Source organism: uncultured Thomasclavelia sp. (genome assembly GCF_944324745.1).
In the GTDB taxonomy this organism is placed as follows: Bacteria; Bacillota_I; Bacilli_A; order Erysipelotrichales; family Coprobacillaceae; genus Thomasclavelia.
In genome coordinates, this window is the sequence record NZ_CALUXO010000056.1 from 1 (window position 1) to 57,671 (window position 57,671).

Here is a 57,671-nt window from a genome sequence, read left to right on the forward strand (position 1 = left end):
ATATACCTTGAAAAATGTAGTTTCAAGACTACACTTTTTTAGCTTGAATAAATATTAAAAACCAGGAAAAATATATTTACATATAATTCCTGGCTAAAATTTTATCATCTTAACTTAATGACATTGGAAAACAAGTTGTAGAATTTTCTGGAATCATGCCTAATCCAACTTATGCTAAAGTTCAAGAAGGAGCTAAATTAGCTAAAGATAATCAAGTAGATTATATTCTTGCAGTTGGTGGTGGTTCAGTCATTGATTGTTGTAAAATTGTGAGCGCCCAAGCTAAAAGTGATGAAGATATTTGGAATATGGAATTTAAAAAAAGTCAATTTCCAAGCGCTTTTATACCAATGGCAGCCGTAGTTACTGCTTCTGGTACTGGTTCTGAAATGAATAATGGTGCTGTAATTACCAATGAAGAATATAAATTAAAAGTTGGAATGTTAGGAGCATTAGCTAAATTTGCCGTTTTAGATCCTGAATATACTCTTACAGTTCCCATGAAACAGGTAATTTCAGGTGCGTTTGATACTTTAAGTCATGCTATGGAAACTTATTTTGGTAAACCATTAGAAAATAATGTTTCTGATGAAATTAATGAAGCCATCATGGTCAATACTATTAGAAATATCAAAGCAGCAATCAAAGATCCACAAGATGTAAATGCTCGTAGTGAATTGATGTGGGATTCAGCAATGGCTGAAAACGGTATTTTAAAATTAGGTAAAGTAACTGATTTCCAGGCTCATCAAATTGAACATCAATTAGGTGCTTATACTGATTGTAATCATGGACAAGGGTTAGCAGTTATTCATCCAGTTTTATATCGACATATTTATAAAGAAGGTTTAAGCAAGTTTGCTCGTTATGCAAAAGTTGTCTGGGGTATTGATGATACTAATTTAACGATGGAAGAAACTGCAGTTAAAGGAATTGAAGCTTTAGCAGCTTTCATTAAAGAAATTGGTTTACCAACTACCCTTACTGAAATGAATATAACTGATGTTGATATGTTAAGAAAAGTTGCTGATTCATCAAATATTACTCTAGGTTGCTGTAAACAATTAACTCATGATGAGATCTTTGAAATCTTAAAAGAATGTCTATAATTTTTATCAAATTTGTTTTAAATTTGTTTAATGTTAGTTTCTAAATTATATCAATAAATTTGGAAAAAACGAAATAAATATCTAAATATTTATACATTTAATAAAAAACAATCAATTTATCATTTCTTACTTCTATTTAGCTGGCTTTACAATTATCATCACAAATGATAAGATAAAGCCATGGAAAATTAAATATCAAAGACAAGTACCCAAGCAATTTTGGGTACTTTTTCTATTTTCCATTAATTTAATAGAAAGCGAGGAATAAAAAATGTTTTGTCGTGATCCCTGTATTAAGCATTGTTGAATGCTTTTTTTTATTTTAAGGAGGAATTTAAATGAGGAAATTGCAAGCTAGAAGTAAGAAAATCTTAAAATTATTAGTGATATTATTGATGGTTTTTACTTGTACGATTGGAAATATGCAAACGATCAATGCAACTAGCTATACCGGACCATTTACTCGAGTTAAAGAATTAGATTATCCTAAATGGTGGGCTCAAAAACTAGGAGTCAAACAATGGAGTACCTGGATGTGTACTTTCAATGGTCAGTGGTCATATTGTCTGGAGTCAAGTAAAACTAGCCCGGGAGCCGGTGAAAAAACAGCTCAGGAATTAATTGATTCCAACGAGATGGTCAGTAAGTTATTGTATTATGGATATGGGGGACCTGCAGCTTTGCCAGGAAATTTAGATGGTACCGGAACTGGCCTTAGTGATGATGGTTTAAGCGTTGGGGAAACCCATTATCTATATACCCATGTTTTACTATCGATTGCCTATAGTGGTGACATGATGGGTGTTGATTTGGATGGTTTAGAAAGTTTGGGGATTGGTTTAAAAGGATTATATAATTATATTGCCAGTTTACCAGCACCAATCGCCCCTCACTTAAGTGATAATCTAACGGCAAGTTTTGATGTGGACAACCGAAACCAGAAAACCAATACAGTTACCTTTGTTGCCAGTGAAAATGCAACCATTAATGTTACTTTACAAGATGGTGTCACGCTTCATAATGTTACAACGGGTACTAGTGGCACTGGGGTCGTAGCTGTTAATGGTGGGCAAAGTTTTTATTTGACGGCACCAATGTCTTTAAGTGGCGATTATACTAGTGGTAATATTGCGGGAAATAACTGCAATCGTTTTGTTCCGTTGGCAATTTATGGTAGTGGTAATACCCAGACTCATGGTAGTTATGCTTATGATAGTGCTATTGTTAATTATACAGTTAAGTGGTTAGATACAGGAAATTTAGAACTTAGTAAAACTAATACTAATCAAGATTTAATTGACGGAGCAGTTTTTGAGTTAAAATCTACCAGTTATGATGGTTATTTAGAAAATATAACCGTTAAAGAGGGAAAAATTGTCATTAATAATTTACCATTAGGAACTTATGAGTTAAAAGAAATTAGTGCTCCTGAGGGTTATTTATTAAATAGTGAAATTTTTAAAGTAACTATTAATGCTAATGAAACAACTAGTCAAAGCATCAGTGATCAAGAACCCCTTGGTAGAATTGAATTGACTAAAGAAATTGATTCTTCTAAAACTGATGGCCAAACTGGTGAAGCTTTTTTGTCAGGAAATGTCTATGGTTTATATGCTAAAGAAAAAATCACTAATCAGGCTAAGACCATAACTTATTATAATCAAGATGAGTTGATCGATAAACAGACAACTGATAATGAAGGAAAAATAGTTTTTGATAATTTGCACCTAGGTAATTATTATCTAAAAGAGATTCAAAGTAATGATTCTCTTGTTTTAAATAATCAAACGATAGATGTCGCATTGACATATGAAGATCAAACGGTAAGTAAAGTAATTAAAACAACGAAAAGTTCTGATCGGGTCAATATGCAAAAAATCCAGGTTCATAAATCTGGTGAAAAAGATGGGATAAGTGGTTTTGTCAAAGGTCTGCAGGGCTGTGAATTTACTTTCAAACTTAAAAGTGAAGTTGATCATGTTGGATGGGACAATGCCTTGACTTATGATGTTATTACTAGTGATGAAGATGGTAAAGCAACTACTAAATATCTGCCATATGGTACTTATTTAGTAAAGGAAACTAAAACGCCTAAAGATTATCTAACCGCTCCTGACTTTACGATAACTATTAGTGATGATTATAGTGAATATAAGGATATAGAACAAATTAAAACGATCGATATTAATAATCGCCCAATGACTACGCAGCTAAAATTAATTAAACGTGATCAAGAAACAAACGAAATAGTTTCTTTAAACAGTGCTGTTTTCCAAATTAAAGCTAAAGAGGATATTGTTGTAAATGGACAGGTTATCTATCAGGCTGGTGAACCAGTAGTCCAAAAGGTAAGTGGTAAAAATTATGATACTTTTACTACTAACAGTGATAATCTCATTATTAGTAGTGGTTATGTAAATCCTGATAATTCACCGGGAACCGTAATTTTACCACTTCAATTAGATCCTGGAAAATATTATCTGGAAGAAGTTAAGACACCAGCAGGTTTTTTATCATTGACAGCACCGATTGAGTTTACAGTTGAAAATATTCGTGATTATAATCAAGATGATGATGGTGATTATTTATTGGAAATTAATGTTGTCAATAGTCGTCCTAAAGCAATGTTGGAAATATTTAAATCGATTGTTTCAAAAGAGAGTGATACTAACTTAACTGATATTGATGATCTTTCTGCGATTAAATTTAAATTAACAGCCAAAGAAGAGATAATCTCACCAATCGATGGCAGTGTAATTTATGGAAAAGGAGCAACCATTGGTGAATATAATTTATCGAAAGATGGTTATTTAAAGATTTCTGATTTACCAATGGGGGTTGGAGAAACTAAATATCAGCTACAAGAAATTGAAACATTGCCCGGACTAGTTTTAGATAACCAAAAATATGATGTTGTTTTTACACAAGATGATGATACTACGAAAGAATATTCATTAAAGTTAGAATTGGAAAATCGACCAACGGATTTACAATTTTATAAAACTGATGTGGCCGGTAATGAAGTTGCCGGAGCTAAATTGCAGATAATTGATCTCGATGGTCAAGTGATAGACCAGTGGATTTCAACGAACGAGCCACATACAATTCAAGGATTAACTGCTGGACAAACCTATATTTTACATGAAGAATTAAGTCCATTAGGTTATAATTTGAGTCGTGATATTGAATTTACTGTTAAAAATACTACCGACAGTCAAAATATTACGATGGTCGATACCGTAACGAAAGTGATTAAGGTCGATGAAGACGGTAATCTGTTAGAAGGAGCTAAGTTACAAATAATCGATCAAAGTACTGGTGAAATTGTTGATAGCTGGACTTCTAGGCAACATTTATTTGATATGACACCAGAATTGCAACAAAAGCTGCAAAATCAAGAGACAGTTTCTGGCCAATTATCAGATGAAGCGTTAACTAGTTATACTATTTATCCTGATGAAGATAATTTTATTTTAAAGTTAGAAACAAAAGAAACTACCAGCTATCATTATATTGATATTAATGGTAATGAAACCTATCATCTGGCTTGGAATCTAGAAACTGATAAGACGTATCTTTGCAAAGAAATTGCTGCTCCATTAGGTTATGCTACAGCTCAAAGTCAAGAATTTAAAGTTACCGATCAAGATGTTGTTTTAACGATTGAAAATCAAATAACTAAAGTAGAAATTTCTAAAATTGATTTAACTAATCAACAAGAATTACCAGGAGCCTCATTACTAGTTAAAGATAGTCAAGGAAATATTGTCGATGAGTGGGTTTCTACAACTTCACCTCATTTAATCAAAGGCTTACATGTAGGTCAAGAATATACTTTGGTAGAGACTGCAGCTCCTAAAGGATATGCCTTAGCTGAAATGGTTAAATTTACGATTGAAGATACTGGAGAAATTCAAAAAGTAGTCATGTATGATAATCTATTAGCAGTTAAAACTGGTGATCAAAGTGACCTTAGAATGTTGTTAGTTTTAATGGCTGGTTCAGGATTGATGATTATGATCGGTGGTTTATATATGTATCGCCGTCGTCAAAAGAAAATAAGTTAATTAGAAGCCTGTAAGACAAAAAGTCTTACAGGTTTTTTTCTATCATCATAAAAAAGATGTTAAGAAGTATCGCTATTTAATAAATAAATGTTATAATTTCTCTAAGAATGAAACAGGAGGAGTTAGAATGGATGCAAGATTACAAGAAGCCTTTAAAACAGGTCGCCAATTAGTAGCTTATCAAGAAAGCGAACAGGCTGATATTCAAAAAGGTGTCGAAAATGAATTTGATGCTTTATGGCAAAGTATTTATGATGTCTGTGCTTTAGTTTATCGTGATATTTTAGATGAATTATTAAATGAAGAAGAATATTACGAAGCGGTTAGTTGGTTAAAAACTTATCAGGACTTAACAAAAGATTATCAGGAAATGGAAATTGAATTATAACTGCAAACAGGAATTTATAAAGTTATAATTATAGATAATCAGTTAGGATTGAATAAATAACAAATTGTAACATATTAATTTAAAAGAGGTGAGTTGGATGAAAGTTGCTGATATGCATTGTGATACGATTTTAAGGATTTATAGTGAAGGTGGTAACTTACGTGATAACGGTTATAATATAGATTTAAATAAGATGGTAAAAGGAGATTATTTATTACAAAATTTTGCCATGTTTGTTGATTTAAATGATCAGTTAGATCCGTTGACCAAAGCTCAGCGATTAATAGATTTATATTATCGAGAAATTGAAAAAAATAGTGATTTAATTAAACCGGTATATTGTTATCAAGATATTATTGATAATCAAAAGAATAATTTAATGTCAGCGATGCTAACTTTGGAAGAAGGAGCCGTTGTCAATGATGATTTAGCTATTTTACGTAATTATTATCGATTAGGGGTTAGAATGATTACACTAACCTGGAACTATCCTAATGGAATAGGTTATCCAAATATGCTTGAAGGTGAAGGCTTTGATCGTTTAAAAAATATTAATACAGAAAAAGGATTAACTGAATTTGGAATTAAGTATATTCAGGAAATGGAACGATTAGGAATTATTATTGATGTTTCTCATTTAGGTGATGCCGGTTTTTATGATGTATTAAAATATACTACGAAACCATTTGTAGCATCTCATAGTAATAGTCGCAGTGTTTGTGATGTGGCTCGTAATATGTCTGATGATATGATAAAAAAATTAGCAAGTCGCGGTGGCATAATGGGAATTAATTTCTGTGGTGATTTTTTAAAGCAATCAGATACTGGTGATGAACGTTCTTGTGTAGCAGATATGGTCAAACATATTTTATATATCCGTGATTTAGTTGGTATTGATTATATTGGTTTAGGAACGGATTTTGATGGTATTAGTCAAAATTTAGAAATTAAAGATGCTTCAATGATGCCTTTATTACATGAGGCTTTATTAAAAGCAGGATTAAGTGAAGAAGAAGTTGCTAAAGTTTTTTATCGTAATGTTTTACGAGTATATCAGGAAGTTTTGCAAAAATAAAATGACAAGTGGGGAAAACACTTGTCATTCTTTATTAGTTATCAGGGAAAGGATACTAATAATATATGATATCAGGGAAGGATATCGTTATATCTTGTAGTCATCATATTGAAGGGAAAATCGAATATCTTTTGACTACGTTTATAATATATAATAAAAGGTTGGTAAAATTGTAAGATAAATATGGTAAATTATGTGAAATTTATTCTTTAGCACCGGTAATCGGGCTATTTTAAAATAAATAAATATAGTGTATAATACACATAAATGGAGGAACGCATATGAAGAGTTTGTTTTATCGATTGATTATCTTTTTAGATACAGCAAGTGAAGCTGATACCAATTATAATATTGCCTGGTATATGGCTCATAATTTTTCTAAAGTGGCTAAGATGGGAATTAGTCAATTAGCCAAAGAATGCTATGTTTCACCGGCAACGATTTCACGGTTTTGTCGGGCTCTTGGTTATGAAAATTTTGCTCACTTGAAACAAGAATGCGCTTCGTTTGCCTCAAATGATAAAAAGTTCAACAATTTGATCAATGTTCCTTTAAGTGTTATGAAAGATGATCCTCAGGCATCGACAAAATATTATAGTGAACAAGTTTGTCAGGCAGTTTCCAAATTAACAGATTATCTTGATTGGGATGTTATTGATAAAGTATTAGCATTGATTCATGATAGTGAATCAGTGGCGTTTTTTGGAACTCAGTTTTCTCATTCGGCAGCTTTACATTTTCAAACCGACTTATTGATGTTAGAAAAATTCACAATGGCCTATATGGAAACTGAACGTCAAATTGAATGTGCTCGTTCATTGGATGCTAATAGTGTGGCCATTATAATTTCGGTAAATGGTTTTTATTTGAATAATAGTAGTAAAGTAGTCCAATATCTAAAAAAAGCTCGTTGTAAAGTTGTTTTAATTACCAACAATCCAGGACTTGATATTAATATCAATGTTGATTATACTATCGTATTAGGTGATAGTAAACAACGTAAAACGGGGAAACATACTTTATTGACAACTGTTGAGTTAATGTCACTTAGATATTATTCTTTATATTATCCAAATATTCAAGAAAATATTATTTAAAAAAGGCACTAACCTTTTTTTATGAAAGGAAAAATAAATGAAAGAAATAAAATGTGAAGATATAGTTAAAACGGTTAAATCACTGTGCATTGAGGCTGCATGTGATTTACCAGATGATGTATTTCAAACAATAAAAAAAATGACAGCAAAGGAACCTTATCCTTTAGCTAAGAAAACATTAGATGTAATTATAGAAAATGCTCAATTGGCGCATGATAAAACAATGCCTATTTGTCAAGATACCGGAATGGCTTTTGTCTATGTAACTATTGGTCAGGAAGTTCATGTTATTGGTAATCTTAATGAGGCTATCAACGAAGGAGTTCGTCAAGGTTATGAAGCGGGATATTTGCGAAAATCAGTGGTTGATGATCCTTTGTTTGATCGAATCAATACCAAAGATAATACACCAGCTATTATCTATTATGATATTGTTCCTGGGGATGAATTTAAAATTGTTTTAGCTCCTAAAGGTTTTGGTTCTGAAAATATGTCGCAAATTAAAATGTTAAAGCCAAGTGATGGAATCGAAGGTGTTAAAGACTTTGTTTTAAAAGTTGTTAACGATGCTGGTCCTAATGCTTGTCCACCAATGGTTATTGGTGTTGGCATCGGTGGTTCTTTTGATAAAGTAACGATGCTTGCCAAAAAAGCGATGATGCGTGAAATTGGTACTCATCATCGCGATAGCCGTTATGCTGCTTTAGAAAGCGAATTATTAGATATGATCAATGCTACTGGAATTGGTCCAGCTGGCTATGGTGGTAAGACAACGGCATTATCATTGAATATTGAAACCTATCCAACGCACATTGCTGGAATGCCGGTAGCTGTAAGTATTTGTTGCCATGTAGCGCGACATAAGGAGGCTAGATTATGATTAAGCTAACAACACCTTTAACGGTCACTAAAATTAAACAGCTGCATGCTGGTGATGAAGTATTATTAAGCGGGGTTATTTATACTGGTCGTGATGCTGCTCATAAACGATTGATGAAACTATTAGATGAAAATAAAGAATTACCATTTCCATTAGAAGATCAGGTGATTTTCTATGTTGGGCCAACCCCTAATAAACCAGGTCAGGTTTTTGGCAGTGGTGGACCAACAACATCAGGACGCATGGATGCTTATGCTCCTCGATTGATCAAACATGGACTTCGTTCCATGATTGGAAAGGGTTATCGACAAGATGCTGTTAAAGAATCAATTGTTAAATATGGTGGTGTTTACTTTGGGGCTATTGGTGGCGCTGGAGCGATGATGTCTAATTGTATCAAAGAATGCGAAGTAATTGCTTTTGATGATTTAGGCCCTGAAGCGATTCGCCGTTTGGTCGTTGAAGATATGCCATTAGTAGTAATAATTGATAGTGATGGAAATGATCAATATGAAATTGGTCGTCAAGATTATTTAAAGAGTTATAAATAAAGGAGTAATAAAAAGAATGTTTAGAAAAAAAAGAGACTATGGTTATTATAGCAGTTATGGATCTAGTCGCCGTCATTTACGAGTTGGTCGGGTAGCAATTGTTGGAGTTATTGTTGCTGTAGTGATTATTGCAATCGTCATTGTTTTGAATTTAACTAGAATTCAATTATTGATGAAAGGATATTCTTTTTCTCAAGCTAGTGAAATTTTATCTTTGACTAGTGAAGAAGAAAGTGAAATTCTTTCACATGATAAAATGGATCATATTGTCAACTGGATCGAAGAATCAGAAAATGTTGAATATTATGATGAATATGAACGATATTATTCATTAAACGATGATTTAGACTACGTAGATGTAGTTACATATGTTGATAATCTTTATGATAATCAAGTACCAAAATTAGAAAGTTTATCATATAATGATGATGATATTTGGACTTTGATTGAAGATGGTGCAACTGAAGATGATTTCCAATATTTGATCGATCACAGTTATAGTGCCAGTGATTTAGAACCTTATCAAAAAGTTAAAGGCTATAAGATTCAAAAATTAGAAGCTTATATTAGTGCTTATGCTAATTATAAAGATTACAATTATGCGGTATGTATTACTAATTATCCATTTATTATTTCTAGTAACGGAGATCCTCAGGAAAGCTATACGATTACAAATCCTGATGAATTATTAACTCTAGTAAAAAAAGGATTCTATCTGCCAGAAGATTATGAACCAGAACTAGTGGAACCAGAAATTCCAGTAGCTCCTGATTGTGAAAATTCACAAATGACTCCAGAAACATCAGAGGCATTAACTAAAATGTATGAAGCGGCTAAAAAAGAGGGATTAGAATTAGTATTAAATAGTGCTTATCGTTCTTATGAAACACAAGTAGCTATTTATCAAGATTTTGAAACTCGTTATGGTGGTCAATATGCGGCTGAATATGTAGCACAGCCAGGTGCCAGTGAACATCAAACTGGTTTAGGAATTGATTTGACTTCTCAAAGCGTTGTTGATGGACAAAGAATCACTTTTGGTGATACTGAGGAATATAAATGGGTAGTTGAAAACTGTTATAAATACGGATTTATTATCCGATTTGAAAATGGTACTGATAATATTACCGGTATTGCTCATGAACCTTGGCATTTACGTTATGTCGGTGAGGATGTAGCTAAGGAAATTGTTGATAACAATTGGACTTTTGAAGAATATTGCTTATACAACAATGTTATGCCAGAATTAGAAGAACAATAATCTAGGGTTTCCCTAGATTATTTTAATAAATACAAAAAATAAGAGGTGAATATGAAAACTTTAATTACAACCTTAAATTCTAAGTATATTCATAAATCTTTAGCTGTTAGATTACTATATGTAGCTACTAAAGATTATCATGATATTGATTTTAAAGAATATACGATCAAAGATGATTTAGAACATATAGTCACTGATATCTTATCTTTAAAGATTGATGTTCTAGCAATTAGTGTTTATATTTGGAATGTGGCTTTAGTAAAACAGTTAATTACTAGATTAAAACAATTAGCTCCTGAATTGATCATTATTGTCGGGGGACCGGAAGTAAGTTATGAAATTGATTATTTCTTAGATAACTTTGCTATTGATTATTTAATTAGTGGAGAAGGGGAAGTTGTTTTTAAGGAATTGCTTGATTGCTTAAGGGAAAATAAACCAGTCAAAATTCAAGGAATTTCATCAAAAGAACATCGTGATTATCGTCAAAGTAAACCAGTTGATCTAAGTTATGTTGAATCATTAGATTCGCCATATATTTTAAAACGGGATTTACCAGATATGGCTAATCGGATTCTTTATTTTGAAACAAGTCGCGGCTGTCCTTATCAATGCCAATATTGTTTATCTTCATTAGAAAAAGGATTACGGTTTTTTAGCTTGGATTATTTAAAAAAACAGTTGTCATTGATCATTGATAGTGGAGTTAAAACGGTTAAATTGCTCGATCGCAGTTTTAATGCTAAAACCAGTCATGCTCTAGCAATTTTAGAATATATTTTTACTCATGCTAGAAAGGATATGCAGTTTCAATTTGAAATCAATGGTGATGTATTAGATCAAAAGATTATTGATTATATTAACCAGTATGCTCCTAATGGTTTACTGCGTTTTGAAATTGGAATTCAATCAACTTATGAACCAACCAATGAAATTGTACGACGGTATCAGGATTTCAAGCGATTAAGTGATGTTATTAGACAGTTGCAGCAAAATCATAAGATTGATTTTCATTTAGATTTAATTGCTGGTTTGCCGTTAGAAAATTTAAAACGGTTTGCTAAATCTTTCGATGATGTCTTTGCTTTTCGAGCTAAAGAATTGCAATTAGGCTTTTTAAAGCTGTTAAGAGGAACCAGCTTACGAATTGAAGCTAACGAGTATGGTTATGTCTATGATCAAGATCCTCCATATGAATTAAAGCAAAGTCATGATTTGTCGAGTGAAGATATTGATAAAATTCATTTAGTTGAAGAAATGTTAGAGAAATTTTGGAACAGTGGTAAAATGCCCCTGACAATGAATAAAATAATGGATGAAGTTAAATCACCATTTTATTTCTTTTTAGATCTAGGTCAGTATTATTTTAGTCATGGTTTTAAACAATTTAAATTTCAAAATGATGAATTGTTTAGTTATTTAAATCAATATACAGCTGGAAAATATGAAGATTTATTGATTGAAGATTACTTGCGTTTAGCTAAAGTCAAACCCAAACGCTGGTGGTCAAATCGTTTAAATAAGCAGCAGGCTCGTGAAATAATGCATCAGTTAGTAACGAAATATAATTTAAATCAGGAAGAATTATTTCGTTATGGATTAGTGGAAAAAATTGCCTCTGGATATATCGTTGCTATTTATCGAAATTATCAGGTTCAAGTAAATAAATATCTTTTATAAATCCCAAAAAAGGCATTAAAAAAAATGCCTTTTTAGTATATAATAAAGATAGTTATATTTTTAGAAAAGAGGTAAAGATATGGGATTTAGAGAAGATTTTTTATGGGGTGGTGCTGTAGCTGCTCATCAATGTGAAGGTGCCTGGCAAGAAGGTGGCAAAGGAATCAGTTGTAGTGACGTTGAAACTGCCGGAGATAATGTTACTGGTGCTCCACGTCGTTTAACTGATGGAGTTATCGAAGGTGAAGATTATCCAAACCATGTTGGGGTTGATTTTTATCATCGTTATAAAGAAGACATTGCTTTAATGGCCGAAATGGGATTTAAGGCTTTTAGAACTTCTATTGCTTGGACAAGAATTTTCCCACGTGGAGATGAAAAAGAACCAAATGAAGAAGGTTTAAAATTCTATGATGATTTATTTGATGAATGTCATAAATATGGAATTGAACCAGTCATTACTTTAAGCCATTTTGAAATGCCTTGGGCGCTTGCCAAAGAATATGGTGGTTTTAGAAATCGTGAAGCCATCGATATGTTTGTTAAGTTTGCTAAAGTATGTTTTAAAAGATATCAACATAAAGTAAAATATTGGATGACTTTTAATGAAATCAATAATCAAGCTGATTATACTCAACATAATTTAATTCAAGAAGGTGCTATATTATTAAAAGAAGGCGATGATCCTGAATACTTAATGTATTTATCAGCTCATCATGAATTAGTAGCTTCTGCTTTAGCTGTAAAAGCTGCTCATGAAATTAATCCAGATTTACAAGTTGGATGTATGATTGGAATGAATGGGGTTTATCCAGCATCACCAAATCCTGAAGATGTTATGAATGCTTTAGGAGCTATGCATCAAAAATATTGGTATGTTGAAGTTCATGCTAGAGGGCATTATCCAAAACATATGTTGAAATTATTCGAAAGAAAAGGATATGACTTTATTACTAAAGAAGATGAAAAAATATTATCAGAAGGAAAAGTTGATTATATTGGATTCTCTTATTACATGTCTTTTGCAACTAAGTATCAAGGACGTAATGAAAAAACATTTGATTACTCTGGAGAAGATTTTGTTCGCAATACCTATCTTAAAGCTAGTGACTGGGGATGGCAAATTGATCCACTTGGACTTCGCTGGTGTTTAAACTGGTTTAACGATCGTTTTGAATTACCAATGATGATTGTTGAAAATGGATTCGGTGCTTACGATAAAGTTGAAGAAGATGGAACAATTAATGACCAATATCGTATCGATTACTTCAAATCACATATTGAAGCAATGCGTGATGCTGTTGATTATGATGGTGTTGACTTATTAGGATATACAATGTGGTCACCATTTGATATCGTTTCAGCTTCAACAGGTGAATATGATAAACGTTATGGATTTATCTATGTAAATTATAATAATGCTCATGAAGGAGATTTCTCTAGAAGTAAAAAGAAATCATTCTATTGGTATAAAAAAGTTATTGCCAGCAATGGTGAAGATTTATCAGATGTCGAATAATTTCGACATCTTTTTTAACGCCCAATAAAAGGTTTTAAACAGGGTGTTGGTGTTTGGAAGCCTTTTGATTCCATGTTAAAATATCTTTAGCAAAGGAGTATCTGAAATGATTTCTAGATGAAAATACGCTATACTATATAATACATGGAGGAAGAGATATGATAGAAAATATTCGTAAAAGAGATGGGCGCCTAGTAGCTTTTGAGTTAGATAAAATTGCCGGAGCTATTTATAAGGCTTTTCAAGCTACTGGTGGCAAATATGACCTAAAAAAGGCTATGGATATAGCTAAAGTGGTTGAAATAAAACTAGAAAAGAAAAAAAGCGAATTACCAACTGTTGAGCTGGTTCAAGATACTGTTGAAGAAGTTTTGATTGAAAAAGGATATGTTCGAGTTGCTAAAGCTTATATTTTATATCGGGCTAATCGAACTAGGGAACGGGATATGCGTTCTCGTTTAATGAAAACATTTGAGGAGATAACTTTTGCTGATAGTAAAGATAGTGATTTAAAACGGGAAAATGCTAATGTCAATGCTGATGCCCCAATGGGAACAATGTTAAAATATGGAGCAGAAGCGGCTAAACAATTTAATGAAATGTTTGTTTTGAATCCTAAACATGCCAGAGCACATATTAATGGAGATATTCATATCCATGATATGGACTTTTTAACCTTAACGACAACTTGTTGTCAAATTGATATCGTTAAATTATTCAAAGGTGGTTTTTCAACAGGACATGGAGTTTTAAGAGAGCCTAATAGTATTTCTACTTATGCTGCTTTAGCCTGTATAGCGATTCAATCAAATCAAAATGATCAACATGGCGGACAAGCGATTCCTAATTTTGATTATGGCATGGCCCCTGGGGTTGCCAAATCGTATTATAAGCATTTTTATCAGAATCTGTCTAAAGCAATTACATTATTAAATGATTTAGATGGTGAAAAAATAATAAAAGAGTTAAAAAAATCATTAACTTTAAAACCAACATTAGATCAAAATGATGAATATCTTACGGCTTTAAAAAAAGCGTTGCAACAAAACCAGGTTAATGAAAATATTGACCGGATCATCGATTTTGCAACTAAAAACGCTTATCAAGAAACTGATCGTGAAACTTATCAGGCGATGGAAGCTTTTATTCATAATTTAAATACCATGCATTCAAGAGCTGGAGCCCAGGTACCATTTAGTTCTATCAATTATGGAATGGACACTTCCAGTGAAGGAAGAATGGTCATGAAAAATATTTTACTGGCAACTGAAGCTGGCTTAGGACATGGAGAAACTCCAATTTTTCCAATTCAGATTTTTAGAGTAAAAGAAGGAATTAACTATAATAAAGGTGAACCTAATTATGATCTATTTAAATTAGCTTGTCGTACTTCGGCGAAACGTTTATTTCCTAATTTTTCATTTATTGATGCGCCATTTAATAAACAATATTACAAAGGAACTCCTGAAACGGAAATTGCTTATATGGGATGTCGAACTCGGGTGATGGGTAATGTTTATGATCCTGATAAAGAAATTAGTTTTGGTCGTGGTAATTTAAGTTTTACTTCAATTAATTTACCTCGTCTTGCTATTCGCAGTCGTGGTGATGTTAACGAATTTTTTGATAAATTAGATCAAATGCTTGATTTATGTATCAATCAGTTGTTAGAGCGTTTTGAGATTCAATGTCGTCGTAAAGTCATGAATTATCCATTTTTAATGGGTCAAAAGGTCTGGCTTGATAGTGATAAATTAAAACCGGAAGATGAAGTTCGCGAAGTTTTAAAACATGGAACTTTAACGGTTGGGTTTATTGGATTAGCGGAGACATTGAAAGCACTAATTGGTTATCATCATGGCGAAAGTGAAAAGGCTCAAATTTTAGGATTACAAATTGTTGGTCATATGCGAAATGCTATGGATAAAGCAACTAAAAAGTATAATTTGAATTTTAGTTTGATTGCCACACCAGCTGAAGGTTTATCAGGACGGTTTGTTAAAATGGATAAAAAGTTATTTGGAGAATTAGAAGGAATCACTGATCGTGATTATTATACTAATAGTTTCCATGTACCGGTTTATTATCCAATCAGTGCCTATAAAAAGATTGAAATTGAAGGCCCATATCATGAATTGACTAATGGGGGACATATTAGTTATATTGAAATGGATGGCGATCCAACAAAAAATATTGCGGCATTTGAAAAAATCGTTCGGGCTATGCATGATAATGGGATTGGTTATGGGGCAATTAATCATCCGGTCGATCGTGATCCAGTTTGTGGTTATAATGGCATTATTGATGATGTATGTCCTTTATGTGGTCGCAGCGAAGCCCAGCATCATGGTTTTGAACGAATTCGAAGAATCACTGGATATTTAGTTGGTAATCTTGATCGCTTTAATGATGGTAAAAAAGCAGAAGAAAAAGACCGAGTAAAACATAATATTGAAAGTAAGTAATATCTATGAAAATACGGTTATTTGGTACTGTTAACGATTCGATTGTTGATGGACCAGGGTTGCGCTATGCTATTTTTACCCAAGGCTGTTTGCACAATTGCCTTGGCTGTCATAATCCTGAAAGTCATGCTTTAGATGGTGGCTATTTGAAAGATTGTGATCAGATATTAGCTGAGATTTTTCAAAATCCCTTGTTAGATGGTATAACATTATCTGGTGGTGAGCCAATGCTACAAGTTGAACCGTTAAAATATATTTGTCAGGAAGTAAAAAAGAAGAATTTAAATATTGTAATATATAGTGGCTATACTTATGAAGAAATAATTGCTGATCCTTTAAAGTTATCATTATTAAAAATGGGTGATATGCTGGTGGATGGTCGCTTTGATATCAATAAAAGAAGTTTAGCGCTATTATATCGTGGTTCTAGTAATCAAAGGTTAATTAATATTCAGGCTTCTTTAAATCAGGGACGAGTAATTGAATATGAGATTGATGAATATGGAGAGATTAAAATTTAATGGATAAAATAAAGTATGGTTATTTATGTTTTATTCCCGTGCTTGTTTATGTAGTTTTTCAATCATTGATTCCTGAAACGATCGTTTTCCATATTGGGATCTTTGGCAGTGTTACATATATCAATCGCTGGACATTTGTCTTAATTAATTCAATGGCTGGTTTTGTTTTGCATTGTGGTTATATTTGGTTGTTGTCTAAGCATCCTGATTGGATTGGATGCAGGCAACCTGGCAAGTATCGCCATTTATATTTCCCTATTTTAATTAATGGGTTGATTTTTGTAGCAACATATTTAAGTAAATAAAAAAATCAGGAAGTTTAATTTCCTGATTTTTTATTTAACTAATAAATTAGCTTGTAACCAGCTGCGTTCTTCATTAGTAAGATATGGGCTGATAGTATCAAAGACTAATTGTTGATAATCATTTAATTGTTTGATTTCATGATCTGATAATAATTTTAGATCTAGACCATCAAGGTCAAAAGGAACCATAGTAATTGGTTCAAATTCTAAGAATTGACCATATTCATTTTCAGCTACAGCAACACATAATAATTCATTTTCATGACGAACACCATGACTATTTTCAATATAAATACCTGGTTCATCAGTTGTAATCATTCCTGGTTCGAAAGCGCACATAGGTGCAAATCCAGGACGATCATGAGGTCTAAATCCATTTGGCCCTTCATGAACATTTAAGAAATGACCAACACCATGACCAGTTCCACAACGATAATCTAAGTTATATTTATAAACCATTTCCCGTGCTAATAAATCTAGATTAGGTCCAGTTGTACCAGCAACAAAATGAGCATTTTGTAATCTAAGTAATGCTTTTAAGGCAATCGTATAATCACGACGTTCAATCTCACTGATAGGTCCTAAAACAAATGTTCTAGTAATATCAGTCGTTCCATCTAAGTATTGCCCTCCAGAATCAATTAATAACATATTAGAGTCAGTAACTTTTAAGCAAATCTCTTTTTGAGCTTTGTAGTGCATTAATGCAGCATTTTCTTTATAAGCACAAATTGTATCGAAACTTAAATCGTAGAAATCTTTTTGTTGACGCCGGAAGTCTTCTAATTTATCCGAAATACTAACTTCATCCATATCAATTTTACCAACATTAGTTTTAAGCCAATACATAAATTTAGTAACTGCAACCCCATCTTTAATGTGGGCATTTTTAGTTGCTTTGATTTCAGTTTCATTTTTGATGGCTTTGAAATATTGCGTTGGATTAATTGAATTAACCATTTCACAATTTAAATTATGACAAAGTTCATAATTTACAGTTTGTTGATCAAGTAATACTTTACCAGTTAATTTTTTAACATCTTCATAAATAGCATTATATTCTTTTATATAAATACCATCACGTTTTAAAATTGCTTCAGTTTTTGAATCAATAACACCATCTTGAACATATAAATATGCATCATCTTGATTGATCAAAGCATAAGATAATACAACAGGATTACAAGGAACATCATTACCACGGATATTAAATAACCAGACAATATCATCTAAAGTAGTGATGATATGATGTTGGCAATCTTTCATTGCTTGACGTAAACGTTGTAATTTAGATGCTCTAGATTCACCACAGTATTTTTCATCATAAATAAAAGCTGGCTGTTTTGATAAGCTAGGGCGATCTTCCCAAACCTTTGCAACAAGATCTAAATCAGTCTTGATGGGATTTTTGAAGTTTTTAACTTCTTCATAAGATAAAACACGACCGTCAAATCCTAATGTTTTATCTTGATTTTCATCTAAAAACTGAGCAATGCTTTTAACATTGGCCAGTCCCATTTTCATTAGAGTAATACCACTGCCAGCGAGCTGTTTTTCAGCTTGGATATGGTAGCGTCCATCAACCCATAAATAGGCATTGTCAAGACCAACAATTAAAGTACCGGCAGAACCAGTAAATCCTGACATATATTTACGAGCAGCAAAATATTCACCAACATATTCACTTTGGTGATAATCGCTAGTAGGAATGATGTATAAATCAATTCCATTTTCTTTCATTAAATTTTGTAATTTTTGAATTCTTTCTTTTATCATATACAACTACCTCACTAAATACTACTTTAGCATAATCAAACAATATCCTCAAATAAAAAAGTAAATTTTGTCGATTTTACCAAAAAGTAAAAAAATAAAAAAAATACTTACATAAGTTATTTTTTTATGTTAGTATCTATAACCGCATTACATAGATTAAATAATGGTAGTGATGATTTGGTCATTTGGCTAAAATTGTAGCGAAAGTTATGGTTTAGACAAATGACTATTTTTATTAAGGAGGAGAGTTTTATGCCAACAAATAAAAAAGAAAGTTTAATTTTTACAATCTTTATGTGTGCATTTATGGTTTTTTGGATGAGTGTTTATAATGTGAGCTTACATGTAGGTTTTACTATGACATCTATCAAGGAAGCATGGTTAGGATTCCCACTAGCTTATTTATTTGCAATCTTGTGTGATTGGTTTATTGTTTCTAAAATAGCTAAGTTTTTTGCTTTTAAAATTGTTAGTTATCAAAGTAAAGATATCTTTAAAATTTTGACAATATCATTTTTCATGGTTTGTGGAATGGTGTTGTTGATGTCTTTATATGGGGCTTTGGAACAAAATGGGTTAGGTCATAATTTATTACAAGTTTATTTAATGAATGTTGTTCGTAATTTTGTTGTGGCTTTACCGTTACAATTTGTAATTGCAGGGCCATTTATTCGCCGAGTTTTTGGAATTTTAATGGAAGCTGATAATTAATGAAAAAAACTTTCCAATTTTAGGAAAAATGTAATTCTTTAGTTTTTAAGTGTTAAAATAAAAAAATCAGGTAAAAATAAAAAAGTTCTTACATTGATATTTGTTTTGTGTTAACATTGATTGACTCGTTTTAAAGATTGCATATCAAAGTGAAAATTAAGTCGATTGATGTAGATTGTAGCCAAAGTTAGATCTAGAGTCAATCGCTTTTAATTTATTAAAAAATGAGTCAAATTTTAAAGACAGCAGATATTTTGGAACAATTTTGTTATTTAGTGTAGCAATTGACGTTACAATTTAAAATATATCATTAAGATTATGGTTAACTATAAAAATTTATTATTAATAAATTTTTTTTATATGATATATTATTATCGTTGCATTTTAAAAATTTAGGAGTATACTAAACACAAGTAAAGGGGGATTATGTTTATGGATGATGTAATTCAAAGATTAGTCGACGTAGATCGCGAATGTGTTAAACGTGTTGAAGCGGCTAAAGCGAAGAAATTAGATGCTCAAACTAACATGAACGCTAAAAGACAAGAGATTTACGATAGCTTTGTTAAAGAACAAAATCAGCAGATTGAAAAACATAAAGAAGAATTAATGGACAAAAACAAAGCTGATGCTAAACAACTAGAACAAAACTATCAAGAAACACTGGCAAAAATCGAAAAACTTTACAACGAAAATAAAGATCGTTGGGTAGACGAGATTGTTACAAGGTGTTTAAAGTAAGAAGGTGAAAAAATATGGCTTTATCGTCAAATGCTTTATGTGCTAAAGCAAAGGCAATGTATGGCAACCGTCTAAAAGAAGAAGCTTATAGCGAATTATGTCGTAAACAGACACTTGGTGATATGGTCACTTATTTAAAAACGCAAACGAATTATAGTGATGCATTAAAAGAATTGAATGTGCGTAATGTTCACCGTCATCAACTTGAAGCTGCTTTAAATAAAGAGTATTTCAATAGATGTGCCCGGTTGATGAAATATGCACCAGCTAAAAATCTCGATTTTTATCGTCAGGAAATTGTGGCGATTGAAGTAGATTTGATTGTTGATAAAATTATCAGTATTAAAGAACAAGATCAGGCTAGTTTTTCTCTGGAAATTCCTGATTATTTAGCCAATAAGATGAGTTTTAATATCTATGGGTTAATTAATGTTGATAATTATAAAGATTTAGTCACTTATTTAAAAAGAACGCGTTATTATCCGATCTTAGTTGATTTTGATTTTACGACGCCGATTGATATCAATGGTTTAGAGCGAAAATTAAAGACTTTATATTATCAAGTTTACGTGGAGTTGATAAAAAAATATTTTCGTGGTAAGGAACAAAGAGAACTGTTGGATTTAATCAATACATCGATTGAATTAGCTAATATTACTAAGATATATCGCTATAAAAAATACTTTAATGAAACTGAAGAGGCGATCAGAAATTCATTATTCCTTCAATCAGCTCGTATTTCTTTGAAAATGTATGATCAGTTGATTGAGTCTCGTGACGCAGAGGCAATGATAAAACTTTTATCTGAATCTAAATATAATGTTTATTTAGGTGAAAATGATTATCCATATATTGAATATTATATTGAGGAAATTAAATATAATATTGCAAAATGGCATATGCGTTTTTCAGGAAGTGCGCCACTAGTATATTTGACTTATTCGATCCTTCAAAAGATTGAAATTGATAATTTGAAACATATTATCGAAGGTATCCGATATAAGCGTGACGCTTCAAGTATTGAAGAAACGCTGATTTATGCGTAGGAGGATTATTATGGCAATTATAAAAACCCATTTCTTTAATGTCTCTTTTGAATTTAAAGATTTAATCAAGATATTGATTAAAATGACGGAATATCAAGATGATTTATTTCCTCAAGATTCAAAAAAGATAGTAAATAATGTAAAAGGGGTCTCAGTCATGGATCAAACTAATCCATATAATGAACCACTTGACAATTTATATCATGTCTTGGATCGCTTACATATTAGCAGTAATGTCCAAGATCAAGAATATAAAGAAATAAATCTATCATCAGTTAATAATCTGATTGAAGAAATTAATACTCAAATTGATAGCATTGTTGATATTAAGGAGAATATTTTAAAAGAGAAAGATGAAAATGATCAGGCAATCATCGTGCTTAAAAATTTAAAAGATTCTAATATTAGTGTTGATGATGTTAAAAATACTAAGTTTATTACTTGTCGTTTTGGACGGATTCCAATCGGTGAGTTTGATAAAATAAAATACTATCGTGATTATGAGTTTGTTTTTAAAGAATTAAAGCGAACTAAACAATATGTATGGATTGTATATGTTGGTTTAACAAAAAATATTTATGAAATTGATAATGCTTTTTCTTCAATGGCATTTGAGTTGATCGAATTACCAGATTTTGCTCACGGTAAAATCGATGAAGCTATTGCGATGTTAGAAGAAGAATCAGCTGCAATGGAAAAATATATCGAAAAAACAGCTGAAAAGCTTGAAGGGGTTAAAAACAAATATCAATCACAATTATTAGAGATGTTTACTCAAGTATATAATTTAAAGAAATTATATGATAAATGTTGTTATGTGGTCGATTTATCACATAAAGGAGCCATTTATCTCTTCACTAGTCTCGAACTTAAAGATGTTCAGGCGCGTTTTGATGATATTGATAGTGTCAAAATCATTGAACTTCCTGCAAATATCTATGAAAATAGAAATATTGTCGCACCAGTATTTACAAAGAATAACTGGTTAAGTCAACCTTTTGAAAATATTTTATCAATCCAGACAGGAGATCGTTTTGATCCAACAATGCTTGTAGCATTGATGACACTAATTATTGGTGCTGTTTGTTTAGGTGATATTGGAGTTGGATTATTTTTGATTATTTTAGGATTTCTTGTAATGATCAAAGGTCCTAATAATTTTGGTAAGATTTTAAAGAGAGTTGGTCTAGCTGTCTTGATTGGCGGTTTAGTTTATGGAACTTTCTTTTATCAAATCGAAGTTTATCCAGCCATTGTCGAAATGCCGATTCATATCATCCATACATTGATTTTTGGTGTTGGGATTTGGGTTGTATTAATAGTAGTGTTGCTAATTACTAAAAAGGTTATGCGCAGGTCGATTAAAGTGTAGAGGAGGGATAAAATGTCAATTGCAAAATTGGACCTACTCAGTATTATCTTTGATAAAGAGCACTATAACGATGTACTGTTAAAGTTGTTTGATCATGATGATTTTCATCCAGAACTGGCAACTAAGTTTATTGATACAGTTACAGGTTTATCGGTTTATAATCAGGATAATTTATATGAGGAGATCTTAGTACGACTAACAGATGCCGCCAACAAATATCAGTTTGAATTAAAAGAAATACCGGTCAAAAATAACCAGATCAATGTCTTAGGAGTAAAAGAATATCTTGACGACTTATTGTTAGATGTTGAAAGAATTGATGCGGTTAGAGTTCAGCTTGAAAGAATGATCGTTGAAAATCAAGAAGCGGTAATTCAATTAAAGCATGTTGCTGATATTGATGTGGATTTTGATGATTTGTTTAGTCTTAAGTATCTAAAAATTAGATTTGGGAAGATTCCAGTAAATAATGTCAATAAGTTAAATTATTATGAATCATTACCATTTGTTTTTAGAGGGTTTGAAAATGATGGGCATTTTGTCTGGTGTATGTATATTACAACACCTAGTGATGCTCCAGAAGTTGATAATATCTTTTCATCACTATATTTTGAACGAATTCATATTCCAACCTTTGTTCACGGTTCTCCAGAATTAGCGATTGGAGAAATTGAAGAAGAAGCACGAGTTGCCAAAGAACAAAGTGTTAAATTAAAACAAAGAATTGATAAGATGTTTGCTGATGATAAAGACAAGTTAAATGAAATTTATACGATTTCTAAACATTTAAATGATGTTGCCGTTATGCAAAAATATGTAGTTGTCATTGGTGATAAATTATCAGTTAATGGTTTTGTTCCAAGCAGACAATCAAAGAAATTTAAGGAAGATTTTGAACAGATTGAAAATGTGCTTGTTGATATTAAACCAGCTAATAGCGATGCACGGTTAGAACCGCCAACATTACTTAGAAATAACTGGTTTTCAAAACCGTTTAGAATGTTCGTTGAGATGTACGGAGTTCCTAAATATAACGATGCCGACCCAACGATGTTAGTAGCTCTTTCATATACCTTGTTATTTGGTATTATGTTTGGTGACGTTGGTCAGGGAGCTATTTTATCGATCGTAGGTTTTATTGCCTATAAGAAATTTAAATTAGGCTTAGGAGCCGTGGGAATGCGTTTAGGAATTTCCAGTATGATTTTTGGAGTGGTATTTGGTTCAGTATTTGGTAGTGAAGAAATATTAATTCCAATGTTTAATGCCATGTCACCAGATAATACAATGACATTATTGATTGCTGCAATATGTTTAGGAATTATCTTGATTGTGATTTCAATGGCGTTTAATGTTCTTTTGAATTTTAAGAAAAAGAATTATGGCGAAGCAATCTTAAGTCAAAATGGAGTATGTGGTTTATTGTTCTATATTTCTATTTTAGGCTTAGTTGTAAATATGTTTTTAGGATTAGGATTAGTTAATATCTTTTATGTATTGATCTTAATCGTTGTTCCTTTACTATTAATTTTCTTAAAGGAACCTTTAATTCGAAAATTTGAAGAAAATGAAAAAATGTTCCCTAATGGATTTGGTGCCTTTTTTGTTGAGGGATTCTTCGAATTATTCGAAGTTGTGCTATCATTTGTCACTAACACCATGTCATTTCTAAGGGTAGGGGGATTCGTTTTATCGCATGCCGGAATGATGTTGGTTGTATATACTCTAGCTGAAATGGTTGGAGGCGTTGGTGAATATATCGTTATCATTCTTGGTAACGTATTTGTAATGTGTCTTGAAGGACTAATTGTCGGAATTCAAGTGTTACGTCTCGAGTTCTACGAAATGTTTAGTAGATACTATGAAGGTAACGGAACAGCATTTAGAACTATTAAAGAGGATTAAAGTTGAGGAGGAAGTCATGATGACAGTTTTAGAATTTATTTTACCAGCATTAGTAGTTATTTTATTATCTTTACCATTAATTTCTGTATTTAAAGGAAAAGCAAGTGTTAAATCTGCAAAAATCAGATTAGGAACACATATTGCCGGATTTGCCGGAGCTGTATGTTTAGCATTATATTTAGCAGCTGCTACAAACGGAGTACATGCCGCTGAAGCTGCTTCAATCACTGGAACAATTGCTCAAGGGTTAGGTTTCTTAGCTGCTGCATTATCTACTGGTTTATCAGCATTAGGTGCTGGTATTGCCGTTGCTGCTGCTGCACCTGCTGCTATCGGAGCATTCTCTGAAAATGAAAAGAACTTTGGTAAATCATTAATTTTCGTAGCCTTAGGTGAAGGGGTTGCTATCTACGGTTTATTAATTTCAATCTTAATTATCAATAACCTTTAATTGAAAGAATGTGATCATTATGCGATTTTATTGTATAAGTGATAATGTCGATACCCAAATTGGACTGAGATTAGTCGGAATTGAAGGTGAAGTTGTTCATAAGCGTCGTGAATTTCTAGAATTACTAGAAGAAAAATTAAAAGATGATTCAATTGGAATTATCTTAATTACGACTAAATTAATTGAACTTGCACCGGATGTTATCTCAGAAATCAAGTTAAAACAACATAAACCATTGCTGGTGGAGATACCGGATCGTCATGGTGATTCAAAAATTGGTGAAACAATCGACCGGTATGTTTCTGAAGCAATTGGGGTTAAGTTATAGAAGGGGAATGCTATGGAAAAAAAAGAACAAGTATTTCTTTATATGAAAGAAGAAATTGAAAGACTCGCAAGCCAAGAAGAAGAAGAAATTTTAAAAGAAGCTAAAGATTTGGAAGAACAAGCTTATAACCAAATTAAAGCTGAAGCTAAAAAAGATGCTCAAGTTTTATTAGAAAAAGAAATTGCTGAAATTTCTTCTAATGCTAGCGTTGAAGCTTCAATGTCTCAAGAAGAAAGAACTAAAAAATTAGTTGCCAAACGTGATGAATACGTTGCTAATATTTTTAATGAAGCAAAAGATAAATTAGTTGCTTTTGTAAACAGCGATAAATATCATGATTATTTAGTTAGCCATGTTAAAGAAACTGGAGCTACTTATCAAATGGAAAATTCAGTACTTTATCTTAGAAGTGCAGATATGGCTTTTAAAGATGACCTGGTTAAAGCTTATGGTTATGATATTGAAGTCAAAGAAAGCAATCAAATCAAAATTGGTGGTTTTATTATTGAAAATACGATTACAAATGTCGTTGTTGATGAATCATTAGACTTTGCTTTAGAGAATCAAAAAGACTGGTTCTATAAAACATCAGGATTAATGATTAAATAAAACAGGGGGTTAAATATGAGTAATAATGTAATTTATTCAATCAATGGACCCGTTGTCAAAGTAAAAGATACGGTATCATTTTCAATGTTGGAAATGGTCTATGTTGGTAATGATTCATTAATGGGTGAAGTAATTTCGATTTCTAAAGAATTTACCACAATCCAAGTATATGAAACTACGACCGGTCTTAAACCGGGTGAACCAGTTGTTTCAACTGGTTCGCCTATCTCTGCAACATTGGGCCCTGGTATTTTAAGAAATATTTTTGATGGAATTGAACGTCCATTACAAGCAATCGAAGAAGAAAGCGGAGCTTTCATTCATGCAGGAAGTAATGTTGATTCTTTGGATGTTAATAAAAAATGGGATGTAACAGTAGTTGCCAAAGTTGGTGATTATGTTAAAGGTGGCGATATTTATGCTACTACACCAGAAACGGACTTAATTGTTCATAAATGTATGGTAAGCCCATTAATTAGTGGAAAAGTCGTTGAAGTTGTACCTGATGGTCAATATACGATCAACGATGTAATTATGAAAATTGAAGATGATGAAGGTAAGATCATCGAATGTACATTGTGTCAAAAATGGCCAATTAAACAACCTCGTCCAACCGCAAAACGTTTACCTATCAGTATTCCATTAGTAACGGGACAAAGAGTAATTGATACATCGTTCCCAATTGCTAAAGGTGGAACTGCAGCGATTCCAGGTGGTTTCGGTACTGGAAAAACAATGACCCAACACCAGATTGCTAAATGGTGTGATGCTGATATCATCGTTTATGTTGGATGTGGAGAACGTGGTAATGAAATGACTCAGGTTCTAGAGGAATTTAGTGAGTTGATTGACCCTAAAAGTGGTAAACCATTAACTGATAGAACAGTCTTAATTGCCAATACTTCAAACATGCCAGTTGCGGCGCGTGAAGCAAGTATTTATACTGGAATTACTTTAGCTGAATATTATCGTGACATGGGATATCACGTTGCTATCATGGCCGATTCTACATCAAGATGGGCCGAAGCGCTTCGTGAAATTTCTGGACGTCTAGAAGAAATGCCAGCTGAAGAAGGATTCCCAGCTTATTTACCATCTCGTTTATCACAATTCTATGAACGGGCTGGTTATATGGAAACTTTAAATGGTCAAGAAGGTTCTGTTTCGATTATCGGAGCCGTTTCTCCTCAAGGAGCTGACTTCTCAGAACCAGTTACTCAAAATACAAAACGTTTCGTTCGTTGTTTCTGGGCACTAGATAAAGCTTTAGCTTATGCAAGACATTACTTTGCAATTAACTGGACTCAAAGTTATAGTGATTATGTTTACGATCTAGAAAAATGGTACAATAAAAACGTTAGTCCAAAATTCATTTCTGACCGTCAGGAAATCTCATATATTTTAGCTGAAGAAGCTAAATTAAATGAAATTGTTCAGTTGATGGGATCTGATGTTTTACCAGAAGATCAAAAATTAGTCATTGAAATTGCTAAAGTAGTTCGTGTCGGGTACTTGCAGCAAAACGCTTTCCATAAAGATGATACATATGTACCTTTGGAAAAACAATTAAAGATGATGGAAGTCATTTTATATTTAAATAAACGTTGTAAAGAGGCAGTTGCTCAAGGTAAAGTAGTTCGTCGAATCGTTGATACAGGAATTTTTGAACAATTGATTCGTATGAAATACGATATTCCTAATGACAATATTGCCAAATTAGATACTTATTATCATGATATTGATGAAGCAATCAATTCAGTAGCGTAGGAGGAAAATGATTATGTCACTACAATATGTAGGTTTAAGTGAAATTAACGGACCATTAGTCGTTTTAGACCACGTTAAAGGTGCTTCATACGATGAAATGGTAGAAATTCAAATTAGCGATGGAACAACTAGATCAGGACGTGTTGTTCAAATCGAAGGTGAAAAAGTTGTTGTTCAGGTTTTTGAAGGAACTAACGGACTTTCACTAGAAAATACTAAAACTAGATTACTTGGAAAACCAATGGAACTTCCAGTTTCTAAAGAAATCTTAGGAAGAATCTTTGATGGTGCTGGTCGTCCAATCGATGGTTTAGGAGAAATTTATGCCGAAGAAGAAATGGATATCAATGGGCTTCCATTAAACCCAGTAGCTCGTGTTTATCCACGTAACTATATCAATACTGGTATTTCTTCAATTGACTGTTTGGCTACTTTAATTCGAGGACAGAAGTTACCAATTTTCTCAGTATCTGGTTTACCTCATGACCGTTTAGCAGTTCAAATTGTTAAACAAGCTAAAATTGCTGATGAATCTGGTCAAGGATTTGCGGTAGTTTTTGCTGCAATGGGGGTAACTAATGATGTTGCTGAATATTTTAAACGAAGCTTTAAAGAAGCTGGGGTAATGGAACGAGTGGTAATGTTTTTGAACTTATCAAACGATCCAATTATCGAACGTACTTTAACACCACGTTGTGCTTTAACAGCTGCTGAATATTTAGCATTTAAACAAGATATGCATGTTTTAGTAATCTATACTGATGTTACTTCATATTGTGAAGCTGTTCGTGAATTCTCTTCTAGTAAAGGAGAAATTCCAGGACGTAAAGGATATCCAGGATATTTATATTCTGACTTAGCATCACTTTATGAAAGAGCTGGTATCATTAAAGGCGCTAAAGGATCAGTTACTCAAATTCCAATCTTAACAATGCCTAACAATGATATTACTCACCCAGTTCCTGACTTAACAGGATATATTACTGAAGGGCAAATTACCCTTGATGTTGATTTAAATTCTGCTGGTGTTTATCCACCAGTTGGAGTTTTACCATCACTTAGTCGTTTGATGAAAGATGGTATCGGTGAAGGGTATACTCGTGCTGATCATCAAGATATTGCTAACCAGTTATTTGCATGTTATGCCCATGTTCAAGATGTTCGTTCTTTAACATCAGTTATTGGTGAAGATGAATTATCTGATTTAGATAAAAAATATATTACTTTTGGTAATCTATTTGAACAATATTTCATCAACCAAGGATTTAATACTAATCGTAGTATTGAAGAAACATTAGATTTAGGTTGGGATTTAGTTTCTGTTTTACCAAGAGAAGCGTTAGATCGTGTTGATAATGCTTTACTTGATCAATATTATAATCATGAAAAAGCAATGCAACGTTTCAATATTCAAGAAAAGAAGATTATTAAAGAATTACAAAGAGAAGGTGAATAGTCATGGCTCTTAAAGTAGTTCCAACTAAGGGAAATCTAATGGCAATGAAAAAATCATTGGAATTAGCTAACCTTGGTTATAGTCTGATGGATCAAAAACGTAACGTTCTGATTAAAGAAATGATGAGCTTATTAGATGATGTAAAAGTAATTCGTGATCAAATTACTTCATCTTATCAAGAAGCTTATGATGCTTTGCAGGAAGCAAATATTTCTCGAGGTTTAATTAGTGATATTGTCAATGGAATTCCTGAAGATTATGGAATTTCCATTGCTTATCGTAGTGTAATGGGAGTTGAAATTCCTAAAGTTAATTATAATAAGCAGCCAATGAAAATGACTTATGATATTGAACGTTCTAATTCAAAAGTTGATTATGCTTATCATTGTTTTTATAAAGTAAAACAATTGACTGTTTTATTAGCTGAAGTTGAAAATAGTGTTTATCGTCTTGCTAATACTATTAGAAAGACGCAAAAAAGAGCTAATGCCTTAAAGAATATTTCAATTCCTCGCTTTGAAACTACAGTAAAAGCAATCACTGAAGCTTTGGAAGAAAAAGAACGTGAAGAATTCACAAGACAAAAAGTAATTAAAGAGACGAAAAAATAGTCGTAGGTTTCTACGACTATTTTTGTATGAATTTTATATTTTCGTTATCCAATGAATATTCCAGGTTAGCAGGTAATTTAGAACGAATGTGTATTAGTTTATTATCTTTGATCATACCATTCCATGTTGCTACAACAATAGTTTTTTCAGTTAATTTCTTCAAAAATGAAAGCATATCAATCTTAGAATCTTTAGCATAAAGAACTCGCTTATTATCGATCAATAGAATATCTTTATCATAGTTATCTAAAAAGGCATCCATGACAGCTTCGATATCATTAGAATTTGTTTTGAATATCTGGTCAAAATTTAAAATTGGAATACCAGTTTCTTTACTGTATTCATGAATTACTTTTGATTTACCACTGCCAGGTTCACCAATGATTAAGATTAATTTGCTTTCGCCATTTTTGGCGGCTTCGATTTCTTTTTTTAATTGATCCATGGGTCTTTCCTCCTTTTCTATATTCCCAAACTTCATTAAAAATTGATTATCTGTTATCTTTATTTTAACATTATTACCGTGTTTTTAATAGCAAAATCATCACTTTAATTATTATTTCCTGGGAAATATGAGGTATTTTGTCAAAATTAATTATTTTTAAGTTTCTTTAGATTAATTAAGAAATAAAACTGTGTTATTCGTTGTGATACAGAATTACCAATGTTATACTGTAACTGTTATAGATAATATAATACAGTTATGGAGGAAAGGATAGATGAAAAAAATATTACAGGGATTATTGTCAGTTATCTTTTTAATGACAATAAATACGACCCCACTTAAGGCTTTAGATGATGAATCATCTAACAGTGAATCGTACAATCTTGGTGATGTAGTCAATGCTTCATGTACTAGTCATCAGGTAAATTTATCAGATGATTTGCAAGGATTAATGATTGGGGTCGATGATGGTTTGGTGCTGGTCGATTATGATTTTAAGATTAATACAGAATTTCCAGTGAATGATTTTACTGTTATCGATGATCTAGATAATGATGGTGTTAAAGATGTTTTTGTTTATTTAAAGACTGATAATAATTTTGATGATTTAAAAATTATTAGTGCTAAAACTTCAAAAGTCTTAGCTAAATGGAAACATGAATATCCAGCCTATAATGATATGAATACTAAAGTGATTAAAAATGCTAAAGTTCATCATCAAAGGTATCTTGATGGTATTATTTATTATTTATATAATTATCATCTAACTGCTTATGATCCGGTTAAACAGAAAGTTGTTTTTGACTATGAAGGCGTTGATAATCTTTGGAATTATGTGGTACTTGAGGATAAAATTTTAATTACTAATCAGTTAGGACAAGTTATTGCTTTAGATAAAAAGGGAAAAGAGTTATATCAGGTAAATTTGACTGATGAAATTGAAGTCACAGTTGCTTATACTAATAGTAAAGAAAAAGTATTGTTAAATGCCTGGGATATAATGGAACATAATGGTCATGTCTATGTAACATTAGAAGATAGTCGCTTAGTTGAAATTGATAGTCATAATGGTGATGTGACAAATCAAATAACGCTTGATGAAAACAATAGTAATTTATTAACTAAGTCATTAGCTGATAATCGTTATGATAACTATAATCTAGCTCCTAATGGAATTGATGATTATGAATTTATGAGTTATCAGATGCAACTGATTGATGATAATTTAATGCTTGTAAGTGGCTATTTTGGTAATAGTTATTTAAATACGATTACAGAGGATTGTCCTTCCAGCCAAGTTTATGTAGTTAAACTTGATGATTTTACTATTCAAGGGCAGTTTTCACTTGAGCAAACTAATCTTATTTCCAGCAATCTAACAACAGGTATTTATAATGATCAGGCAGCTATAATTGTTCCGGGGTCATTTAGTGATGGTAAATTAAAATTGTTAGTATATGGTTTTGATGGAAATATGTTAGGACAAAGTGAGATCAGTTTAAATAATAACAGTATCGAGACAACGCATATTGTAATCAATAAAGTTGATCAGGGGTATTTATTACAGGCTGGAAGCGATATTGAAATTTTATTAGATCATCAGCTAAAAGTAATCAAATATCTTGGTAATGGAATGCAGGCAAATAAATTGGCAGATTTAAGTGATGGTATTTTGGTTAGTTATTATCAAAATAATGGAATTCAAATGATTAGAAAATATGGTAATAATGGTCCAAATGATGTTTTAATGGAGTTTAAAGTGCCAACAGCATATCCTAATAATGGTTTTGAAGCGATAAATTATGATAGCAATCAAAATCAGATATTATCACTAGTTAATGAAACAAACTCTAATCAGGTTGTTGCCAGTCATGTGATAATCATGGATTTAAATACCGGAAGTTTAAGTGATCATAAAGTATTACTTGATCAAGGGTATGATGAAAATAATCGTTATTATCAAAATTACTTAACCGGATCATCGATTAAATATTTTAGTGATTTAAATAAAGATAAATCATTAGAAATTTTAGTTGATGATAATTTGATTGACGGTGCAACTAAAGCATATAAAGCTAATTATGATCAAACATTTGAAGGTGCTGGTTTAGTATTAGAAGCTGGTGATGTTAATCAAGATGGTGTGGTTGATTTGGTTAATATTACTGAAAATCAAATGAGTATTTATTATTCCAAGATTGATGGCTATGTAATTAGCTATGAAAAGAGTAATATTGTAAAAAATTATGATAAGAAATTACAAAATAATTTGTATGCCAAAAATCTTGGTGATTTAGATCATGATGGTTTTAATGAGATTGTTATTAATGATTATAATGAACGAAAATGTCAGTATTTCCAGGTATTAAGTGGAAAAGACTTATCAGTCAAATATGGTCTGATGATTGATGGAGTACTTGATTATGGTGAATGTTTTGCCCTGACGAAACAAGACTATAATCAAGATGGTGTTGATGATCTATTATCTTATGATGGTAATGCTACTTATACGATTATTAGTGGTAAAGATGGAAGTGCGATTTTTAATTATGATAGTTATGATTGGGGATATGAGTTTTATTCCGGTGATCCAGTTCCATTAGATTATTTAGTGGAATTTAAGATTGATGAAAGTATTAATAATGTTTTAAGTCTTAATGATTTAGATGGTGATGGAATCAATGAGTATGGATATCTCTATTATCAAGATAGTACTAACCAAACTTTATTAGCAATCATTAGTGGTAAAGATTATCAGGTTTTAAAAGAGGTGGTCTTAGAAAGTGAAAATTATAGTGATAATAATGTGTTAGCTATTGCTGGTACTAATAAAATTGTTTATTTAAAAGATGAATTGGCTCAGATTTATGATTATCAGGAAGAAAAAATTATTGCTGGATTAAAATCTGAAATTAAAAGTGCTAGAAAATTAAATGACCAGCAATTGTTAATAGAAACGAAACAAGAATTAATGACTTTTAATGATCAACGTGATTTTGAATTAGTAGATTTTGATGAAAGTGAAGAATCTAATGGACACTTATTGATCAAATATCAAAGTGATAAAAATGGTATTATGGCTATCTATGATCAAGGAAAACTGGTTAAAGAAACTTCAGCTGATACTATAACGCTTGATTTATTGTCAGGTAATCATAAATTATTATTTTCTTATAATGATGGTCATGGGAAAATTACCAGTTATCAAGCATCAATCGAGGTGTCCAAAAGTCCTTTAGGACGTTATCTAGTTATCACTATAACTTTAGGATTATTAGTTGGAGCTTATGTTCTAGCGATATATCCAAAATATCATTTAAAGAAAAAGGCAGGGAAGGTATATGAAAGACTTAATCGTCACTAAACATATTGATAAAGTTTTTGGTGATTTTAAAGCTGTTGATGATTTATCATTGAGTTTGGAAAGTGGCAAAATTTATGGTATTATCGGCCCTAATGGCGCTGGTAAATCGACAACGATGTCACTTTTAATGGGGTTAATATTTCCAAGCAAAGGTCAAGGAAGTATTAAAGGATATCCGCTTGGTTCTTCAAAAGCCAAGGCCTTGATCGGATATGCACCAGAATTTCCTGATTTCTATCATAATATGACATGTCTAGAGTACTTGGTTTATATGGGACAACTTTCAAATTTATCATATATGCAAGCAATTGAGCGCTCTTTAGTATTGTTACAGGAATTTGGTTTATTAGAATATCAGGATAAAAAAGTAGTAAAATTTTCAACTGGTATGAAAAAGAAAGTAGCATTGATTCAAGCATTATTACATGAACCAGAGATTTTATTATTAGATGAACCAACTGCTAATTTAGATCCAACCAGTCGTCATGAAATTATTAAACTAATCAAAAATTTAGTTAGTCAAAAGCAGATGACCGTTTTAATAAGTTCTCACGTTTTAACGGAATTAGAAACAATTATTGATCATGTCATCATGATTAATCACGGGCATGTTTTAATCAATGAACCACTAGCGGTCGTTTTAAAGCAATTTAATCAGACCAGTATTTTAGTTAGTTGTTTAAATCAAACGGCGTTACAAACATTTTTAAAGCAAAATGATTATCAATTTACTATTGATCATGATATTTTTAGAATTACTACTGCTAATAAAACTAAGTGCAAAAAACAAATAATTAAATTTATTTATGAAAACGATGATGAGCTCTTTTTATTGAAAGAAGATCAAATTACTCTAGATGGCTTATATCAGCAGTTTATGGAGGAGAAAAATGAAGGTCTTAGTTAAAAATACATTTAACCAGATGTTTAAGCTAATTCCAATGATAATAACTAGTATCATAGCTTTATTGTTAGGAATCTTGATGGCTTATGGTTATACCAAGTTAGTTAACCAGAACCTAACTTATGAAAAGATGGTCAGTAACATTGAAATTATTTTTATCATCATTAATTTTGTTTTTCTTACAGGAATGATATTATGGATCATTGTTGCCAGTAGTGCTACCAGTTTATTTGCCAGTGAAATCCATGAAGGAACAATGCGATTGTTACTGGCTAAACAAATATCTCGTTTAGAATTGGTAGCAGGTAAAATTGTGGGAATGTTATTAGGAAGTATGGCATATTTAGGATTGATTTATCTGATTTTTATCTTATCGTTTGTTGTAATTAGTGGCGTTGAAAAAGATATTTTAATATTAGTTTTGAAGTATACAGGTAGTTTTATTATTTTTGGCTTGCTGATGATTTTTATTGTTGGAGGAATTGGTAGTTTTTTATCAAGCTGTTTTAAACGGAAAGTTCCCGCAATCATTATTTTAATAATTTTAATGATGTTAATTTTCTTTATTATTCCAATCGCCAGAATTTTAATCGGGGATATTTATCAAAATTATCATCTTTACTATTTAGATATTAATTATCATCTTGCAAGTATTTACAGTCAATTTATTGATTTACTAGGTGGCATCAATGCCTCACTTGATGAACTTAGTAGTTTAAATTTATTTACTAATTTATTTCCCTATGTAACTCCTGACTATGATCTAACAGCCAGTGTTGTCGATTGTATGAATAAAACAATCAATGGAACAATAATAATGGCAATATATTTATCATTGGCAGCTATATTATATTATTTTAGCTATCGAAGAATATTAAAAATGGATATTTAGGATCAAAGCTTATCTTTGATCCTTTTTATGTGTTATGATAGATAAAAGACAAACTATTAAATGTCAATAAGGAGGCATGAACATGTATTTAGTATTTGATATTGGTGGTACTGCAATCAAGTATTGTTTAATGGATGATAAGGGACAGATTATTGATCAATGGGAGTTTTCATCAAAGGAAATCAACGATTTAGATGGTTTTGTAAAATGTATTCAAGAAATTTATGATAAATATAAACATCAGGTTGTCGGAATTGCTTTTTCATCACCAGGAGTCATTGATGCAAATAATGGGGTGATTGAAGTAATTGTCGCTCATCCATATTTACAAGGAGTTTGTTTGACAGAGGTTGTTTCTAAAGCTTGTGATGGTATTAAAGTAACCGTGGAAAATGATGCTAAATGCGCTGCTTTGGCAGAAACTTGGATTGGAAACGGAAAAGAGTATCAAGATATTATTGTGGTGGTTTTAGGAACGGGAATCGGTGGAGCGATTATTAAAAATAAACAGATTCATCATGGTGGACATTTATTTGCCGGTGAAATTAGTACAGTCATTGTTGATTATGATAAGGCTACTAAACAGTTAGTAACCTGGTCAGATATTGCTTCAACGACGGCCTTATGTAAACGAGTAGCTAAAGCCATTGAGGTTCCTGCAATTAACGGCTATCAGGTTTTTGAATTGGCTAATAATCATGATCAGCGAGTTATCGATATTTTAAAAGATTTTTGTTATGACATAGCTATTCAACTATATAATCTTCAATATATCTATGACCCAGAAGCGATATTAATTGGTGGCGGGATTTCAAAACAACCATTATTAATAACGATGTTACAAGAGGCAATCGATTTGATTAGTCAAACATCTAATCAGCTGGTAATTCCGACTGTTAATACCTGTAAATATTATAACAATGCGAATTTAATTGGAGCTTTATATCATTTTTTGTCACAAAAATAATTTAATTTTTTGCGCAAAAAAAGTATCATCTTTCTTGCAATAGTGTTATAGTATATAGGACGAAAATATTAAATATTCATCGTTCATATATAATCTAATTATATATTTAAAGGAGGATTAATATGATTGTTTGTAAAGTTAAAGACATTGTCATCGGTGAGGGGATGCCAAAGATATGTGTGCCGGTTGTCTTTACTAATCAGCAGGATATTGTTGCAGAATTAATAAGACTTGAAAAAATGGATATAGATTTAATTGAATTACGGATTGATTATTTTAGTGATTTATTAAATGATCAAAAGCTAACGGAGTTGTTTAATAGTATTGCGGCTTTAAATTTAAGCAAGGGAATTATCTTGACTTATCGTAGTGAAAAAGAAGGTGGCCTTGGTAAATTAACGATTCCTGAATATATTGAATTATATAAGTTAGCTTTAAACAGTAACGCTTTTGATATTTATGATGTTGAGTTAACTAGTGGTACTAATGCTATTATTACTTTAACTTCACTGATTCATCAAGCTGAAAAGAAAGTATTGATGTCGGTACATGATTTCAAACGTACCCCTAGTATTGATACAATGATGGAAAAATTTAAATTAATGGATTCATTAGAAGCAGACATTTTTAAATTAGCTGTTATGCCAGAAGATTTTAAAGAAGTATTAGCTTTAATGGAAACAACATTGAAAGCCAATGAACTATATGATCGTCCAATTGTTACGATGTCAATGTCTTCAATGGGAATAGTGACTCGTTTAATGGGAGAACAATTTGGTTCAGCGATTACTTTTGGTAAAGCTCAAGAAGGTTCAGCTCCAGGACAGATTGATGTTCAATCATTAAAACAGGTGTTACAAGTTGTCCATGATAATATTGAAAATTAGTTCTTGTAAGTTACAAGAACTTTTTTGCTATATTTTGACAGTTTTTACATATAATGTATCAGGTGATTAAATGATACTAAATCAAGATGAACTAGAGAAGTTATGTTTATATTTTTATCCATATGTTTTTGATTATAAGGATATTACGTTAAATAATTTAAAAATTAAAATCGGTGATTATTTACATGTAGAAGCCAATTTAAATTATTATAATATTGATACTAAATTAAAGGCGGTTGCTAAAATTGAAGTAGGTGATTTTATCGTAATAAAATTTGATGGAATTATTAAATATGGCTTTATCAATCTGGATTTGAAAAAAGTATTAAGTGAATTAGTTAAAGATAATCCATATTTATTGGTTGCAGATGATCAAATTAGATTTGAAAATGGATTGATTAAAGATATTTTATTAACTGATGGATATTTAAAAATAGAACTAAAATAATCTTTTGATTATTCTAGTTCTATTTTAATTTGATAAATATGACCCCATAAATAGATCTGATAAAGATAGGCTAATAACTGTGGACCGGTCATTAATTGACCAAACCAGGGATATTTAAATGATTTACCACCAGTATTAATCAAATCAAGTAATTTATCATGGTTAAATAATCGTAATAGGATGTTGTCAGGATCTTTAAGGGTCCCTTTTAATAGTTCTACGATTAAATCTCGATAAATAGGGGAATGGGTTTTAGGATAGGGGTTCTTTTTACGTTTATAGATATCTTCCGGTAAAAAATCTTTAAATGCATCGCGCAACAATCCTTTTTCTTGGTCGTGGTGATACATATAATCCCAAGGGACATTATACAAATAGTTGACAAGATTTTTGTTTGCAAAGGGCACTCGAAGTTCAATTGAACTATGCATTGTTTGACTGTCAGACCGGGTCAATAATGTTTGCATAAACCATTCCATATTTAAATAAATCATCTTACGCTTATTGGAATCCATAAAACTATAATCCTGATAATCAATTTCTTGTAATGTTTGATAGTATTTATTTAAAACATATTGTTTAATATCCAGTGCTTGAACTTCATCAGAAAATAAAGCTAAGCGCATATCAAAATCACGAATCCATGGAAATCCTTCAATCTGGTAAAGTTCTTGACGATAAAACCAGGGATAACCGCCAAATATTTCATCGGCACATTCGCCTGAGAGAACGACTTTATGATGATTGGCAATTTCTTTAGAAAAAAGCAAAAAGCTAGAATCAACATCAGCCATTCCCGGTGCATCACGAGCTATCAAAGCTTCTTTTAAAGCCATAACTAAATCTTTTTGTGATAAAGTTACGGTTTGATGTTTAGTATGATAGCGTTGAATCATTTCTTCAATAAAATGATCATCTCGGGTAGTTTGGTATTCATATGGTTTAAAGTATTTATCCTGGTCTTGATAATCAACACTATATGTTGCCAAATTGGAAACATACTGACTAGCTATACCCGTAATAATTGAGGAATCTAAACCACCAGAGAGCATACAGGAAATGGGAACATCACTTAATAATTGCATTTGGATACTATGATTAACTAATGAACGAATTTGATAAACTGTTTCTTCATAACTTTGATGGTGTTTGTTTCGTTGAAGGCTCCAATAGCGAATTATTTCACAATAATTATTAAAAACATTCATATAATGGCCAGGACGCAAACTATAAATGTCTTTATAAATAGTATTACCAGGTGAAACGCTCGGACCTAAACCTAATAATTCTTGTAAGCCTTGTTTATCGACAATTGCTTGATTTAAATATAATAAAATACTTTTAATTTCACTGCTAAAAATAAACAAATCGTCACGATGATAATAATATAATGGTTTGACACCAAGTTGATCACGTGCAATAAATAAATGATCTTGATAACTAATGACAAATGCAAAGATACCATCAAGAAGATTTAAACAGCGTGGCCCATAGGCAATATAGCTTAATAGTAAAACTTCAGTATCACTTTGACTATGAAAATGATAGCCATCATTAATTAATTGCCTTTTTAGATCGTTCATATTGTAGATTTCACCATTATAAACAATCGTATATTCAATGTTGTTAAAGGTATATTTAAATGGCTGCTTACCGCCATTTAAATCAATGATAGATAAACGACAATGACCTAATAAAGTTCGTTTTTGATTTACGATATTATAGTCATCTGGTCCTCGATGTTTTAACAATTCTAACATCTGTTTAAATTTTGGTAATTCAGCAGATAAATCGCGGTTGTAGTTATACATACATAAAATACCACACATAATTTCACCTCAATTATAGTTTATGTTTGATTTGAATTAATATGATTAAAACTGCCGTGAAATTTCACGCTAAATGTGATATATCATTAAAACTCGATCCTGTCTCTAAGTTGGCTGATTATATTGTAATTTGAAATAAAAATAGTTACGATAATTTTGTAAAAAAGGAGACTGAAACAATGGAAAAGAAATACTCAATTACTGTTGCTGGTGGCGGAAGTACATTTACACCAGGTATCGTTTTACTATTATTAGATCATCAAGATCGTTTTCCCATTAGAAAAATTACTTTCTATGATAATAATGCTAGTAGACAAGAAATAGTTGCTAAGGCTTGTGAAATTTTATTAAAAGAAAGAGCCCCTGAAATTGCATTTAACTATACAACTGATCCTGAAACAGCATTTAGCGATGTGGATTTTGTTATGTGTCATATTAGAGTAGGATTATATGCGATGCGGGAAAAAGATGAAAAAATTCCTTTAAAATATGGCGTAGTTGGTCAAGAAACATGTGGGCCTGGAGGTATTGCTTATGGTATGCGCAGTATCGGTGGGGTAATTGAAATTTTAGATTATATGGAAAAATATTCACCGGAAGCCTGGATGTTGAATTATTCAAATCCTGCGGCAATTGTCGCTGAAGCTACTAGAAGATTACGACCAAATTCGAAGATTCTAAATATCTGTGATATGCCAATTGACCTGGAAGAAAAAATGGCAAGCATGGTGGGATTAAAATCACGTAAAGAGATGTCAGTAGGTTACTATGGATTAAACCATTTTGGCTGGTGGCATAAAATTGAAGACAAAGAGGGTAATGATTTAATGCCAGAAATTAAAAAGCATATGGCAGCTAATGGCTTTGCGGATGCTTTGTCTAAAACTAATCAACATGTGGAACCAAGCTGGTTAGAAACTTTTGCCAAGGCTAAAGATGTTTATGCTCTTGATCCGGATACAATTCCCAATACTTATTTAAAATATTATTTATTCCCTGATTATGTGGTTGAACATTCAAATCCTAATTATACAAGAGCTAATGAGGTAATGGATCATCGTGAAAAGATTGTCTTTGGCGCTTGTCGGGATATTATTGAAAAACAAACAGCAGTTGATTGTGGTTTTGAAGCTGACGGGCATGCTGAATATATTGTTGATCTAGCTTGTGCTATTGCTAAAAACACTAAAGAGAAAATGTTGTTAATAGTTCCAAATGAAGGTGCTATTGAAAATTTTGACCGTACTGCGATGGTTGAAATTCCTTGTATCGTTGGTAAAAATGGATATGAAAGAATTGTTCAGGGGGCGATTCCACAATTTCAAAAAGGATTGATGGAACAGCAAGTTTCAGTTGAAAAGTTAACAGTTGAGGCTTGGATCGAAGGAAGTTATCAAAAATTATGGCAGGCGATTACTTTAAGTAAAACGGTACCAAGTGCTAAAGTAGCTAAAGAAATATTGGATGAATTGATTGAAGCTAATAAGGATTATTGGCCTGAATTAAAATAATAATGATTGAAGATAGTCTAGTTGACTATCTTTTATTTTACGCATTAAGTTAAAATTTATTTTTTATTTGTCTAATGTTATAATATTAAAGAAACGGAGCCGATTATGAAATTAGATGAATTAGTAAATAAAAATTATGAAAATCTTAATGAAAATGATCATTATATCTGGCAATATATCACTAATCACCGCCAGGAATGTGAAAATTTGTCAATTGATAAGTTAGCCAAAAAATGCCATGTGTCCCACAGTACAATTTTACGTTTTTCCAAGCGACTGGGGCTAAAAGGATTTGTTGAACTAAAAGTACTATTAAAAATTGATAATCAGCTTCAAGCAACTAAGCTGCAACCAGATAGTGTTTATCGAGAATATAGTAAGGTATTGCAAAATCTACAAAATAATCAATATCTGGAAATAGTACAAAAAATTTATCAAGCTAAAAATCTTTATGTTTATGGAACAGGTGAAATTCAAGAATCAATTGCGCAGCATTTAAAAAGATCTTTTTTACGAGTAGAAAAGTTATTTTTAGATATTGATACAGCGGCGGATCTAGAAGCTTATTTGAGTTTATATGAAACAAATGATGTCTTTTTTGCAATCTCCTATAGTGGTGAAAATAAACGATTGATTGATTATATTTATCGTTTAAAAGCTATGGGCGTGATTATTGTTACAATTGTCGCAAATTTAGATAGCACTTTAGCCCATATTAGTAACTATAGTTTGTTAATTGAAGAAGTAGAATTGACGATACCTGACAATAGTCAAGAAACTTTATTGGGAAGTGGCTTTGTAATGATAGATTTTTTATTTGCTAATTATATTGAATATGTTAAAGGGGTGCAAAGATGATCTTATTAGAAGATTTAGTCAAAGAAAAATATCATGAATTAAATGAAAATGAATTGTATATTTGGCAATATATCTTACATCATAAAAAAGAAACCCAAAAAATGTCGATTCAAGAATTGGCACAACGTTGCAATGTTTCGCGTACAAGTATTTTACGTTTTGCCCAAAAGTTAGGATTAGATGGTTTTAGTGAATTAAAAGTATATTTGAAATTAGAATTAAGTCAGAAATTTTCTTTCGATTCCCGAGAAATTGATGAAGTATATTATTCGTTTAATAGTACGATGAAAATGATGATGGAAAGAGATTTAACTAAAATCTTGGAAATGATCCACCAGGCAAAAAGAATTTTTGTTTATGGAACAGGTATTGTTCAAAAGAATATGGCCCGAGAACTAAGACGGGAGTTTATTTATACTAATAAGGTCTTTCATTTGGTTGGCAGTGGCGATGAAATTGAAGTAACGTTGAAGAATGCAACTTCTAATGATTTATTCATGATTGTTTCCTTGTCTGGTGATAATGAAACAGCAGTGACTTTAGCTAAAACTTTAAATACTTTGAATATCCCTTTAATTGCTATAGCCCGCGATGGCAATACGTTATTATCAAAATACTGTGAAGATATGATTACTTTTCGTTATAAGGAATTTCGTTTAGGAAATCAAAATGCGTTTTTTGGGGGAACGGGACATTTTTTCTTAATTACAGATTTTTTATTTTTACGGTATTTAGAATTTTTACAAGAAAAAGAAAATAATTTAGAGGGTGGGGATGATCTTGAAAATTAAAGCAGCACAAATTGCACGAGATTTAGGGTTATCAAAAGCAACTGTTTCGCTGGCTTTAAATGATAAACCTGGTGTCAGTCAAGAAACGAAAGAATTAATTTTTGATTATATTAAACGAATTGAAAATGGTGAAATTATTAATAGTAATAGTCTAATTAAAATTGTCAATTATTCTAAAAAGACTAATACGCATAGTAATGAAGTTGATCTTTGGAGCGGGGTTTTAAATGCTTTTGCCCTAGAAGCTAAGAAAGATGGCTTTACTTTAGGTATTGATTATATTAATGATGATGATCAAATAAATAAGCTGGTTTTAGAGTGTAATCAGGCTAATGTTGCAGGTGTAATTGTTTTTGCTAATGAACTAGATGAAGATAAGGCAAATCTATTTAAGAAAATAAATAAACCGCTGGTATTTTATGATAATGATTTTAATGATGATCGATATAGTTATGTAATGGTTGATAATTATCGGGGTTTAGAAAAAATAATTTTATTGATTAAAGAAAAAGGCTTTTCAAATATTGCTTATTTAGCTAATAGTGATATGAATTTTAATTTTAATCAAAGACGAATGGCTTTTAATGCTTTATTGCAAAAGTATGATTTAAATGGAAAAATTTTTGTAACTGGTAATGATGTTGCCAGCAGTTATCAGATAATTAAAAGTAATCTTAAAAATTCATTATATCCTCCAGTATTAATTTGTGAAAATTATCAGGTTTCTATTGGGGCGATAAAGGCAATTGAAGAATTAAAATTGATTTTTAAGCAGGATGTAAGTTTGATTGGTATTGATGAAATTCCAGATTATTTTTGTTATGGTAAACATTTGACAGCTTTAAAAATACCTCATGATCAAAGGGCTTATCTGGCAATGACATTATTAAAAAAGGAAATTGAAAAAAAGTCTGAAGATAAATTTCGTATTTATGGAATCTGTAAAATAATCGAAGGTGATACGTTGTAGTAATATTGATATATTACTACTTTTTTTTGTAAATATTTTTATTGAAAGGGTTTACAAACAAATTTAAATAGTTTATTATTTGTTTATAAAAGTTTAAAAAATAAACAAAAATAAACAAAAGGAGAAAGAGATGAAATTAAAAGGATTGAAAAAAATTGGGTTGATTTTATGCCTGCTAACACTAGTAGTTGGATGCTCTTCTAGTGGTGGAGGTGAAAATACAGTTGTGAAGCAAACAAAACAAGAAAAAGCCCGGACAGTAATTACGACCGATGGTGAAGTTGATGATATGAACTCAGTTATTCGTGCGCTATTATATTCAAATGATATGGATATTAGTGGTATTGTTCTAACTAGTTCTATGTATCATTATGCTGGTGATGCAGATAAAGGTATTGAACCATTTAGATGGACGGGTACTGACTGGATTTTTGATTTTTTAGATGATTATGAAGCAGTATATGATAACTTAAAAGCTCATGATGATGAATATCCTGAACCAGATTATTTAAGATCAGTTACTAAAATTGGAAATATTACTAACCAAGGTGAAATGGATGAAGTAACTGAAGGTTCACAGTTTTTAAAAGATTTATTTTTAGATGATGACGAAAGGACATTATACGTTCAAACTTGGGGTGGAACTAATACGACCGCTCGAGCTTTAAAATCAATTGAAGAAGAATATTCTAATAGTGATGAATGGGAAGAAATTCAACAAAAAATCAATGATAAGCTAGTTCTTTATATTATTTTAGATCAAGATGCTAGTTATAATGATTATATTGCTAAAAACTGGCCAGATATTGAAGTAATCAATGATCGTAGTAATTTTTGGCATTTTGCTTATGCCTGGCAAATGCATAGTGATGAATTAAATGAAACATTAAAAGCCAGCTGGTGCTATGAAAACCTTGTAAAAGATAAAGGACCGTTAATGGAAAATTATGCGCTGATGGGTGATGGTAAAATTATCGAGGGTGAAAACTACGAAGAACTTCGTGGAACTCAAGATTATTTAGCTAATAATCCTAACTATCAACAATACGATTTTATTTCTGAAGGAGACTCACCATCATTTTTATATTTGATTGATACAGGGCTACGTAGTTTAGAAAATCCAAGCTATGGTGGCTGGGGAGGTCGTTTTGGTGAAGACGGTATTAATTCAGTCTTAGATTTTAATCCTTATTCTAACGAATATGAAGCGCAATATAGTTTAAGTCGCTGGTTTACTGATCTTCAAAACGATTTTGCTGCAAGAGTAGATTGGTGTTTAACTGCTGATGAATCAGCTGTAAATCATGCTCCTAGTGTTAGCGTTGAAGAAGGAATTGATATTGAAGCTAGTGCTGGTGAAGAAGTAACTTTAACAGCAGTTGGTCAAGATCAAGACGATGATAACTTAACATATCGCTGGTGGCGTTATTTTGAAGCTGATACTTATCAAGATAGTAAAATCACCACTGAAGAGGCGGTTCAAGATCTAGGTGGAATGCAAATTGATATTACTCGTCAATTAGGTGTCGATGAAAAAACGGATACAATTAAAATTACTAATGCTAATGCAGCTAAGATGACATTTACAGTTCCTGAAGATGCTAAAAGTGGTGATACAATTCATATGATCGTTGAGGTTCAAGACGATGGGGCTTATCAGTTAAAACATTATCAAAGAGTTATTATTACAGTAAAATAAAAAGATAACTGCCGTGAATTTTCACGACAGTTATTTTCTATTCTTGGTTTTCAGTTTTGTCATCAACTACAAGTTCTTTTAATGAGCTAGCTAAACCAGCCAATCCTTGAATTTCGCTAGGAATAATAATCTTAGTGGCATTTCCTTTAGCTAATTCTTCTAATGCTTTAAATCCTTGTAAAGTTACATAAGCATTTTCAGGTTTTGCATCATTGATATAACGAATCCCTTTTGCTTGAGCTTCATATACTAATCGTAAAGCTTCAGCTTCACCTTCAGCAATAGCAATTTTTGCTTCTTTATCCGCAGTAGCTCTTAAGATCATTGCTTCTTTATCACCTTCGGCATTTAAGATGGCTGCAGTCTTTTTACCTTCGGCTTGTAAGATAGCTTCACGTCTTTCACGTTCTGCCCGCATTTGTTTTTCCATTGCTTCTTGAATATCTCGTGGTGGAATGATGTTTTTAACTTCAACACGATGAACTTTGATTCCCCATGGATCAGTTGCATCATCTAGAATACTGCGCATTCTCGAATTGATGATGTCTCTTGATGTCAGTGTTTCATCTAATTCTAAATCACCGATGATATTTCTTAATGTAGTTGCAGTTAAATTTTCAATTGCATTAATAGGACGATCAACACCATAAGTAAATAACTTAGGATCAGTGATCTGATAGTAAACAACAGTATCAATTTGCATAGTAACGTTGTCTTTAGTGATAACTGGTTGTGGTGCGAAATCTACAACATGCTCTTTAAGTGAAACTTTATTAACCACGCGATCAAAAAATGGAATTAAAATGTGCAAACCAACATTACAAGTACGGTTATAAGCACCAATTCTTTCAACAACATAAGCTTTAGATTGTGGTACGATTCTAATTGTTGTTGCAATAATAATGATAACCAGAATTGTGAAAATTCCCCATAATACATATACAAATAAATTATCCATAATTATCTCCCTTGCTCTATTCTTCTAATTTTCTAACAACCAGGTGGGCTCCTTCAATAGCCATAATTTCACAATACTCACCTTTATTAATTACCGTATTATCCAGACTAGTTGCAGCCCAAGAAGTAGACATTACTTGTACTTCTCCTTTGTTGTCGGCGGTAATCGTCTTAGTTACCAGTCCATGTTTCCCGATTACTCGATCAACATTAGTTTTTTCGATGTTAGTCCGTAAGTATTTTTTGGCAGTTGGTCTAACAACAATAATAGTTACTAAAGTAACCAGGACAAATAGGACAATTTGGATAGTTTGACTGGCGCTTAGTAGACAAGCAATAAGCGCTACGATTCCACCAGCTGCAAACCATACGCTAACTAGATCAGCTGTAATGATTTCAACTATCGAGGCGATTATTGTAATTGCTAACCAGATAGGTATCATAAAATCCCCCTCCTTTTAGAGATTGACTAATAGAATTTGATGAACAACATCAAATTTAGCACCAAATTTAACACATTTGTTGTTTTCTAAATCAAAGTTGTATTCTGTAGCTAGTTCACTAATAAAATTTTTGTTGGAAATCCTGCCATAACTTTTTCCAATTGAGATTCGATGTAATTGATCTTCAGGGTAAATATGCTCGTTTAATTCTTTTTTTCCAACGGGCTTAATACCTAAAACTTTATTTTTTCGATCAATTCCTAATAAAACGTAATCGACATCTTCAAAATGACGACAAGCGGCTTTATTTAGGGTGATATTGGTACTATAAATTGTTATAGTTTTTTTTGCGATATCGTTAGTTGACCATTCAAATTCCATAAGTATCATCCTTTCTATAATTATTATATTATAAATATTATTTTTATTCAATATGATTATAAAACAAAAATAATAATATATATTTTTATACTATATCATATCTCTTTAAGCATCTAAATAAAAATGCTTGAAAGAATAGGTCGGTATTTTAATTAAAACAAGCCAATAATAAAGAAAGCGCTTTACATATTTTATAGATAGGTATATAATTTATTTATACCAATAAATTGGAGGGATAAAATGAAAAGGACATTGAAAGTCATCTTGATGGCACTGGTAGTCATTTCCTCAACTATTAGTGTCAAAAACGTATCGGCAACTTCCAGTCGGGTTCAGTCAATGTTAGAAAACATGACCAAGACTGAAAAAGTGGCCCAAATGATTCAGGCAGATACCCGCTGGATTACTCCTGAAGAAGTTGCTGAGTATAAGATAGGTTCAATTTTAAGTGGTGGTGGTGCGGCTCCTAGCACTGGCAATACTTTAGAAAATTGGGCTGATTCTTTAAATAGCTACCAAAAAGCTGTGATTGATAGTGGTGGGGTTCCCTTATTATATGGAATTGATGCCGTTCATGGTAACAATAACCTTTATGGAGCAACTATATATCCGCACAATATTGGTTTAGCAGCTGCCAATGATGCTACTTTAGTTGAAGATATTGGTGTGGCTACTACTAGTGAAGTGCAAGCTATGGGGGCTAACTGGGTATTTACCCCAACTTTAGGTATTCCTCATAATGAACGCTGGGGACGTACTTATGAAACATTTGGTGATGATGTTGACCGCGTAACTAGTCTGGGAAGTGCTTATATTCGTGGAATTGAACAAGGCGGTAATGTCATTGCTTCAGCTAAACATTTTTTAGCTGAAGGGTTAGCAACTAATGGTACTAATCAGGGAAACATCGAATTATCTGATGAAGATTATCAGGCATTGATCAATGCTGATATGTCTAATCCGTTAGTTAAAGAAGTTTTAACACCTTACAAAAAAGCAATTGAGCAAGGTGTTGATTCAATTATGATTACTTATAACAGTATTAATGGTAAAAAATGCCATGGTAATAAAGATGTTGTAACAACATTATTGAAAGAAAATTTAGGTTTTGATGGTATTGTTGTTAGTGATTATAATGGTTTAGATCAAATTGAAAATGCATCAAGCTATAAAGATAAAGCGGTTGCCTGCATCAATGCTGGAGTTGATGTTTTGATGGTTGCTGAAGCTGATGGTAATACACCACGGTGGAAAAATCTTTATAATGCTTTAGTTGAAGCGGTTAATGAAAATTTAATTTCTGAAGATCGTTTAAATGATGCAGTAACTAGAGTCTTAACGGTCAAAGAAAAATTAGGTCTTTTAGATGATTATTCAAAGGCCTTTGCTAATAGTGATGAACAAGCTTTATTTGGTGGTGAGGAACATCGTAATTTAGCGCGACAAGCTGTTAGTCAATCTTTAGTCTTATTGAAAAATGATGAAGTAAGCGAAGGGCAAACGATTATGCAGGCACTAGGTGAAATGGATAATATCATGGTAGCTGGTAGTGCTGGTGATGATATTGGAAAACAATGTGGTGGTTGGACAATTACTTGGCAAGGAGCAACCGGTAATACAACCGAAGGAACGACGATTTTTAGTGGCATCAAAGCGGCGATGGAAGCTAAAGGTGGGATTGCTAATTATAGTGCTAATGGAGTCTTTACCGATTCTAATCAAGATATTGATGCAGCAATTGTGGTAGTTGGTGAAGATCCATATGCTGAAAGCAGCGGTGATCGTAGCGCTGGTGAATTGAAATTACCGGCAAATGATATTAATACAATTAATAATATCAAAAATGCGCATCCAGATTTACCAATCATTTTAGTATTAGTAACAGGACGGCCAATTGCAATTGCTGATTATGTTGGAGACAGTCAAGTTAAAGGAATTGTCAATGCCTGGTTACCTGGAAGTGAAGGGGCTGGAGTCAGTGATGTTTTAATTGGTGATAAAGACTTTACTGGTTCTAACCCAATTACTTGGACATGGTATCCTCAAGATATCGAAAATAAATATCGTGATGAAAGCACAGTATTATATCCAGTTGGTTATAAATTAACTAAAGATCAAAAAACTGGTGATCAAACAGTTCCAAATGATCCAGCAACAGTTGATTTAAAAGCCACTAATGGTAAATTAGAAGCAGAAGCTTTCAAAGATAAACATGCAAGTATCGTGTTAGAAAACAATGGTACTTCAGTTGGATATCTTCAAGATGGTCGCTATTTAACTTATAAGATCAATGTACCAGAAAAAGCAGCATATAAACTAACTGTTAATGCCGCTAGAGAATATAGTGATACTATTGATGGTGCTTTTGAATTATATTTAGATAATGAATTAGTGCTTGCTAGAGACAGTACTAAGATCGTTACTACTGGTTCATGGACTAACTTTAATGAACAAGTAATGAATGCCAACGTGAGTTTAAAAGATGGAGTTCATGAATTGAAATTTGTTGCTCGTGCTAAAGATTTCAATATCGATTATTTCTTATTTGAAAAAGCTGGTGATTATGTAGGACCAGTTGTCCCAGAAGAAGTAACTAATGTTGGAACGGGAGCTTTATTAAAAGAAGATGCTATTCAAGTAACGATGTCTTCATCAGAAAACTCACAAGATATGTCTTGGTATAAAGGTGAATATGAGATTTCTAATAAAAACGCTACAAAAGATGCCCTAGATTTAAGAGCGGCTGACGATTCTATGCAAACAACAATTGTTGTAAATGATCAAAAACAGTATCAAACAGCACTAGGAATGGGTACTTCTTTAGAAGAATCAACAATTCATAATTTATTGAAAATGGATAAAGAAAATCGTGAAGCGTTCTTAAGACGTTTGATTGATCCGGTAAATGGTATGGGAATGACGTTGATTAGAATTACAATTGGTACTTCTGATTTTACCGCTCAAGATTTCTATACATATTATGATGGTACTGGTAAAGAATTAAATGGTCAGCCAGACTGGTATAACACTACTGGTAAAGGATTCAGTATTCAAAAAGATATTGATTATGGTGTGATTCAAGTAATTAACGAATTACAGGAAATTGCCAAAGAAATTGGTGTAGCTGATGATTTGAAATTCTTTGCTTCATCATGGACACCACCAGGATGGATGAAAATCCCAACATCAAGTAGTAATTCATATGCAAATAATGAATTATTATTAAAAGGTGGGCAATTAAATGATGATCATATTAATGATTTAGCTAAATATTATGTTCGTTATATTGAAGAATATAAAAAACAAGGAATTAATATTTATGCAATGACTTTGCAAAATGAGCCAATGCTGGAAATTGATTATCCAAGTTGTGCAATGACCGGAGCTCAAGAAGCGAAGATTGCTAAAGCAGTTAAACAAGAATTAGCTAAAAGTGAAGTGTTAACTGACGAAGAAAAAGATGTAAAATTATGGGCTTTTGATCACAACTTTAATGGTGCTGATTCATTCATGAAGAGTTTCTTTGATGAAGCTGGAGATGAATTAAATATTGATGGTATTGCTTTCCATCCTTATGGTGGTAATGCTTCGACAATGGGAGCTTACTATGAAAAATATAAAGATCAATTATCAATGAACTTAACAGAAAGATCTGTTTGGGGAACTAGTGGTGCTAATGATATTATTACTTGGTTAAGAAATGGTTCTGAAAGTTATAATAGCTGGGTAACAATGCTTGATAGTAATATTGCTACACATCATTGGGTTGGTACTCCTGATCCAACATTATTTGTTCAAGATGCCAATAATCCTCAAAGATACTGGGCAACACCAGAAGTTTATATCATGTCACAATTTACTAAATATGTTCGTCCAGGATTTGTACGAATTGATACTAATAATGGTTCAAGTTCATCGGTAACTAATGTGGCATTTAAAAATCCAGAAACTGGTGAAATTGTCATGATCGTTACTAACTGTAGTGGTAAAGATCAAAAATTCAAAGTTATGATGAATGGAACCCAGTTCAATGCTGTTTTACCAGCTGGTAATGTAGCTACATATATCTGGAATAGCGCTGATGCAGTCGTTGGGGGTACTGAAGTTCCCGGAACTTTAACACCAGGTAGTGCGGTAAGTACTAATGGAGTAACTGTTAAAGATGATGGTAGTGGATTTGGTAATATTGAAGATGGAGCTTCAATTGATTATTTGATCAATGTTAAAGAAGCCGGTATCTATGATGTAACAATTCCTCATGCTATTGGACCAACTGATGAAGCAACTGTTACAAGCAATAGTGGTAACAAGGAAATTATCTTAAAAAATGGTGATACTGTTATAGGAAAAACAGTTACTAAACGTTTTGATACATGGAGCAAAGATTGGGAAGCTTGGGGTACTACTAGAAATGTCAAAGTTCAAGTTAAACTGGAAGCTGGTTTACAAAGAATGAGCTTAGTGCTTTCTAGTGGTGATATTGATATTGGTGCTTTAACGATCACTAAAGCTCGTGATCAATTAAATCTTCCAGGCTATGTCGATGCATTAGAATATAGTTATGGTGAAAATATTATTGTTGAAGATGGAAATATTGGATTCTTTGATGATAACGATAAAGTAGAATATACAGTTAATGTCCAAAAAGATGGATCATTTGAAATGAAATTAAATTATGCTAAAGATGAAGGTAATGCTAACTTTGATATTTATGTTGATGATATACAAGTTGGCGAAGCTACATTTGCGGCAACAGGTGACTTTAGTAAATATGAAATTGGTAAAGTTAAACTTGATTTAACTAAGGGAAGTCATCAAATTGCATTCGTCCCTAAAAACAACGGTGGTTTCAATTTGAAATCATTAACTTGTGGAGCTTATATCAAAGCTACAAGTGATCAGTTATTAGAAGGTGATTTAGATGGTCAAGAAATTACAGTTAAGTTGACTGATGGTAAGTTTGTTGCTGATTTATCAAAAGATAACTGGAAATTAGCTAATTTACCAGCTGGTATTGATTATACAGTAACCAGAAAGAGTGATGATGAAGCTATTATTACTTTAAAAGGACAAGAAACTGTAGATTATGATCAAAACTTGAGAGTAGATGTGGAAATTGATGCTAAAGAAATAGCTGATAATGATTATATCTTAAGTGATAGTGTTGTTATTGAAGCGGTTAATGATGATGAATCATTAGGTAAGATTGATGATGTGGCATTTGATCAAGATAGCTTTGATATTACTATTGATGGTGGTAAATTCAATCAAGATTTAAGTGTTGCTGATTTAGCGTTAAGTGATGAAATCGCTGAATATTTAACTATTAGTGATGTTTTAGTTAGTGATGATGCTAGTAAGGCAACAATTAGTTTTAAACGTAATGCTACTAATTATGAAGATGTTGCTGGTTCCATTACAGTCAAAGCTAGTGGTTATAGTGATGATACTAAAGATTTAATAGCTAATCTAAAATTAATCAAAACCGATGCAATGCCAGAAGCAATTGTCATTGGTGATAGCGTAGTATCATTGTCAGAAACTGATGCTTATCGTAAAAAGGGTACTTTAGTCAATGGTAATAAAGGTGATTATGTTGATTTCTATTTAGGAATTCAAACTGAAGGAAATTATCTAATCAGTTATCGAGTTAAAGATAGTGAAGCTGTTAATAATGCTTTAAAATTAAGTGGTGGTTTAGGATTAGCAACCGATAATATTGGCAGTGTTTCTTTTGGAAAATTCTGGGGAAATAGCCAAGGATATGTTCAAATGTTGAACTTAAAAGCTGGTGATCAAACCTTAAGATTTGAAGTTAATAACGCTGGTTTTGAATTGACAGATCTAAAGATTGAAAAACTTACTACAGCTAATCAAGTCAGTGGTGTTGTTGGTGATAAAACAACGATTACTGTAGATTCTGTTGTCGATGGTTCTAAAGATATCGGATGGGCTTTAGAAGGAAATGATGTTAAAAATGTTGGTTTTGGAGCAGCTGGAGCTTATCAAGATTATTATTTAGATGTTCAAAAATCCGGAACATATGCTGTTAAAGTTAATTACAGTCATGACTGTGGTGGTGATACTAAAGCGGTTATTATGAATGTTGATAATAATCAAACAAATACTTTAGGTGAAATTGTACTTAAAAATACTGGTGGCTGGTCTTCATGGAAAGACAGTGATACAGTTGAAATTCACTTAAATGCTGGAAAACAATTTATCCGAATTTATGATGATTTAGATGGTTTCAATTATCGTAATTTTGAACTTACATGTTTAAGTATTGATGAAACAACGATAGATAAATCTGCTTTAGTTGAAGTGGTAGATTATGCGACAACTATTACTGATCAACAACTTGAAAATGTGATTCCAAGTGCAGTAATGGAATTTAAAGCCGCATTACAAGAAGCAAAAGATGTTTTAGCTAATCAAGAAGCCAGCCAAGATCAAGTCGATCTGGCAACAGCTAGATTAAATAAAGCTTTAACCGGACTTGATCAAATCAAAGGTGATAAAACCGCTTTACAAGCTTTAGTTGCCGATTTATCACAATTAACTGGTGAAAACTATAGTGAAGCAAGTTATCAGATCTTTAAAGAAGCATTACAAAAAGCTAATGATGTTTTAGCTGATGAAAATGCGCAAACTGTAGCTATTGAAAATGCTTATGATCAATTATTGGCAGCATTTGATGGATTGCAGTTAATCGTTGATAAATCTTCATTACAAACATTAGTTGATACAGTAAGTGGTTTAAATCAAGATAGTTATACTGAAAAATCTTGGCAAGAACTAATGAGTCAATTAGAAAATGCTCAAGCTGTTTTAGTAAATGAAAAAGCTAGTCAAGATGATATTAATGAAGCTTATGGTCAATTATTAACGGCTTATCAGAATTTAGAGCTAAAAGCTAATAAAGAAGCATTAAAAGAATTAGTTGATAAAGCTGGTTTATTACAAAAAGATCGTTATACTGAAAAATCTTGGCAAAACTTTGATCGAGCATTACAAGAAGCAAAGGCTGTTTTAGCTAATGAGGATGCTAGTGATGCTATGATTCAGGCAGCTATCAAAGATTTGCAAGCAGCTATTGATGATCTGGAAACAGTTAAAGTTGCTGATTTAGTTACAGGTAATAGTAGTACTACTACAACTAGTAAAACTGGTGATGATGTAGAAATTATTTTACCAGCAGCAACAATGGCAGCAGCCATGGCTTTGTATCTGTCTTTAAGAAAAAGAAGACAACATTAATTAATAATTAAAGCGATATAGAATGACTATATCGCTTTTAATTTAGGCTTTTACATCTAATAGTGATTAGGGTATAATGACTATGAGGTGTGATATGAAAAAGTTAATAAAATTATTACTGGTTTTTGTTCTTGGCTTTTGTTTAATTGGCTGTAAAGAAGAAAAACATGAGTACAGTGAAACTTATACTTTGTATTATTTTTATTTAGAAGGATGCCCTAATTGTGAGCATTTTACTGAAAATGGATTACCTAAAGTTGAAGAAGAATTTGGCAATCATATGCAAATTATTGAATATGATATGGATAATCGTGAAACGATTAATGAAGTTAAAGCTGCATATGATGCTATTGTAAATAACATTATTGATTTTGATCAGGATGATTATGGGTTTGGACCATTTTTGGTGTTAGATGGTTATTATGCTCAATTAGGAGTCAGTGATGTTGATAAATATGTTGATAACCTAATTGCTGCGGTTACTGGTGAAGATTTGACAGAACCTGGTGAAAATGAAACATATTATTATTTTAATGATGGTAAAGTGCAACCATAGATAAGGAGGAAAAAAGATGGCAACACCACATAATCAGGCTAATCCTGGTGAAATCGCAAAAACGGTTTTAATGCCCGGAGATCCTTTGCGCGCTAAATTTTTAGCCCAGACTTATTTAGAAGATGTTAAAGAATTTAATACTGTTAGAAATATGCTAGGGTATACTGGAACTTACCATGGTAAAGAAGTTTCTATTATGGGTTCGGGAATGGGAATGCCTTCAATTGGCATTTATTGTCATGAGTTATTTAGCCAATATGGAGTTGAAAAGATCATTCGTATTGGTTCTTGTGGCTCTTTAAAAGAAGAAATAAAATTAAGAGATATAATTATTGTTCAAGGAGCTTGTACCGATTCTAATTTTGCTCATCAATATGAATTACCGGGTACATATAGTGCTATTTCTAGTTTTGAATTATTGGAACAGGCAGTAAATGAAGCTCGAAAAAGAGAGATAAAGGCTTTTGTCGGGAATGTTATTTCTTCTGATATCTTTTATCATGCTGATAAAGATAGTAGTGCTAAATGGGCTAAAATGGGTTGTTTAGGAGTGGAAATGGAATCATATGCTTTATTTGCCACTGCTGCTTATTTTAATAAACAAGCTTTAACTTTATTAACTGTTTCGGATTCTGCGGTAAGTAATGAAGAAACTACGGCTAAGGAAAGAGAACAGACTTTTACAGCCATGATGGAAATAGCTTTGGAGATCGCTTGATGAAACAGAAATTTGCTTTTTTTGATTTTGATGATACGATCATTCATGGTGATTCTGGACAGGCATTGTTGAAATACTATTTAAAAAAACATCCCTTATCATCATGGCGGTTATTAAAAGTTGTTATTTTATTTGGTTTGTATTTATTGAAAATGGTTCCTTTTCAAAAAGCCAAAAGTGCCTGGCTTTTTCCAATGGACAAATTAACGGAAACAGAGTTAAAGGAATTTTATCAAACATGTATTGTTCCTAAATATTATCCTAATGTCGTGGCTGAATTAAAAGCTAAAAAGGAAGCTGGTTATTTAGTTTATATTTGCTCAGCATCAATTGAGGGGTATTTACGATATTGTGATTTACCAGTTGATGAAATTTTAGGAACGAAGACTAAAATTATTGATGGTAAGTATACTAGTATGATGATTGGTAAGAATTGTAAAGATCAAGAAAAAGTTAATCGTTTAAATGCTATTATTACTAAAAATGGCTATGAAATTGATTATGACAACTCTTATGCTTATTCGGATTCTTTGCATGATATTCCAATGTTAAAGATGGTCAAAAATCGAATTAGAATTAATAAAAAAAATGGAGAAATGACTCCATTTGTGTTTGAGGAGTAAATATGCTCCTCTTTTTATTTAGTATCTAAATCAGTAAATAAAAGCATGATATTAATGATTCCGGCAATACCAACCAAAATATAGATCAGCATTGATAAAAAGCTATCAACACCAAAAATAGTATCAACGAGATTAAAATTAAATAAACCAATTAACCCCCAGTTGATAGCACCTATAATTGTCAATATTAACGAAATTTTTTGTAATATATTCATTATCTACATCCTCCTTATTAAATTCTATCCACTAAAAAGATCTTTATACATATTATTGCAATTTTTACATATTTTATTAGTGGAGGTGTGAATTTGAAAAAAATTTATATTGGCATTGGTGTGATTGTAGTAGTTCTAGTGGCAACATTGATCTTCTTTAAATTTAAAGATAGTTCGCTTGATAAAACAATTGAAAAGGTTAAAGCATATGATCAATATACTCTTTCTTGTAATATGGAAATGGTTGAAAACGATGAACTTAAAAGTTATCTAGTCAACGTCAGTTATTTAAATAGTGATAATCAAGAATTTTATAAAGTAGAATTATATGATAAGTCTTTAAATCAATCACAAATAATTATTAAAAATGCTGATGGTGTCTTTGTTTTGACCCCGACATTGAATCAAATATTTAAATTCCAAAGCGAGTGGCCTAATAATTCACCCAAGCCATATATTTATCAATCATTACTTGAATTATTAGAAAATGGTGAGGTAGAAAAAATCAAAGATGGATATCAGGTCTTGGCAGATGTTACTTATCCTAATGATAGTCGAATCGTTAAACAGGAGATGATTTTTAATAAAGATTTAGCACCACAGCAAGTGACCGTATTGGATAGTGAAGATAGCGAAATAATAACTGCTGAATTTACTGAATTTAAAGTTGATACTAGTTTAGAAGCCGATGATTTTAATGAAAAATCAGTGCTTGAATCATCAGCAACTGAATATTCAAGTGCCAGCAGTGAATTACCATTGTATCCAATAGCTTTGATGGGTAGTACATTAGATAGTGAACAAGTTTCAACGATTGAAGGGATGACCAATCATATTTTGAAATTCACGGGAGAAAAGAATTTTACAGTAATTGAAACTCCAATTGAAGCAAATGATGAAATAGTAGTTGAAACGATTGAAGGGGAGCCAATTGATTTAGTTGATGGAGTTGCTTTTTATAATGAGGGACAGTTAATGATGATGAAATCTGGGGTTTTATGTACTATCTACTCTAATGATCTTAATAAAGATGAAATGGTTAGTGTAATTACTAGTATGCAAACTTCCAGTTTGAAATAGGGGCCTAGGCCTCTAATACATATAAAAGAATAAAGTTGGTTTTAGGTTATGGGAATATAGTCGCCAAAAATGAATTTTTGTGATATACTTATCGCCATAGAAGCATAAAAAGCAACTGATAGTCTGATAATTATTGTAGTGGCTAATAGTTATTTTTACTTTATAATTGCTTTTATTAAATA

At 31.8% G+C, this 57,671-nt stretch carries 47 protein-coding genes; 40 read left to right on the forward strand and 7 right to left on the reverse strand.

Annotated elements, in window-relative coordinates; genetic code table 11:
- Positions 1-122 precede the first annotated feature (122 nt).
- From Q0K54_RS07290 to Q0K54_RS07350, 13 genes are all read left to right on the forward strand, one after another.
- Positions 123-1,109 carry an iron-containing alcohol dehydrogenase gene (locus tag Q0K54_RS07290; RefSeq protein WP_294579822.1) on the forward strand — a complete coding sequence of 329 codons (987 nt, stop codon included), beginning with the start codon at positions 123-125 and terminating at the stop codon, positions 1,107-1,109.
- Positions 1,110-1,447: 338 nt separating this feature from the next.
- Positions 1,448-5,176: a SpaA isopeptide-forming pilin-related protein gene (locus Q0K54_RS07295; RefSeq protein ID WP_294579679.1), complete on the forward strand. Its 3,729-nt coding sequence runs from the start codon at positions 1,448-1,450 to the stop codon at positions 5,174-5,176.
- Positions 5,177-5,303: 127 nt separating this feature from the next.
- Entirely contained in the window at positions 5,304-5,564 is a 261-nt protein-coding gene (locus tag Q0K54_RS07300) for a hypothetical protein (RefSeq protein WP_294579681.1), read from the forward strand.
- A gap of 97 nt (positions 5,565-5,661) precedes the next feature.
- Positions 5,662-6,639 (forward strand): dipeptidase, encoded by a 978-nt coding sequence (locus tag Q0K54_RS07305; RefSeq protein ID WP_294579684.1) that lies wholly within the window; start codon positions 5,662-5,664, stop codon positions 6,637-6,639.
- Between the two features lie 281 nt (positions 6,640-6,920).
- Complete coding sequence (locus Q0K54_RS07310; RefSeq protein WP_294579687.1) at positions 6,921-7,736, forward strand: MurR/RpiR family transcriptional regulator; 816 nt, start codon at positions 6,921-6,923, stop codon at positions 7,734-7,736.
- 37 nt (positions 7,737-7,773) lie between these two features.
- Positions 7,774-8,616, forward strand: a complete 843-nt coding sequence (locus Q0K54_RS07315) for a fumarate hydratase (RefSeq protein WP_294579690.1) — start codon at positions 7,774-7,776, stop codon at positions 8,614-8,616.
- Positions 8,613-9,167, forward strand: a complete 555-nt coding sequence (locus Q0K54_RS07320; RefSeq protein ID WP_294579693.1) for a Fe-S-containing hydro-lyase — start codon at positions 8,613-8,615, stop codon at positions 9,165-9,167. The genes Q0K54_RS07315 and Q0K54_RS07320 overlap by 4 nt, the downstream gene beginning before the upstream one ends.
- Positions 9,168-9,183: 16 nt before the next feature.
- Positions 9,184-10,428, forward strand: coding sequence for a M15 family metallopeptidase (locus Q0K54_RS07325; protein ID WP_294579695.1), 1,245 nt, complete (start codon positions 9,184-9,186; stop codon positions 10,426-10,428).
- A gap of 51 nt (positions 10,429-10,479) precedes the next feature.
- Positions 10,480-12,108, forward strand: a complete 1,629-nt coding sequence (locus Q0K54_RS07330; protein WP_294579697.1) for a B12-binding domain-containing radical SAM protein — start codon at positions 10,480-10,482, stop codon at positions 12,106-12,108.
- Between the two features lie 79 nt (positions 12,109-12,187).
- The gene (locus Q0K54_RS07335; protein WP_294579700.1) at positions 12,188-13,627 is read left to right on the forward strand and encodes a 6-phospho-beta-glucosidase; all 1,440 of its coding nucleotides are present in this window, start codon (positions 12,188-12,190) and stop codon (positions 13,625-13,627) included.
- Between the two features lie 158 nt (positions 13,628-13,785).
- Positions 13,786-16,092 (forward strand): anaerobic ribonucleoside triphosphate reductase, encoded by a 2,307-nt coding sequence (locus tag Q0K54_RS07340; RefSeq protein WP_294579703.1) that lies wholly within the window; start codon positions 13,786-13,788, stop codon positions 16,090-16,092.
- Positions 16,093-16,097: 5 nt separating this feature from the next.
- Positions 16,098-16,613 (forward strand): anaerobic ribonucleoside-triphosphate reductase activating protein, encoded by a 516-nt coding sequence (gene nrdG / locus Q0K54_RS07345; RefSeq protein WP_294579706.1) that lies wholly within the window; start codon positions 16,098-16,100, stop codon positions 16,611-16,613.
- Complete coding sequence (locus tag Q0K54_RS07350) at positions 16,613-16,918, forward strand: hypothetical protein (RefSeq protein WP_294579707.1); 306 nt, start codon at positions 16,613-16,615, stop codon at positions 16,916-16,918. Before nrdG ends, Q0K54_RS07350 begins: the two co-directional genes overlap by 1 nt.
- Positions 16,919-16,948: 30 nt before the next feature.
- On the opposite strand, the gene Q0K54_RS07355 is transcribed toward Q0K54_RS07350, so the two are convergent.
- Positions 16,949-18,694, reverse strand: a complete 1,746-nt coding sequence (locus Q0K54_RS07355) for a M24B family metallopeptidase (protein WP_294579711.1) — start codon at positions 18,692-18,694, stop codon at positions 16,949-16,951.
- A 252-nt stretch (positions 18,695-18,946) separates the two neighbouring features.
- Here Q0K54_RS07355 and Q0K54_RS07360 point away from each other — a divergent pair, with 252 nt between their 5' ends.
- The 11 genes from Q0K54_RS07360 to Q0K54_RS07410 all read left to right on the forward strand — a co-directional run bounded on the left by Q0K54_RS07360 (position 18,947) and on the right by Q0K54_RS07410 (position 29,691).
- Positions 18,947-19,405 carry a DUF2798 domain-containing protein gene (locus Q0K54_RS07360; protein ID WP_294579714.1) on the forward strand — a complete coding sequence of 153 codons (459 nt, stop codon included), beginning with the start codon at positions 18,947-18,949 and terminating at the stop codon, positions 19,403-19,405.
- A 432-nt stretch (positions 19,406-19,837) separates the two neighbouring features.
- Positions 19,838-20,146, forward strand: a complete 309-nt coding sequence (locus Q0K54_RS07365; protein ID WP_294579717.1) for a hypothetical protein — start codon at positions 19,838-19,840, stop codon at positions 20,144-20,146.
- Between the two features lie 14 nt (positions 20,147-20,160).
- Positions 20,161-21,192: a V-type ATPase subunit gene (locus Q0K54_RS07370; RefSeq protein WP_294579720.1), complete on the forward strand. Its 1,032-nt coding sequence runs from the start codon at positions 20,161-20,163 to the stop codon at positions 21,190-21,192.
- A 10-nt stretch (positions 21,193-21,202) separates the two neighbouring features.
- A complete protein-coding gene (locus tag Q0K54_RS07375) occupies positions 21,203-22,564 on the forward strand; it encodes a hypothetical protein (protein WP_294579723.1) in 1,362 nt (453 codons plus the stop codon).
- Between the two features lie 12 nt (positions 22,565-22,576).
- Positions 22,577-24,469, forward strand: a complete 1,893-nt coding sequence (locus tag Q0K54_RS07380) for a V-type ATP synthase subunit I (RefSeq protein WP_294579726.1) — start codon at positions 22,577-22,579, stop codon at positions 24,467-24,469.
- A 19-nt stretch (positions 24,470-24,488) separates the two neighbouring features.
- Positions 24,489-24,920 carry an ATP synthase subunit C gene (locus Q0K54_RS07385; protein ID WP_294579825.1) on the forward strand — a complete coding sequence of 144 codons (432 nt, stop codon included), beginning with the start codon at positions 24,489-24,491 and terminating at the stop codon, positions 24,918-24,920.
- A 19-nt stretch (positions 24,921-24,939) separates the two neighbouring features.
- Entirely contained in the window at positions 24,940-25,248 is a 309-nt protein-coding gene (locus Q0K54_RS07390; RefSeq protein ID WP_294579727.1) for a V-type ATP synthase subunit F, read from the forward strand.
- A 12-nt stretch (positions 25,249-25,260) separates the two neighbouring features.
- On the forward strand, positions 25,261-25,857 hold the full coding sequence (locus tag Q0K54_RS07395) for a V-type ATP synthase subunit E (RefSeq protein ID WP_294579729.1): 597 nt from the start codon (positions 25,261-25,263) through the stop codon (positions 25,855-25,857).
- A 15-nt stretch (positions 25,858-25,872) separates the two neighbouring features.
- On the forward strand, positions 25,873-27,624 hold the full coding sequence (locus Q0K54_RS07400) for a V-type ATP synthase subunit A (protein ID WP_294579730.1): 1,752 nt from the start codon (positions 25,873-25,875) through the stop codon (positions 27,622-27,624).
- A gap of 13 nt (positions 27,625-27,637) precedes the next feature.
- Positions 27,638-29,080 (forward strand): V-type ATP synthase subunit B, encoded by a 1,443-nt coding sequence (locus tag Q0K54_RS07405; protein ID WP_294579731.1) that lies wholly within the window; start codon positions 27,638-27,640, stop codon positions 29,078-29,080.
- A 2-nt stretch (positions 29,081-29,082) separates the two neighbouring features.
- Positions 29,083-29,691 (forward strand): V-type ATP synthase subunit D, encoded by a 609-nt coding sequence (locus tag Q0K54_RS07410; RefSeq protein WP_294579733.1) that lies wholly within the window; start codon positions 29,083-29,085, stop codon positions 29,689-29,691.
- Between the two features lie 16 nt (positions 29,692-29,707).
- Here the strand turns inward: Q0K54_RS07410 and brxF are convergent, their stop codons facing one another.
- A complete protein-coding gene (gene brxF, locus Q0K54_RS07415) occupies positions 29,708-30,136 on the reverse strand; it encodes a BREX-3 system P-loop-containing protein BrxF (RefSeq protein ID WP_294579735.1) in 429 nt (142 codons plus the stop codon).
- A 274-nt stretch (positions 30,137-30,410) separates the two neighbouring features.
- Here brxF and Q0K54_RS07420 point away from each other — a divergent pair, with 274 nt between their 5' ends.
- From Q0K54_RS07420 to Q0K54_RS07445, 6 genes are all read left to right on the forward strand, one after another.
- Positions 30,411-33,500, forward strand: a complete 3,090-nt coding sequence (locus tag Q0K54_RS07420) for a hypothetical protein (protein ID WP_294579737.1) — start codon at positions 30,411-30,413, stop codon at positions 33,498-33,500.
- On the forward strand, positions 33,478-34,407 hold the full coding sequence (locus Q0K54_RS07425) for an ABC transporter ATP-binding protein (protein ID WP_294579739.1): 930 nt from the start codon (positions 33,478-33,480) through the stop codon (positions 34,405-34,407). Before Q0K54_RS07420 ends, Q0K54_RS07425 begins: the two co-directional genes overlap by 23 nt.
- Positions 34,391-35,296: an ABC transporter permease gene (locus Q0K54_RS07430; RefSeq protein WP_294579741.1), complete on the forward strand. Its 906-nt coding sequence runs from the start codon at positions 34,391-34,393 to the stop codon at positions 35,294-35,296. The genes Q0K54_RS07425 and Q0K54_RS07430 overlap by 17 nt, the downstream gene beginning before the upstream one ends.
- Before the next feature lie 82 nt (positions 35,297-35,378).
- Complete coding sequence (locus Q0K54_RS07435) at positions 35,379-36,263, forward strand: ROK family protein (protein ID WP_294579744.1); 885 nt, start codon at positions 35,379-35,381, stop codon at positions 36,261-36,263.
- A gap of 122 nt (positions 36,264-36,385) precedes the next feature.
- The gene (gene aroD / locus Q0K54_RS07440) at positions 36,386-37,150 is read left to right on the forward strand and encodes a type I 3-dehydroquinate dehydratase (RefSeq protein ID WP_294579747.1); all 765 of its coding nucleotides are present in this window, start codon (positions 36,386-36,388) and stop codon (positions 37,148-37,150) included.
- A 70-nt stretch (positions 37,151-37,220) separates the two neighbouring features.
- Positions 37,221-37,598 (forward strand): hypothetical protein, encoded by a 378-nt coding sequence (locus tag Q0K54_RS07445; RefSeq protein ID WP_294579750.1) that lies wholly within the window; start codon positions 37,221-37,223, stop codon positions 37,596-37,598.
- Between the two features lie 8 nt (positions 37,599-37,606).
- On the opposite strand, the gene asnB is transcribed toward Q0K54_RS07445, so the two are convergent.
- Entirely contained in the window at positions 37,607-39,427 is a 1,821-nt protein-coding gene (gene asnB / locus Q0K54_RS07450; RefSeq protein WP_294579753.1) for an asparagine synthase (glutamine-hydrolyzing), read from the reverse strand.
- 179 nt (positions 39,428-39,606) lie between these two features.
- On the opposite strand from asnB, the gene Q0K54_RS07455 reads away from it, so the two are divergent.
- The 5 genes from Q0K54_RS07455 to Q0K54_RS07475 all read left to right on the forward strand — a co-directional run bounded on the left by Q0K54_RS07455 (position 39,607) and on the right by Q0K54_RS07475 (position 45,256).
- Complete coding sequence (locus Q0K54_RS07455; RefSeq protein WP_294579756.1) at positions 39,607-40,938, forward strand: 6-phospho-alpha-glucosidase; 1,332 nt, start codon at positions 39,607-39,609, stop codon at positions 40,936-40,938.
- Positions 40,939-41,043: 105 nt separating this feature from the next.
- Positions 41,044-41,796 (forward strand): MurR/RpiR family transcriptional regulator, encoded by a 753-nt coding sequence (locus Q0K54_RS07460; protein WP_294579758.1) that lies wholly within the window; start codon positions 41,044-41,046, stop codon positions 41,794-41,796.
- Positions 41,793-42,587, forward strand: a complete 795-nt coding sequence (locus tag Q0K54_RS07465) for a MurR/RpiR family transcriptional regulator (protein ID WP_294579760.1) — start codon at positions 41,793-41,795, stop codon at positions 42,585-42,587. The genes Q0K54_RS07460 and Q0K54_RS07465 overlap by 4 nt, the downstream gene beginning before the upstream one ends.
- Positions 42,577-43,557: a LacI family DNA-binding transcriptional regulator gene (locus Q0K54_RS07470; RefSeq protein ID WP_294579762.1), complete on the forward strand. Its 981-nt coding sequence runs from the start codon at positions 42,577-42,579 to the stop codon at positions 43,555-43,557. The genes Q0K54_RS07465 and Q0K54_RS07470 overlap by 11 nt, the downstream gene beginning before the upstream one ends.
- 130 nt (positions 43,558-43,687) lie before the next feature.
- Positions 43,688-45,256, forward strand: a complete 1,569-nt coding sequence (locus tag Q0K54_RS07475; RefSeq protein WP_294579763.1) for a DUF1593 domain-containing protein — start codon at positions 43,688-43,690, stop codon at positions 45,254-45,256.
- Positions 45,257-45,293: 37 nt separating this feature from the next.
- On the opposite strand, the gene Q0K54_RS07480 is transcribed toward Q0K54_RS07475, so the two are convergent.
- The 3 genes from Q0K54_RS07480 to Q0K54_RS07490 are packed head-to-tail and all read right to left on the reverse strand — an operon-like array spanning position 45,294 to position 47,037.
- Positions 45,294-46,214 carry an SPFH domain-containing protein gene (locus tag Q0K54_RS07480; protein WP_294579766.1) on the reverse strand — a complete coding sequence of 307 codons (921 nt, stop codon included), beginning with the start codon at positions 46,212-46,214 and terminating at the stop codon, positions 45,294-45,296.
- Positions 46,215-46,230: 16 nt separating this feature from the next.
- Positions 46,231-46,656, reverse strand: coding sequence for an NfeD family protein (locus tag Q0K54_RS07485; protein WP_294579769.1), 426 nt, complete (start codon positions 46,654-46,656; stop codon positions 46,231-46,233).
- Between the two features lie 15 nt (positions 46,657-46,671).
- Positions 46,672-47,037 carry a hypothetical protein gene (locus Q0K54_RS07490; RefSeq protein WP_294579775.1) on the reverse strand — a complete coding sequence of 122 codons (366 nt, stop codon included), beginning with the start codon at positions 47,035-47,037 and terminating at the stop codon, positions 46,672-46,674.
- Positions 47,038-47,277: 240 nt separating this feature from the next.
- On the opposite strand from Q0K54_RS07490, the gene Q0K54_RS07495 reads away from it, so the two are divergent.
- The 4 genes from Q0K54_RS07495 to Q0K54_RS07510 all read left to right on the forward strand — a co-directional run bounded on the left by Q0K54_RS07495 (position 47,278) and on the right by Q0K54_RS07510 (position 56,194).
- Positions 47,278-54,297: a glycoside hydrolase family 3 N-terminal domain-containing protein gene (locus tag Q0K54_RS07495; RefSeq protein ID WP_294579778.1), complete on the forward strand. Its 7,020-nt coding sequence runs from the start codon at positions 47,278-47,280 to the stop codon at positions 54,295-54,297.
- Between the two features lie 94 nt (positions 54,298-54,391).
- Complete coding sequence (locus Q0K54_RS07500; protein WP_294579780.1) at positions 54,392-54,853, forward strand: hypothetical protein; 462 nt, start codon at positions 54,392-54,394, stop codon at positions 54,851-54,853.
- Between the two features lie 16 nt (positions 54,854-54,869).
- On the forward strand, positions 54,870-55,571 hold the full coding sequence (gene deoD, locus Q0K54_RS07505; RefSeq protein ID WP_294579783.1) for a purine-nucleoside phosphorylase: 702 nt from the start codon (positions 54,870-54,872) through the stop codon (positions 55,569-55,571).
- Entirely contained in the window at positions 55,571-56,194 is a 624-nt protein-coding gene (locus Q0K54_RS07510) for an HAD family hydrolase (protein WP_294579786.1), read from the forward strand. Before deoD ends, Q0K54_RS07510 begins: the two co-directional genes overlap by 1 nt.
- Positions 56,195-56,208: 14 nt before the next feature.
- On the opposite strand, the gene Q0K54_RS07515 is transcribed toward Q0K54_RS07510, so the two are convergent.
- The gene (locus Q0K54_RS07515; RefSeq protein ID WP_294579789.1) at positions 56,209-56,409 is read right to left on the reverse strand and encodes a DUF378 domain-containing protein; all 201 of its coding nucleotides are present in this window, start codon (positions 56,407-56,409) and stop codon (positions 56,209-56,211) included.
- An 87-nt stretch (positions 56,410-56,496) separates the two neighbouring features.
- On the opposite strand from Q0K54_RS07515, the gene Q0K54_RS07520 reads away from it, so the two are divergent.
- Positions 56,497-57,489 carry a hypothetical protein gene (locus Q0K54_RS07520; protein WP_294579791.1) on the forward strand — a complete coding sequence of 331 codons (993 nt, stop codon included), beginning with the start codon at positions 56,497-56,499 and terminating at the stop codon, positions 57,487-57,489.
- Positions 57,490-57,671: the final 182 nt, after the last annotated feature.

Coding starts and splice junctions, on each gene's coding strand:
- Q0K54_RS07425 (WP_294579739.1), top strand. CDS start 33,478: ATGAAAGACTTAATCGTCACTAAACATATTGATAAAGTTTTTGGTGAT.
- Q0K54_RS07400 (WP_294579730.1), top strand. CDS start 25,873: ATGAGTAATAATGTAATTTATTCAATCAATGGACCCGTTGTCAAAGTA.
- Q0K54_RS07325 (WP_294579695.1), top strand. CDS start 9,184: ATGTTTAGAAAAAAAAGAGACTATGGTTATTATAGCAGTTATGGATCT.
- Q0K54_RS07390 (WP_294579727.1), top strand. CDS start 24,940: ATGCGATTTTATTGTATAAGTGATAATGTCGATACCCAAATTGGACTG.
- Q0K54_RS07445 (WP_294579750.1), top strand. CDS start 37,221: ATGATACTAAATCAAGATGAACTAGAGAAGTTATGTTTATATTTTTAT.
- Q0K54_RS07475 (WP_294579763.1), top strand. CDS start 43,688: ATGAAATTAAAAGGATTGAAAAAAATTGGGTTGATTTTATGCCTGCTA.
- deoD (WP_294579783.1), top strand. CDS start 54,870: ATGGCAACACCACATAATCAGGCTAATCCTGGTGAAATCGCAAAAACG.
- Q0K54_RS07515 (WP_294579789.1), bottom strand. CDS start 56,409: ATGAATATATTACAAAAAATTTCGTTAATATTGACAATTATAGGTGCT.
- Q0K54_RS07330 (WP_294579697.1), top strand. CDS start 10,480: ATGAAAACTTTAATTACAACCTTAAATTCTAAGTATATTCATAAATCT.
- Q0K54_RS07310 (WP_294579687.1), top strand. CDS start 6,921: ATGAAGAGTTTGTTTTATCGATTGATTATCTTTTTAGATACAGCAAGT.
- Q0K54_RS07305 (WP_294579684.1), top strand. CDS start 5,662: ATGAAAGTTGCTGATATGCATTGTGATACGATTTTAAGGATTTATAGT.
- Q0K54_RS07295 (WP_294579679.1), top strand. CDS start 1,448: ATGAGGAAATTGCAAGCTAGAAGTAAGAAAATCTTAAAATTATTAGTG.
- Q0K54_RS07510 (WP_294579786.1), top strand. CDS start 55,571: ATGAAACAGAAATTTGCTTTTTTTGATTTTGATGATACGATCATTCAT.
- Q0K54_RS07375 (WP_294579723.1), top strand. CDS start 21,203: ATGGCAATTATAAAAACCCATTTCTTTAATGTCTCTTTTGAATTTAAA.
- Q0K54_RS07485 (WP_294579769.1), bottom strand. CDS start 46,656: ATGATACCTATCTGGTTAGCAATTACAATAATCGCCTCGATAGTTGAA.
- Q0K54_RS07480 (WP_294579766.1), bottom strand. CDS start 46,214: ATGGATAATTTATTTGTATATGTATTATGGGGAATTTTCACAATTCTG.
- Q0K54_RS07410 (WP_294579733.1), top strand. CDS start 29,083: ATGGCTCTTAAAGTAGTTCCAACTAAGGGAAATCTAATGGCAATGAAA.
- asnB (WP_294579753.1), bottom strand. CDS start 39,427: ATGTGTGGTATTTTATGTATGTATAACTACAACCGCGATTTATCTGCT.
- Q0K54_RS07370 (WP_294579720.1), top strand. CDS start 20,161: ATGGCTTTATCGTCAAATGCTTTATGTGCTAAAGCAAAGGCAATGTAT.
- Q0K54_RS07435 (WP_294579744.1), top strand. CDS start 35,379: ATGTATTTAGTATTTGATATTGGTGGTACTGCAATCAAGTATTGTTTA.
- Q0K54_RS07335 (WP_294579700.1), top strand. CDS start 12,188: ATGGGATTTAGAGAAGATTTTTTATGGGGTGGTGCTGTAGCTGCTCAT.
- Q0K54_RS07380 (WP_294579726.1), top strand. CDS start 22,577: ATGTCAATTGCAAAATTGGACCTACTCAGTATTATCTTTGATAAAGAG.
- aroD (WP_294579747.1), top strand. CDS start 36,386: ATGATTGTTTGTAAAGTTAAAGACATTGTCATCGGTGAGGGGATGCCA.
- Q0K54_RS07495 (WP_294579778.1), top strand. CDS start 47,278: ATGAAAAGGACATTGAAAGTCATCTTGATGGCACTGGTAGTCATTTCC.
- Q0K54_RS07460 (WP_294579758.1), top strand. CDS start 41,044: ATGAAATTAGATGAATTAGTAAATAAAAATTATGAAAATCTTAATGAA.
- Q0K54_RS07300 (WP_294579681.1), top strand. CDS start 5,304: ATGGATGCAAGATTACAAGAAGCCTTTAAAACAGGTCGCCAATTAGTA.
- Q0K54_RS07430 (WP_294579741.1), top strand. CDS start 34,391: ATGAAGGTCTTAGTTAAAAATACATTTAACCAGATGTTTAAGCTAATT.
- Q0K54_RS07360 (WP_294579714.1), top strand. CDS start 18,947: ATGCCAACAAATAAAAAAGAAAGTTTAATTTTTACAATCTTTATGTGT.
- Q0K54_RS07385 (WP_294579825.1), top strand. CDS start 24,489: ATGACAGTTTTAGAATTTATTTTACCAGCATTAGTAGTTATTTTATTA.
- brxF (WP_294579735.1), bottom strand. CDS start 30,136: ATGGATCAATTAAAAAAAGAAATCGAAGCCGCCAAAAATGGCGAAAGC.
- nrdG (WP_294579706.1), top strand. CDS start 16,098: ATGAAAATACGGTTATTTGGTACTGTTAACGATTCGATTGTTGATGGA.
- Q0K54_RS07365 (WP_294579717.1), top strand. CDS start 19,838: ATGGATGATGTAATTCAAAGATTAGTCGACGTAGATCGCGAATGTGTT.
- Q0K54_RS07500 (WP_294579780.1), top strand. CDS start 54,392: ATGAAAAAGTTAATAAAATTATTACTGGTTTTTGTTCTTGGCTTTTGT.
- Q0K54_RS07490 (WP_294579775.1), bottom strand. CDS start 47,037: ATGGAATTTGAATGGTCAACTAACGATATCGCAAAAAAAACTATAACA.
- Q0K54_RS07355 (WP_294579711.1), bottom strand. CDS start 18,694: ATGATAAAAGAAAGAATTCAAAAATTACAAAATTTAATGAAAGAAAAT.
- Q0K54_RS07395 (WP_294579729.1), top strand. CDS start 25,261: ATGGAAAAAAAAGAACAAGTATTTCTTTATATGAAAGAAGAAATTGAA.
- Q0K54_RS07420 (WP_294579737.1), top strand. CDS start 30,411: ATGAAAAAAATATTACAGGGATTATTGTCAGTTATCTTTTTAATGACA.
- Q0K54_RS07455 (WP_294579756.1), top strand. CDS start 39,607: ATGGAAAAGAAATACTCAATTACTGTTGCTGGTGGCGGAAGTACATTT.
- Q0K54_RS07350 (WP_294579707.1), top strand. CDS start 16,613: ATGGATAAAATAAAGTATGGTTATTTATGTTTTATTCCCGTGCTTGTT.
- Q0K54_RS07320 (WP_294579693.1), top strand. CDS start 8,613: ATGATTAAGCTAACAACACCTTTAACGGTCACTAAAATTAAACAGCTG.
- Q0K54_RS07315 (WP_294579690.1), top strand. CDS start 7,774: ATGAAAGAAATAAAATGTGAAGATATAGTTAAAACGGTTAAATCACTG.
- Q0K54_RS07340 (WP_294579703.1), top strand. CDS start 13,786: ATGATAGAAAATATTCGTAAAAGAGATGGGCGCCTAGTAGCTTTTGAG.
- Q0K54_RS07465 (WP_294579760.1), top strand. CDS start 41,793: ATGATCTTATTAGAAGATTTAGTCAAAGAAAAATATCATGAATTAAAT.
- Q0K54_RS07405 (WP_294579731.1), top strand. CDS start 27,638: ATGTCACTACAATATGTAGGTTTAAGTGAAATTAACGGACCATTAGTC.